Here is a 57,671-nt window from a genome sequence, read left to right on the forward strand (position 1 = left end):
GCGACCAAGTTTACCGGGGACAGCCCCGAGATGATCGCTGCGCGCTGCGATTTCCTCGACGCAGGGCACTTCGACCCGCTCATGACCGCGGTCGCCGAGGCCGTCGTGCAGACGACGGACGACGGTGTCGATCCCCGCATCCTCGAGATCGGTGCCGGCACCGGGCATTATCTCGCCCGCGTCCTGGACGCGTCGGCGTCCGCGCAGGGCATCGGGCTCGACGTCTCCAAGCCCGCGGCGCGGCGACTGGCCCGGGCGCATCCGCGTGCCGCCGCCGTCGTCGCCGATGTGTGGCGGCAACTGCCCGTGCAGGACGCCGCCCTCACTCATGTCCTCTCGATCTTCGCGCCGCGCAACGCCGCCGAGATCGACCGGGTTCTGACAGACGGGGGCACCCTCGTCGTGCTCACACCCACGGACCGGCACCTCGTCGAGCTCGTGGAGCTGCTCGGCATGGTCCGGGTCGACGACCGCAAGGTCGAGCGGCTGGGGGAGACCGTCGCCGGACGGTTCGAACGGGTTCACCGCACGCCCGTCGAGACCCGGATGATGCTCTCGCACCGGGATCTCGAGAACCTCGTGGGAATGGGGCCGTCGGCCCGTCATCTCACGGCCGAGCGCCGAACCGAGGCGATCGCGGCGCTGCCCCAACCGTTCCCGGTGACGGCATCGGTGGTCGTCTCGACCTATCGCCGGTCGAGGACCTCGGTGTAGACGTCCAGGGTCTGCTGCGCGATACGGGCCCACGAGAACTCCGCCGTCGCCCGCAGCCGGCCCGCCCGCCCCATCTCCGCGGCTCGGTCCGGATCGGTCGCCACCTCGTTGACGGCTGCCGCCAGCGCGTGCTCGAACGCCCCCGGCTCGTACGAGTTGTAGTGGACCAGCCGACCGGTGACGCCGTCCTCCACCACCTCGGGAATCCCGCCGACGTCGGAGGCGACCACCGCGGTCTCGCACGCCATGGCTTCGAGGTTCACGATCCCCAACGGCTCGTACACCGACGGGCACACGAATACCGTCGCGGCGGAGAGCATTTCCCGCACCTGCGTGGTGGGGAGCATGTCCCGGATCCAGAAGACCCCGCCGCGTCGGGCGGTGAGGCGTGCGACGGCCGCCTCGGTTTCCGCGGCCAACTCGGCGGTGTCGGGTGCACCCGCGCACAGCACCAGCTGGATCGCCGGGTCGAAGTCGTGTGCCGCGGCGACCAGATGGCCGAGCCCCTTCTGCCGGGTGATCCGTCCGACGAAGACCACGATGGGCCGCGCGGGATCGATGCCGTGCGTCGCCAGCACCGACACGGCGGTTCGCTCGGCCGGACCGGGATACCATGCGCCGGCGTCGATGCCGTTGTGCACCACGTGCACCCGGGCCGGATCGATCGCCGGATACGTGTCGAGGACGTCGGCGCGCATGCCCGCGCTGACCGCGATCACCGCGTCGGCGTGCTCCATCGCGTTGCGCTCGGACCACGACGACACCCGGTAGCCGCCACCGAGCTGCTCGGCTTTCCACGGCCGCCGCGGCTCCAGCGAGTGCGCTGTGACGATGTGCGGGATGTCGTAGAGTTCGCCCGCCAGATGCCCGGCGAGGCCGGTGTACCAGGTGTGCGAGTGCGCGACGTCGGCGCCGCCCGCGGCGTACGCCATCCGCAGTTCGGCCGACAGGGTGCTCAGGGCTGGATTGGCGCCGGCGAGGGCGGGATCGGGGCCGTGGACGAACGCACCGTCGCGGGGCGCACCCATGCAGTGCACGTCGACATCGCACAGCCGCTGCAGGTGGGTGACCAGTTCGGTGACGTGGACACCGGCGCCACCGTAGATCTCCGGGGGGTACTCCTTCGTCATCATCGCGACCCGCACCGGCTAAACGTAACCGCCGGAACCCGTTCCGGCCAGCACGACCCCGCCTGTTCGGGGCAATGCTGGCGGCGGTCGGGGCTGGCCGATAGGTTGACGGGTGTGAGGAGTCAGCCCCATGTGCTCGGGATCGTGCTCGCCGGTGGCGAGGGTAAGCGCTTGTACCCGCTCACCGCTGACCGCGCCAAGCCCGCAGTCCCCTTCGGTGGCGCCTACCGCCTCATCGACTTCGTGCTCAGCAACCTGGTGAATGCGGGGTACCTACGGATCTGCGTGCTCACCCAGTACAAGTCGCATTCCCTCGACCGGCACATCTCGCAGACGTGGCGGCTGTCCGGATTCGCCGGCGAGTACATCACCCCGGTACCTGCGCAGCAGCGGTTGGGCCCCCGCTGGTACACGGGCAGCGCCGACGCGATCTTCCAGTCCCTCAACCTGGTCTACGACGAGGATCCCGAGTACATCGTCGTCTTCGGTGCCGACCATGTGTACCGGATGGATCCCGAGCAGATGGTGCAGCATCACATCGACTCGGGAGCGGGGGTCACCGTCGCGGGGATCCGGGTACCGCGCAGCGAGGCGTTCGCGTTCGGATGCATCGACAGCGACGAGACCGGCCGGATCACCCAGTTCCTCGAGAAGCCCGCACACCCGCCGGGAACGCCCGACGACCCCAATGTGACGTTCGCCTCGATGGGCAACTACGTCTTCACCACGAAGGTTCTCGTCGACGCGATCCGCGCCGACTCCGAGAACTCCGATTCCGACCACGACATGGGCGGCGACATCATTCCGGCGCTCGTCGACGCCGGGCTCGCGTCGGTCTACGACTTCAAGAACAACGTGGTCCCCGGCGCGACGGACCGTGACCGCGGGTACTGGCGGGACGTCGGCACCATCGACGCGTTCTACGACGCGCACATGGACCTCGTCTCCGTCCACCCGGTGTTCAACCTCTACAACCGGCGCTGGCCGATCCGGGGCGGTGCCGAGAACCTGGCGCCCGCGAAATTCGTCAAGGGCGGACTGGCACAGGAGTCCGTCGTCGGTGCCGGGTCGATCCTGTCCGCGGCCACCGTCCGCAACTCGGTGCTCAGCTCCAACGTCATGGTCGAGGACGGCGCCACCGTCGAGGGCAGTGTCCTGATGCCCGGCGTCCGGGTCGGCAAGGGTGCCGTGGTGCGCCGCGCCATCCTCGACAAGAACGTCGTGGTCGGCGAGGGCGAGATCATCGGTGTCGACCTCGAACGGGACCGCCAACGGTTCGCCGTCAGCAACGGCGGCGTCGTCACTATCGGAAAGGGCGTGTGGATCTAGCCGCCGCCGGACCGCGCGTCCAGACCGGTGGCCTGGACGTCAGTGCCGGGCGGCGCAGAGCAGACCGTCGCCCACCGGGAACAGCACGCGGGTGAGCCGGTCGTCGTCGGCGATGGTCCGCGCGGCCTCCCGGACCGCGACCGTGGTGGCATCGCGCTGGCCCGGATCGGCCACACGGCCGCCCAGCAGCGCGTTGTGGAGCACGATCACGCCACCCGGGCGCAGCAACCGCACGCCCTCACGGACGAAGTGCGGGTGGTCGGCAGGGCAGTTGTCGACGAACACCAGGTCGTAGGCCGAATCGGCGAGGCGCGGCAGAACGTCGAGGGCGCGGCCGTTGATCAGGCGGGTCCGGGACGGCGCGATGCCGGCCACTCGGAACGCCTGCTTGGCGGCACGCTGATGTTCGGGTTCGCTGTCGATCGTGGTGAGGACGCCGTCCTCGCGCATGCCACGGAGCAGCCACAACCCGCTGACGCCGGCGCCGGTTCCGACCTCGACAACGGTCTTCGCATCGAGCATCCTGGTGAAGAGCGCGAGTGCGGCACCGACCGGCGCAGGTACCGGCTCGGCACCGAGTTCCGTGGCTCGGTCCCGTGCGGTGGTCAGCATCTCGTCCTCGAGGATCGTGTCCTCGGTGTGGGTGAGAATCCGTTCGGCGTTCGTGTGCACGCAATAGAGGCTAGCCGCGCCGCGTTCCCGATTCCTCGAGGCTCGCTCGTCTGGACCCGTCGAGGCCCGCCTCGGTGACATTGCGAGGCCCGCCTCGGTGACATTGCGAGGCCCGCCTCGGCAGAATTCTCAGCCCCCGCTCAGCTTGTTCATAGTGCGCACATATCGGGGTACGACAGGCTGAGTGCAACGCCGGACGACTAGACCGCACGGCGTGAAGATCACGCTCCTCGCGGGCGGTGGGAACAATTCCGAGTTCTCGGGAGTTGAACGTCCACAATCCCGTGTCTCGTGATCAGCGGTCCTGAGTAGGAGGATCCACCCATCCTGATGATCAATGCCGAACGCACACCCACCGACACCGCCGAAGGAATCGCGGCGGGCACAGATTCTGGTGTGTCCGCAGTCGGCATCGATGTCGAATGCCCCGAACCGACCGGCACGGCCGCGTTCGACGCTACGGGTGACCGGGCCGCGATGCCGTCGTGGGACGAGTTGGTCCGCGAGCACGGCGACCGCGTCTACCGGCTGGCCTACCGCCTCTCGGGCAACGCGCAGGACGCCGAGGACCTGACGCAGGACACGTTCATCCGTGTCTTCCGGTCGCTGCAGAACTACCAGCCCGGCACGTTCGAGGGTTGGCTGCACCGGATCACCACGAACCTCTTCCTCGACATGGTGCGTCGTCGCAACCGCATCCGGATGGAGGCGCTGCCCGAGGACTACGACCGGGTCCCGTCGGATTCGCCGAACCCCGAGCAGATCTACCACGACGCGCGTCTGGCACCCGACCTGCAGTCGGCGCTGGATTCGCTGGCTCCCGAGTTCCGTGCCGCGGTGGTCCTGTGTGACATCGAGGGACTGTCGTACGAGGAGATCGGTGCGACACTGGGAGTCAAGCTGGGTACTGTTCGCAGCAGGATTCATCGCGGACGACAGGCATTGCGTGACCACCTGGCCGCGAATGGGAAGGTTGACTCCGATCAGATCGGTGTCGGGTAGTGGTGCAGGAGGGTTTGATGACGCAGGCGCGCAGACCTCGTCAGTTCGGCTCCACTGAACACCTGGCGAGCGAGGCGATCGCCTCGTATGTGGACGGCGAACTCCGCATGAACGCGTATCTGCGTGCCTCCCAGCACCTGGCCTTGTGTCCCGACTGCGCCGCGGAGGTCGATGCCCAGCAGCAGGCGCGGATCGCGCTGCGGCATGCCGGCGAGGTCGCCATGCCCAGTTCCCTGCTCGGTCTGCTGAGCCAGATCCCGCGCTGCCACGTGCCCGACCCCGAGGACAACCCCGCACGGGATTCAACTCCGGGCATCATCTCGTTCGACCGGGACAGCGACATTTCCCGTCGCTGGCCGTTCCGTCGGCGCCGCTGACGGTGCCTCCCGGCACACCGCTGTCCTGATCGGTGATACTGGCATGCGTGACTGACGCACACGAGGGGGACATGCGCGCGTGACGGCTGATTCGAGCACGCCGGGGACGGCTGACGGCGACACCCCGGACACCGGCGGGCACGCGGGTTCCGCCCGTCAAGACGGGCCGCGGCTGGCTCCCCGCCCTGTGTATCGCCCCGACGTCGACCCCACGGCGCAACACGCGTTCGGGCGTCCCGCGGGCGTGAGCGGTTCCTTCGTGCCGGAGGCCGAGCACCGCGCCACCGGCGCGCCCACGCTCCGCCTCGGTGCGCCCGACGCGGTCATGGCGGAGGCGTTCGGTCGTCCCGCCGGTGAGCCACATTCGCTGCAGCGCGGCCCCGAGGGCCCACCCGACGTCCCCGAGGACGCACCGGACGGCGATCCGTGGCGCGATCCCGAGGCCCCCGTCCGGCTCGGCGCTCCAGCCGAGGCCGCCACCGGTCCCGCGCCGCTGCCGGACGCCCCCAAACTCGGCATCCGTGACGTCCTGTTGGGCGAACGCATCGAACGGAAGGCGCTCGTGGCCCTGGCGGCCACCGCGCTCGCGATCGGCCTGGTGGGCGGCCTGATCGCCACCGCGGTCACGTCGGACCGGGGGTCCCTCACGAGCGATCGGGTGACGCTGTCGCAGTCCGGCGGCGGCGAAGACGCCCCGCAGGGGCAGATCGCCACCGTCGCCGACGCCGTCCTGCCGTCGGTGGTGTCGATCCAGGTGGCACAGGGTGATCAGTCCGGAACCGGTTCGGGCGTCGTCGTCGACGGCGCGGGCTACGTCGTCACCAACAATCACGTCATCTCGATGGCCGCGACCAATCCGGGGGACTCGACGATCCGCGTCACGTTCTCCGACGGCACGAAGGTGCCGGCGCAGATCGTCGGCCGCGACATCAAGACCGATCTCGCGGTCCTCAAGACCGAGGCGGAGAACCTGACCGTCGCCGACCTCGGCCGGTCCGACGACGTGCGGGTGGGTCAGGACGTCGTGGCGGTCGGCTCCCCGCTGGGCCTGAACAAGACCGTGACCCGAGGCATCGTGAGCGCACTCCAGCGTCCGGTGCGGCTCAGCGGCGAGGGCACCGACACCGACGCCGTGATCGACGCCGTCCAGACCGACGCCGCGATCAACCCCGGCAACTCGGGTGGCCCCCTCGTCGATATGGAGGGCCGCGTGATCGGCATCAACTCGGCGATCCGATCCGAGAGCGGCGGCTCGGTGGGTCTCGGCTTCGCCATCCCGATCGACGACGTCACGGCGGTCGCGCAGGAACTGATCCGCAACGGCGTGATGCACCATCCGGAGATCGGCGTCAATGCCCGCACGGTCATCAACGACGCGACCAGCGGTGCCCAGGTCGCCAACGTGCAGTCCGGAAGTCCGGCGGAGGAAGCCGGCATCGTCGAGGGCGACGTGATCGTCAAGGTCGGTGATCGGACCGTGGCGAGCGCCGACGAGCTGGTCGTGGCCGTGCACGACCAGACGGTCGGTCAGCAGGTTCAGGTGCAGCTGGTCCGCTCCGGGCGGCTCGTCGACGTCCAGGTGACGCCCACATCGGACTGATGTGAGCGTCCAGTATGTGACGGGCATGTGATATTTGCGGATCACACGAGCGATTCCGGCGTCGGGCACGTACTCTGAACCCGTGTTTGGCAACATCGGCTGGGGCGAGTTCATGGTGCTCCTCATCGCAGCGCTCGTGATCCTCGGACCCGAGCGGCTTCCTGGCGCCGTCAGCTGGGTCACCAAGACGATGCGTCAGGTCCGGGACTACGCGGGCGGCGCCAGCCAGCAACTCAAGGACGAGCTGGGACCGGAGTTCGACGATCTCCGCAAGCCGCTGTCCGACCTCAACCAGCTGCGCGGCATGACGCCGCGCGCGGTCATTACCAAGCACCTGCTCGACGGTGACGACTCGATCATCAGCGGGACCTTCGACGGCAAGCCCTTCGCGAACGGGTCCACGGGCCCGTCGTTGTCGAAGCAGGCGCCCTCGTCGCCGCCCCTCGCGGCGAACGAGCGCCCGCCGGTCGACCCGGACGCCACGTAGCCGACCGGCCGCCACGTACACACGAGTAGGGCCCCCACGCGGATCGCGTGGGGGCCCTACTCGTCGGAGAAGCGCCTACAGGTGCCGGGTGGTGTCGATGCCGAGGGACATCCCGGCGAGGCCGCGGGCACGCACGGACAGCTTGTCGGCGATGTCGCGCAGCGCGCTGCCGGCCGGGGAATCGGGGGCGCTGAGCACGATCGGCATGCCGGCGTCGCCACCCTCGCGGACGGCCTGCTCGAGCGGAATCTGTCCCAGCAGGGGAACCTTCGCGCCGACGGCCTTCGTGAGACGGTCCGAGACGGCCTGCCCGCCACCCGAGCCGAACACCTCCATACGGGTGCCGTCGGGCAGTTCCATCCACGACATGTTCTCCACGACACCGGCGATGCGCTGGCGGGTCTGCAGCGCGATCGCGCCGGCCCGCTCGGCGACCTCGGCCGCGGCCTGCTGGGGCGTCGTGACGACGAGGATCTCGGCGCCGGGGATGAGCTGTGCGACGGAGATCGCGACGTCACCGGTGCCGGGCGGCAGGTCCAGCAGCAGCACGTCGAGATCGCCCCAGAAGACGTCCGCGAGGAACTGCTGCAGCGCGCGGTGCAGCATCGGTCCGCGCCACACGACCGGGGTGTTGCCCTGGGTGAACTGGGCGATCGAGATCAGCTTCACGTCGTGGGACTGCGGCGGCATGATCATCCGCTCCACCTGGGTGGGCTTGGCATCGGTGCCGAGCATGCGGGGTACAGAGTGGCCGTAGATGTCGGCGTCGAGCACGCCCACCGACAGGCCCTTCGCGGCCATGGCCGCAGCGAGATTCACTGTGACGCTGGACTTTCCGACGCCACCCTTGCCGGACGCGACCGCGTAGACGCGGGTGAGCGAGCCGGGCTGGGCGAACGGGATCACCGGCTCGGTGGTGTCGCCGCGGAGCGAGCGGCGCAGCTCGGTCCGCTGCTCGTCGCTCATCACGTCGAGGTCGACGCGGATCGTGCCCGCGCCCTCGACGTCCGCGACGGCCTTGGTCACGCGTTCGGTGATCTCGGTACGCAGCGGGCAACCCGCGGTGGTGAGGTAGATGCCGATGTCGACACTGCCGTCGTCGCCGATCTCGATGCTCTTGACCATCCCGAGTTCCGTGATGGGTTTACGGATCTCGGGGTCCTGCACCCGCGACAGTGCGGTGCGGACGGCGGTCTCGCTCAGGGCTGCCATGCCCCCATGGTAGGCGGCGCCGTTATGCGACCGGGCCCGGTGGGGGTGCGGGTGCCTCCGCCGGCGCGGCGGGCGGGCAGAAGACGAGGCACGGCAGCGGCGGAAGCCCGGGGATGACGGGGAGGGGCATGGGCGCGGGCGCAGGTGCGGGGACCTGCTCGGCAGGCGGTGCCGCGGGTGCGGTGGGCGGTGCGGCCGACGTGGACTCGGGAGCCACGGCGGCCACCGATGCCGCCTCCGAATCGGGGGACCGCTCGGGCGGTGCGGGGGTGACGGGAACCGACGGGGCGGCTGTTCCGCCGGTCCGATAGGCCGCCGACCATCCGAGGACGTTCGCCATGTACGAGGCCGAGTTGTTGTAGCGCAGCACGGCGCGCGACGCCTGGGCCGGGTCGTTCAGGTCGAGGCCGCCGGCACACAGGTACCGGGCCGCCGCGAGGGAGGCGTCGAAGACATTGTTGGGGTCCGCGACGCCGTCGCCGTTGCCGTCCGACGCGTAGCGCGCCCAGGTGCTCGGAATGAACTGCATCGGCCCGACGGCGCGGTCGTGCGTCGGATCACCGTCGAGCAGACCGCGATCGGTGTCGGTGATGATCTCGTTGCCGGCCAGGTGTCCGTTGAGGGTGGGGCCGAGGATCGGTGTGACGGTGGTGCCGGCCGCGTCGGTCTGGCCGCCACCCGCGTGGCCGGATTCGATCTTCCCGATGCCGGCGAGGAGGTTCCACTGCAGTCCGCAACCCGGCTGGGTGCTCGCCATCGTCAGCTCGGCCGACCGGTAGGCGTTGAGGACGATCTCCGGGATGCCGAGCGGGCCGACCACCACAGGGACCGGGACCGAGCGCGGCGCGGCGCCGGGCAGCAGGCTCGCCGGGTCCGGGATCGTCGGCGTCGCGGCCGGCTTCGCGGTGCGCAGTTGACGCTCGGGCCGGGGTGCGGCGGGGACCAGCCCCACGGTGGGGATGAGGGCGGCCTGCGCGGCCGGAGGCTCGGTGGTGGGATCCAGGTCGTGGGTCGCGGCGGCCGACGCGGACTCGGTGGGGGGAGCCTCGAACACGCCACCTATCGATGACGCTGCTGTCACGAATCCGGCAAGGACGAGGGCCGACACTCCGACAGTTCCACGCACACGCACTCGACAACCCCTCCTTGCAGGAACCCTGCATCCACGCTCACGTACCTCGTTCCGAGCGTTCCGTCGGATACATCTCGAACGATGTGACACACGTTACATATCGGTGACGGGTCGTGTCGGGGAACCGTGACACCCGCGGGGATCGTCCGCTGTGTCCGGGCTACTTGCGCGCGGGGCGAGCCTTCGGGGATGGACCGGGTTCGCCGTCGTCGTCCTGTCGGGCGTCGCGTTCGGCGAGGATCTGCTTGAGGTCGTCGAGTTCGCGGCGCAGGTAGTCCCGGGTCGCGACCTCGCCCACCGCCAGCCGCAGCGCGGCCAGCTCGCGGGCGAGGAACTCGGTGTCCGCCTTGGTTTGTTCGGCGCGCGCCCGGTCCTCCTCGAGCGAGACGCGGTCGCGGTTCTCCTGCCGGTTCTGGGCCAGCAGGATCAGCGGCGCGGCGTACGCGGCCTGCGTCGAGAACGCGAGGTTCAGCAGGATGAACGGGTAGGGATCCCACTGCAGGCTCACCGCGAAGATGTTCAGCGCGATCCACACGATCACGATCACGGTCTGGATCAGTAGGTAACGGCCGGTGCCGAGGAACCGTGCGATGCTCTCGCTCACCCTGCCCACGGCCTCGACGTCGAAGTGCATGCGCAGCCCGCGAGTCCCGCGGGGGGTCTCGAGGCGCTGGCGTCCGGTCGGCTCACTCATCGCCGGCCTCCTCTTCACGCCAGTCCGTCGGCAGGAGGTGGTCGAGCACGTCGTCGACGGTCACCGCGCCGAGCAGATGGTGCTCGTCGTCGACGACGGGCGCGCACACCAGGTTGTAGGTGGCGAAGTACCGCGTGACGGTGGCGAGCGAGTCCTCGGGATCGAGTCGGGGCAGGTCGTCGTCGAGCACGCCGCCGACAAGGCTCGCGGGCGGCTCGCGGAGCAGCCGTTGCAGGTGGACGCACCCCAGATATCGCCCGGTCGGCGTCGCGGTCGGTGGCCGCACCACGAAGACCATGCTGGCGAGCGCGGGGGTCAGGTCGGCGTTGCGGGCGCGGGCCAGCGCCTCGGCGACCGTCGTGGACGGCGTCAGGACCACCGGTTCGGGCGTCATGAGACCGCCCGCGGTGTCGGGGGAGTGCTCGAGGAGACGACGGACCGGGGCGGAGTCCTCCGGATCCATCAGCTGCAGCAACGACTCGGCGTCGGTCTCGGGGAGCTCGCCGAGGAGGTCGGCGGCGTCGTCGGGGTCCATCGCCTCGAGCACGTCCGCCGCGCGTTCGACCTCGAGGTGGAGCAGCAGGTCGGTCTGGTCGTCGGCGGGCAGCTCCTGCACGACGTCGGCGAGGCGTTCGTCGTCGAGCGCGAATGCCACCTCGTGGCGGCGCTTCTCGGGCAGCTCGCGCATCGCGTGCGCGACGTCGGCGGGGCGCATGCCCTCGAACTGCATCAGCAGCTGGGAGACGCCCTGGCCCGGCATCGACAGCGCGGTCGGGGTCAGCCCGTGCACGTGCTGCCAGTCGACGACGTGGATCGCGGAGCGGCGGCCGAGTCGCCCGCGCGGAGCACGCACCGCGACCCGGGACACCACCCAGTCGCGGGTGCGGGTGAGCTCGATCCCGAGGTCGACGATCACCGCGTCGGTTCCGATGGTCTCGGTGACCTCCGGATCGTCGATCCGGACGCGGGAATCGAGAACCTGGGCGAGTGCCAGGATCTCGGTCGGACGCTGGGTGAAGCGGCGCAGACTGACGTTGCCGGTCTTGAGGGTGACCGACGCCGGTTCGATCGCGGTGACGCGGAGCATGGGCACGAAAATTCTCTTGCGCGTGAACATTTCGATGACCAGGCCCAGCACCCGGGGCGGTTGTCGGCCTATTCGGATCGTCAGGACCACGTCCCGCACACGCCCGATCGACTCGCCGTCCGGTCCGAGAACCACCAGGCCGGCGAGCCTGGCTGCGAATACCTTGTTCACAGCTGCCATGATGAAAAGGCTAGATCCTTGCTGTGTGATCCACTGAATTCGGAGGGCCGTCGGTCATGACTTCTCGTATCAGGCCGCGTCGGTCCGTCCTGGCGGTGCCGGGTTCGAGCCGGAAGATGATCGACAAGGCGAAGGGTCTGCCTGCCGACGAGATCTTCCTCGACCTCGAGGACGCGGTGGCGCCGATCGCGAAGGCCGAGGCGCGGGCGCGGATCGTCGACGCGCTCAACGAGGACGGGTGGGGCGAGCAGATCAAGGTGGTGCGGGTCAACGACTGGACCACCGAGTGGACCCACGCGGACATCGCGACCGTTGTCGGCGGCGCGGGCGCCAATCTCGACGCCGTGCTGCTGCCGAAGGTGCCCGACGCCAGTCACGTTCAGGCCCTCGACCTGCTGCTGACGCAGATCGAGAAGGCCAACGGCCTCGAGGTGGGCCGGATCGGCATCGAACCGCAGATCGAGAATGCGATCGGCTTGACGAACATCAACGCGATCGCGACCGCCAGCCCGCGCGTCCAGACGCTCGTGTTCGGTCCGGCGGACTTCATGGCCAGCATCAACATGCGCACGCTCGTGGTCGGCGAGCAGCCCGACGGGTACGACCGCGGCGACGCCTACCACCACATCCTGATGACGATCCTGATGGCCGCGCGGGCGCACGACCTGCAGGCCATCGACGGCCCGTACCTGCAGATCCGGGACGTCGACGCGTTCCGTCGCTCCGCGCAGCGGACGGCCGCACTGGGGTTCGACGGCAAGTGGGTCCTGCACCCCACCCAGATCGACGCCGCGAACGAGGTCTTCAGCCCGCGGCAGGAAGACTTCGACCAGGCGGAGATGATCCTCGACGCCTACCAGTTCCACACTTCCGCGGAGGGTGGCGGACGCGGTGCGGTCATGCTCGGTGACGAGATGATCGACGAGGCGAGCCGCAAGATGGCCCTGGTGATCTCGGCGAAGGGGCGCGCGGCCGGCATGGCGCGCACGTCGGCGTTCACGCCGCCCGCGAACGGGTAGGCGCTCGTCGCTCGGTGCGGGCACAATTGATATCAAGAACCGGACATCGGTAGGACCGGACATATCGCACGCCCCCGAGCAGGAGAGACGAAGACGATGACGAATCCACTCTCGCAGCCGAACCGACAGGGCCGCGGGCTACCGACGCCGCCCACCGGCTGGCCCATCGGTTCGTATCCGACGTACGCCGAGGCGCAGCGCGCCGTGGACTACCTGTCGGATCAGGAGTTCTCGGTCGAGGACGTCACGATCGTCGGCGTCGACCTGATGCAGGTCGAGCGCGTGCTCGGCAGGCTGACCTGGGCCAAAGTCATTGGTGGCGGCATCGTTTCGGGTGCCTGGCTGGGCGTGTTCTTCGGCCTCCTGCTCGGCATCTTCACCGGCGGATTCCTCGGACCGTTGCTGGTGGGCGTGTTCGGCGGCATCATCTTCGGGCTGATCTCCACCACAATCCCGTACGCGGCGGCCCGTGGCACGCGCGACTTCTCGTCGACGATGCAGTTGGTGGCCGGACGTTACGACGTGCTGTGCGACCCGAAGACGGCGGAGTCCGCCCGCGACATGCTGGCCAAGCTTGCGCTCTAGCCGACCGGCGCCGCTTCCGCACCGGCCTGCCGGCGCCGGTGGGACTTCGCGGTAGCGAGGAACACCAGCAGGGTCGCGGCCACAGCGCATCCGGCACCGATCGCGAACGCGATCAGGTAGGCGTCCACCGTGGCTACACCGGCGGCAGTGTGGGTCGTGAGCAGGGTCGCCAACAGGGCGCTCGCGACGCTGCTGCCGACGGTCCGGGCGATCGAGTTGACGCTGTTGGCGACGCCCGTCAGGCCCGGTTCCACCTCCGCGACCAGCAACGCGGGCAGGGACGCGTACGACAGGCTCGTGAACGCGCACATCAGCATCGACGCGCACACCACCTGCCACGCGTGCTCGTGCGCCACGATCATCGAACCGAACCCGAGCACCCCGAGCACGGATGCCGCCGCCATCACGCTGCGCGGGCCGAACCGGGTGATGAGCATGCCGCTGCAGATCGACGCGATCACGCCCACGGTCGCGCCGGGGAGGATGAACATCACGCTGGCGCGCATCGGATCGGCGTCGAAGCCGTAGCCGGCGACCCCGCGGGAACTCTGCACGAAGTACATCACCGCCGTGACGTTGACGAACATTCCGGCGCCGACGAGCAGACCGGCCAGGTGGGTGAACAGCACGGGCCGGCGAGTGAGCATCTCGGTCGGCACGAGCGGCTGGCCGATCCGGCGTTCGAGGGCGAACCAGACGCCCAGCACGACGAGGCCGCCGAAGGCGCAGCCGATCGTCGCGGGCGAGGTCCAGCCCCACCGGACGCCCTCGGCCAGCGGCATCAGCAGCAGCACCAGCCCCGCGCCGAGCAGTGCGGCGCCGGCCCAGTCCACCCGACCGGGGGTGGGGTTCGGGCGGGACGGCACCGTCGCGACGACGCCGACGAGCGCGATGATCGTCATGCCTGTCGCGAGCCAGAACACTCGTCGGTAGTCGGTGCCCTCCGAGACGAGCAGTCCGGTCAGGACCATGCCGATGGCGCCGCCGAAACCGAGCGTGCCGGACAGCAGGCCCATCGCGGACGTCAGCCGCTTCGGCGTGAACTCGTCGCGCAGAATCGCGATACTCACCGGGAAGGCTGTGAACGACAGACCCTGCAGCACGCGTGCGACCAGCAGCCACGGCAGCGACTCGGTGACGGCCCCGATGATCGACCCGACCAGCACGATCACCAGGACGCCCAGCAGGACCGTCCGCTTGCGGCGCAGATCCGCCATCCGGCCCGCTATCGGTGTGGTGACCGCCGCCGCGAGGAAGCTCGCGGTGAGCGTCCAGCCGATCGCGGTCGTGTCGACGTCGAGCTGGTGGCCGATCACACCGGACAGGGGGATGACGATGGTCTGCTGGACCGACGCGACGAGGATGACGAAGCAGAGCGTGGCGGTCAGGGCGGTGCCGGGCGGGCGGGTTTCATTGCGGGGCAAGGGGACTCCTGGACGAATCTGAACGAGATCGAGCAAAGGGCGGAGCAAGGTGTGCGCGAGGCAAGGGGGAGTGCAAATTGGTTAATTCATCTAACTAGTGCGTCGGGTAGGGGATGTCCAGTCGGCTTCCCTGTGGTCGGGAGAGGATCGAAGTAGGTTCGAGCCCATGAACGTTCGACGCCCGAGCCCGACCACCGTTCGGCCCCACGCGTTGTCGCAGCGTTCGGCAGGGCGGGCAACGCTCGCGCGTCAGCACCTACTGCGGCGCAGCGCCGGCGACACGCTCACGACGGTGGAGCACCTGTACGGCGTCCAGGCGCAGTCCCCGTCGGCGCCGTACTTCGCGTTGTGGTCGCGGCTGAAGGGATTTCGGCCCGAGCATCTCGCCAGGCTGATCGAACGCGGCGAGGTGGTCCGCATCGCCTTGATGCGTGGCACCGTCCATCTGGTGACCGCCGACGATGCGTTCGCGCTCCGGGCTCTCGTCCAGCCGCTCTTCGACCGCGATCTCGACACCACTACGCAACACGCCCCGCACCTGGCCGGAATCGACCGGGTCGAACTCGCGGCGGTCGGACGGCGACTCGTCGAGCAAGAGCCCCGCACGATGGCACAGTTGCGCCCGCTGCTGGCCGAGTGTTGGCCCGGACGTGACCCGAACGCCCTCGCGCACGGGGTGCGCGGGCTGGTCCCGCTCGTGCAGCTTCCACCCCGCGGACTGTGGGGCCGGTCGGGGTCTGCGGTGTGCACCACACTGGACTCGTGGGTGGGCAGGTCCGCCGCGTCGGCCCCCTCGGTGGAGCAGATGGTGCTCCGGTACCTCGCGGCGTACGGTCCCGCGAGCGTGCGCGATGTCCAGGCCTGGTCCGGCCTCACCCGGCTGGGGGAGGTGGTCGACCGCCTGCGGCCCGGGCTCGAACGATTCTCGTCGGAGGCGGGGGCCGAGCTGTTCGACCTTCCGGACGCTCCGCGGCCCGACGCCTCGGTCCCGGCCCCGGTGCGGTTCCTCGCGCCGTACGACAACATGCTGCTCTCGTACGCCGATCGCACGCGTTTCCTCGCCGACGAGCACAGGCGGGCGCTGTTCACGCAGAACGGGATCGTCAAGCCCGCGCTGCTCGTCGGCGGCACTGTCGCCGGATGGATCGCAGCGCGGATGGAGGGTGCGACCGCGGTGCTCGAGGTCTCGACCTTCCGGACCCTCGCCCGCACCCACGCGGCGGCCGTGGAGGCGGAAGGGCGGCGTCTGCTGCGCTTCGCCCACCCGGAGGCCGAGACGTTCGATGTGCGGATCGGGCGAGCGGAGTGAGCCTCGCGCGCCCGGGTGTTAGATGGGTGTGTGACTGACAGCGTTATCTCCGCCGTACGCGCACATCTCGACGAATACATCGGCGGGCCGGAGCCGACCGCTGCGTCCGTGACGTTCCTCGGAGTCGAACCCGTCGATGTCCTCCGCTACCCCGGCGACGGTGATGGTCCGGTCCGCTACGCGAGCCTGGGGTGCTCGCGGCACCCGATGGGCGATCCGAGCGACATGATCGCCGACCCGACACGTGGTCCGCGCGCCGAACTGGTGCTCAGCCTCGTCGGCGGCGCGGGCGTCGCGTCCGGCGTGCACCGCACGCTGGCCGTCCTCGCCGCTGCACCGTCCGTCGAGGGCGTGGTCCTCAAGCCGGACGGCCTGATCGACCTGGGGGAGCCGCTGTGGAAGGGCGTGCCGTTCACCGCGGTTCTGCTGGGGCCCAGCGAGATCCCGGACCTGGTGCTGCCCGAACCTCTGGACCCCGTCCAGTTCCTCTCGGTGGTGCCGTTGACCGGAACCGAGGCGGCGTGGGTGCGTCTGCGCGGCGCCGCCGCGCTGCGTGAGGCCTGGGCGGAGGCCGGAATCGACGTGCGCGACCCCGATCGGGGCGCCGCCGCCTTGTGACCCGCCGGTAAAGCGGGCGCAGCGCACATCTTTCGGACCTGACACACTGGACCGGTGCGTATCGATCTCCACACCCACTCGACCGCCTCCGACGGCACGGACACGCCGACGGAACTGGTGCACGCCGCGGCGCGGGCCGGAGTCGACGTACTCGCGATCACCGACCACGACACCACCGCAGGCTGGAGCGACGCGGCGGCCGCCCTTCCCGCCGGAATGCAGTTGGTGCGGGGCATGGAGATGTCGTGCGAGGGGCGGGGCGAGGACGGGCGTCCGGTGGCCGTGCACCTGCTGGCCTACCTGTTCGATCCGAGCGCGCGCGAATTCGCCGTCGAGCGCGAGCGCCTGCGCGGGGAGCGGGTGGCGCGGCTGCGTGCGATGGCGACACGGATGGCCGACGACGGGCTTCCGATCGATCCCGACGCGCTGATGGCCGACGCCGGCCCCGCTGTCGGACGGCCGCACCTGGCGCAGGCGCTGGTCCGTGCCGGCGTGGTCGCCAGCGTCGGCGAGGCGTTCACCGATCTGCTGTCCACCCGGAGCCGCTACTACGTGCACAAGGTCGACACCCCGCTCGAGCACGCGGTCCAGATGGTCGCCGGTGCCGGCGGGGTGAGTGTGATCGCGCACGCCCGGGCCCGCACGCGCGGACGGCTGCTGTCGCTCGACCACATCCGTGTACTCGCCGAGCGCGGTCTGGGTGGACTCGAGGTCGATCACCCCGATCACGACGAGCACGACGTCGCGGTCCTGCGGTCGCTGGCGTCCGAACTGGATCTGATCACCACCGGGTCGTCGGACTACCACGGGTCGAACAAGACCATCGAGCTCGGCCGGCACACCACCGATCCCGGCGAGTTCGAGGCGCTGGTGGCGCGGGCGAGTGGAGTGCCGGTGCTCTCCGGCAGCGACGTCACGATCGGGGGATCCGGCCGGTGATGCGGGACGGATTCGACGGCGTCCGTCGTCGGGGTGACTCGTGGGCGGTGCGTGCCCTGCGGGGGCTGTCCGGTGTCGTGGCGGGCGGCGTCGTGGTCCTCACGCTCGTCGTGATCGGTACCGCGTACCTCGCGTCGGACCGCGGTTTCCCCGGGCCGGGCGGCGAGTCGATCACCGCGCACGTGCTGGCGAGTGTCGCCGTTGTCGGGCTCCAGGTGTTCGCGGATCGGCGCCGCGGGGGAGCCGCGGTGATGTCGGCGATCGCGGCGCTGGCGATCACCGGGCTGTTGCTGTGGAGCCAGTGGTGGTCCTGACCGCCCACTTTCGTCGCCATCCGGCGCGCGACACTGTGCGTCCTCACAGGTAGAACCACTTTTCGGTGAGGTTTCGACCGATCTGACGGATTTGATTCCTGCCTCCCGATGGTGCAGAATTACTGCACTCCACGTGGGTGCTACCGCCCTTCGTTGGAGTTCTCCAGGTGGCAGAACTTGAGCCAGGGCCCACCCCGCCCGGCGCCATCACGCTCCGGCAGTAGTGCAGCGATCGCGCGCCCCGGTAGCTGCAACCGATCAAATCCTGTGTTTCGAAGTGCTGTCTCGTTTTCATCTTGCCGAGACGGTTACTTCTCAGTAACCAGGACCCGAGTGAGTCTGGCCTCAAGAGGAGTGTCATCGTGTCCCCTGTGTCTGAAGCTTCCGTAACGCCAAAGGTCGAAATCACCGACGAGGAAATTTTCGCGGGCCACATCGGTGGCAAGCTCTCAGTTGAGACGACCGCGCCCCTCGATTCCCAGCGTGCGCTGTCGATCGCGTACACCCCCGGTGTTGCGCAGGTCAGCCGTGCGATCCACGCCGACGAGACGCTGGCCGATCGCTACACGTGGACCAGCCGGCTCGTCGTCGTCGTGAGCGACGGCACCGCGGTTCTGGGCCTCGGCGACATCGGCCCGCGCGCCTCGCTTCCCGTCATGGAGGGCAAGTCGGCGCTGTTCAAGAACTTCGCCGGCCTCAACTCGATCCCGCTGGTGCTCGACACCAAGGATCCCGACGAGATCGTCGAGACCCTGATCCGTCTGCGCCCGAGTTTCGGCGCAGTGAACCTCGAGGACATCTCGGCGCCGCGCTGCTTCGAGATCGAGCGCCGCGTCATCGAGGCGCTGGACTGCCCCGTGATGCACGACGATCAGCACGGCACGGCCATCGTGGCGCTCGCGGCGCTGCGCGGTGCCGCGAAGGTCCAGAACCGCGGGATCGAGGGTCTGCGCGTGGTGATCTCCGGTGCCGGTGCAGCCGGTGTCGCGTGCGCCAACATCCTGCTCGCTGCGGGTGTGCCCGACGTGACCGTCCTGGATTCGAAGGGCATCGTCTCGAGCGACCGCGGCGATCTCAACGAGATCAAGGCCGACCTCGCTGCTCGCACCAACCCGGCCGGACGCACCGGTGGGATCGTCGAGGCACTCGACGGCGCCGACGTGTTCCTGGGTGTCTCGGCGGGCACGGTGCCCGAGGAGATCATCGCGACGATGGCTCCCGAGTCGATCATCTTCGCGATGTCGAACCCGGATCCCGAGATCCACCCCGACATCGCGAGCAAGTACGCCGCGATCGTCGCGACGGGCCGCAGCGATTTCCCGAACCAGATCAACAACGTGCTCGCGTTCCCCGGTGTCTTCAAGGGCGCCCTGGACGCCGGTGCGCGCCGGATCACCGAGGGCATGAAGCTGGCAGCCGCGGAGGCGATCCTGTCGGTGCTCGGCGACGAGCTCGCGGTCGACAAGATCGTCCCGAGCCCGCTGGACCCGCGGGTTGCCCCGGCGGTCGCCGCGGCGGTCGCGCAGGCGGCCAAGGACGAGGGCGTCGCGTAGGACGTCCAGGGCGCATCGCGTCTATCGGATCAGCGAAACGCTCGGCCGGGGTTCCCCGGCCGAGCGTTTTCGTGTTCTGGCCCGGTCCCCGTCAACGTCGTTGCGCGAGTAGCGCCGCAGCGAACGCGTCGAGGTCGGCATTGAGGCGTCGCACTCGCTCGGCGCCGAGTTCCTCGACCAGCCGACCGTGGAAGTCCTCCAGGATGTCCCGGCCTGCGGCGGCGGCCGTTTCGCCCGCGTCGGTGAGGGAATGACCGATGATCCTCCCCTTGCCCGGGGTGCGGAGGATCAGGCCGTCGCGTTCCAGGATCGCGGCCATGCTCGTGAGGGACTGGGGCGTCTGCAGCGTCGTGTTCGCCAGCGCCGCGCCCGAAACACCTGGGTGGCGCTTGATCGCCGCGAGCACCGTGTACCTCGCGATCGTGAGATCGATCGTCGCCATCTCGTCGTCGACGACGCGTAGCGCGAGTTGGGAGACATACCGGAGTCGGTGATGAAGGTTGTCGAGTCCGGTCGGATCCGGTTGCGAGAGAAGGTCGGACAGATAGTCCGCCACGGTGGTCTCCTCGAGTTCGTCGTGCCGTTGCCGGCAGTCTATATCAGGTGCCTTATCAGGGACCTGATATAAATGGTTCGGCTCGCCTTCCGGTTCAGCCGACTCCAGAGAGAAGGGATGGACCGTTGCGGGCAGTGCGGCCGACCAACACGGACCGAGGCCGCCTCGACGCGGATCGCGACGACGACGCCGACGGGAAGCGCTCGAGAATGACCGTGCCCGTCATCGCCTTCTCGGCGCTGCTGGGCACGATGATGCAGGCCCTCGTCGTCCCGATGCTGCCGGAGCTCCCCGAAATGCTGAACGCATCGTCCGGTGCGACTTCGTGGATGGTGACCGCGATGCTCCTGTCGGGAGCGATCAGCAGTGTGCTGTTCGGCAGTCTCGGTGACCTCTACGGTCAGCGGCGGATGATGGTCATCGCCATGGCCTGCATGGTTGCCGGATCGGCGATCGGCGCATCGGCGACGACAGTCGGTCCGATGATCGTCGCCCGTGTCCTCCAGGGCGTCACGATGGCGATGATCCCCCTGGGCATCAGTGCGTTGCGTTCGTTCGTGCACGGCGACCGCGTGTTCAAGTCCGTCAGCCTGGTCAGCGCGATGGTGGGTGTGGGCGGTGCTCTCGGCTTCACGGTGAGCGCCGTGGCCGCCGAGTTCGTCGGGCTGCGCGGGTTGTTCGGTGCGTGTGTGGTTCTCGGCCTCATCGCTCTGGCCGGCATCGTCGCCGTCGTGCCGGAAACGACCGGGCGGCCGGGCACGCGAGTCGATGTCGTGGGCGCAGTGGGGCTGAGTATCGGCGTGATCGGCCTCCTGATCGCCCTCAGCAACGGAAACCTGTGGGGATGGGGTTCCGCGGCGACGATCGGCACACTCGCCGGTTCCGTGATCGTGCTCGCGTTGTGGGGGTGGTACGAGTTGCGGATCAGTGCGCCCTTGCTCGACCTGCGTACGACCGCGACCCGCCCGATCCTGTTCACGAACCTGGCCACGATCGCGGTCGGAATCGGTATGTACGTGATCCTGCTCGCGCAGCCTCAGTTGATGCAGCTACCGACCCAGACGGGATTCGGACTGGGGAAGTCCCTCGTCTTCACGGGTCTCTGTGTCGCCCCGAGCGGCCTGGTGTCGCTGACGATGCCGGGCATCGCGGCGCGGGTGTCGGAGCGGTTCGGCCCGAAGATCACGATGGTCATCGGCGCGAGCGGGTTCGCCGCCGGGTACGTGTTTCTCGTACCGTTCCATGGTCAGCTCTGGCAGTTGGTCGCGGCGAGCATGCTCATCATGGGTAGCGTCGCGTTCTGCTTCTCCGCGGCGCCCGCTCTGATTCTCCTGCACGTCGACCGGGCCCAGTCCGGCCAGGCGAACGGAATCAACACTCTCGGACGCTCCCTGGGAACGTCGATCTCGAGTGCCGTGACGACGGCCATCCTGTCGACGACGCTCATCACCACCGGCTTCGGTGCAGGAGAACTCCCGAGCGAACGCGGTTTCACGACGGCGTTCGTCATCGCAGTCATCGCCGGCGTATCGGCGGTCGCGTTCGCCGCAGCGATCCCCCGCGAGGGTCCGGCTGCGGACCGACTGTGACGGGAGCTTCGGAGTCGGTGGGGACGGTCGGTGCGGTGCTCGGTGCGATGTAGGGGCGGCGCAGGCGCCCGGTGCCGGGCACCGACGCCCACACCGCCGCGGCCAGCACGCCGTCGACGATCAGAGCCAGCACCGCCACCAGGATCGCGCCGACCAGGACGCGGTCGTAGCTGCGCAACGCCAGTCCGTCGAAGATGTAGCGGCCGAGGCCACCCAGATTGACGTACGCGGCGACGGTCGCGGTGGCGATCACCTGCAGGGTCGCGCTGCGCAGCCCGCCGAGGATCAACGGCAGCGCGTTGGGGATCTCGACCCGCACCAGCACCTGCAGCGGCGTCATCCCCATCGCCTCCGCGGCGTCCACCACGGTCCGGTCCACGTTCGCGACGCCCGCGTACGTGCCGGCCAGCAGCGGCGGGATACCGAGCAGGACCAGCGCGAGGATCGGCGGCACCAACCCCAGCCCCAGTAGCAGTACCAGCAGTGTGAGCACGCCCAGGGTGGGCAGGGACCGCAGCGCGTTCACCACGCCCACGACGACGATCTCGCCGCGGCGGAAGTGACCGATCGCCAGACCTGCCGGCACCGCGATCACCGCCGCGAACACGACCGCCAGCAGGCTGTACCAGAGATGCTGCAGGATCCGGGCGCCGATCCCGGTAGGACCCTGCCAGTTGGCGGGGTCGACGATGAAGTCCCATGCGCTCGTGAACATGTCAGGCCGGCCCCTCGGACAACTCGAGGGTGTCGCGCCGGGAACGATCGGGGCGCGGGCCGTGCTCCCACGGCGTGAGCAGCCGACCCAGGACGTACAGCGCGGCGTCGAAGATCAGCGCCAGCGCGACGATCGCGATGATGCCGGCCACGATCTGGTCCGGGTAGTCCCGCTGGTAGCCCTTCGTGAACAGCTCACCCAGGCCGCCCACTCCGATCAGCGAGCCCACCGACACGAGCGAGATGTTGGTGACGGCCACGACCCGGACGTTCGCGATCAGGACGGGCAGGGCCAGGGGGAGTTCGACGGTGAGCGCGCGGCGCAGCGGCGTGAACCCGATCGCGGTCGCGGCGTCCACGACATCGTCCGGCACCGCGTCCAACGCCTCCGGAACCACACGGATCAGCAGCGCGGTGGAGTACACGCTCAGCGCGATCACGACGTTGTTCGGGTCGAGGACGCTCAGCCCGAACACACTCGGAATGGTCACGAACAGCGCCAGCGACGGGATCGTGAACGCGATACTCGCGGCGACGAGGGTGGTGCGGCGCAGCCAGCGGACACCCCGGATCGCGGTGCCGACCGGCACCGCGATCACCAGACCGATCAGGAGCGGAAGCAGCGCCAGATAGAGGTGTGTGCGGGTCAGTTCCAGCACGTGCGAGAAGTTGTCGATCAGCCAGCGCACACGATCACCGGCCGTTCCGCAGTCGGTCCTCTTCGCGCCGCTGCTCGGCCAGCCGGGCGATCACGTCGGCCGCGTCGATGCCCCCGGCGACCACACCGCGCTCGTCCACCGCGACACCGATCCCGGAGGGCGAGGAGATGGCGGCGTCGAGGGCCCGGCGCAGGTCCGTGCCGACCGTGAACAGCGAACCGCCGGCCGCGGTCGCGTCCGCGACGGTGCGTCCGGTGCGGACGGCGTCGACCCCGGCCGCGTCGATCCAACCCTGGGGGCGGTCGTCGGCGGTGACGATCAACGCCCATTCGTCGGGGCCGAGCGTGGTTGTCGCGGCTTCGGATTCGCGCACGCGGCGGATCTCGCGCAGCTCCACCGTGTCGGCGCTGCGGAAGGACAATCCGCGGTACCCCCGATCGTGCCCCACGAAGTCGGCAACGAAATCGGTTGCGGGCGCCGAGAGTACGCTGCGCGGCGTGTCGAACTGCTGCAGGCGGCCGTGCGGGCCGAACACCGCGAGCCGGTCGCCGAGCCGGACGGCCTCGTCGATGTCGTGGGTGACGAACACGATGGTCTTGCGCAGCTCGGACTGCAGCCGCAGCATCTCCGACTGCAGATCGGCCCGTACCACCGGATCCACCGCGCTGAACGGCTCGTCCATCAACAGGATCGGGGGATCGGCCGCCAATGCCCGGGCCACGCCCACCCGCTGCTGCTGACCGCCGGACAGCTGGCCCGGATACCGTCCGGCCAGCGCCGGGTCCAAGCCCACGCGTTCGAGCACCTCGAGCGCGACCCGCCGCGCTGCGCGGCGCGAGTCGCCGCGCAGCACCGGAACGGTCGCGACGTTGTCGACGACGGTGCGGTGCGGCAGCAGGCCGGCGCTCTGGATGACGTACCCGATGCCGAGTCGCAGTCGGACGGCGTCCGTCGCGGCCACGTCCTGACCGTCGACGGTGACGGTTCCCGCGGTGGGCAGCACCATCCGGTTGATCATCCGCATCGACGTCGTCTTGCCGCACCCGGACGGGCCGACGAACACCGTGAACGAGCCTTCGTCGATCTTCAGGTCGAGGTCGTCGACGGCCACCGTGCCGTCGGGAAAACGTTTGGTGACACCGGAGAACGAGATCACGAGACGGGAGCGTCCAATCCCTGCCGTGCGACCCACTGCTTCGCCGCGGCCTCCGGTTCGGTCTTGCTGTCGCCCGATACGGCGTCGTTGAGGCCCACCAACTCCTCGGTGGTGAGCTTCGCCGACACCGCGTCCAGGACGCGCGCCAACTGCTCGGTCTTCGCGGATGCACGCAGCAGCGGCACCACGTTCTGCGCCGGGAAGTTGCTCTTCGGATCGGCCAGCACCACCAGATCGTTCGCCTCGATCGCGGGTGAGGTCGTGAAGATGTTCGCGGCGGTCACCTGTCCCGACGTCAGCGCCTTCACCGTCGTGGGGCCACCGCCGTCGGCGATCGGAACGAAGTTGGACGGCGAGATCTCGAGTCCGTAGTTCTCGCGCAGGCCCGGAAGACCCACCGCGCGCTCCTGGAACTCGGCCGGCGCCGCGAACTTCACCTCCGCCGAATGCGCGGCGAGGTCGGCGATCGACGTCAGGTTCCATTTCTCGGCCGTCTCGCGCGTCACCACGACGGCGTCCTTGTCCTCGGCCGGTGCGGGTGTGGTGATCGCGAGATCCGGCGCGAGCGCAGCGGGCAGGGCGGCGTCGATTTCCTCGGCGGTCGTGGCCGTCGAGGACGGGTCGATGTAGTCGAGGAGATTCCCGGTGTAGTCGGGAATGAGCGTGAGCGAACCGTCGCGCAGGGCCGGGACGTAGATCTCCCGGGAACCGATGTTCATCTTGGTCTGCACGTCGAAACCGTTGGCCCGCAGCGCCTCGGCGTAGACGAAGCCGACCGTCTCCGACTCGGGGAAGTTGGCGGAGCCGACGACGATCGAGTTGGGGTCACCACCGCTCGATCCATTGCTTTCGAGCGGGTCGCTGCTGCCGCACGCCGTGAGGAGTGCCAGTGACGCCGCGACTGCGACGCCCGCGAGCCTGTGGATCCGAGAACTCTTCATGTCGTCCTTCCATCGGATCCGGCGTGGCGGCCGCCCAGGGGAGCGGAGCCGTGCGGTGACAAGCCGGATCTCTCGACCGCTCGTGATGGTGCGCGAAGTCAGTGTAACGATAGGTACGACAAGTGCGCGGTACCGACAGGTGCCGGTTCGCACCGCAGCAGAGCGGAGAGGGACACGGTGTCACCGAACGGAAATGGGCGCGTGGGCAGGTTCGCGGCGCGGTTGACGATCGCTGCGCTGCTCGCGGTCGTGACGGCCTGCGGTGTGGACACCGGCAGCAGCGTCGGGGGACCCGAGACACCCGAACCGGTCGTCGTCGGCGCCTCGGACACGGTCGAGAGCGAACTCGTCGCCCGGTTGTACGCGGGCGCGCTCGAAGCTGCCGGGCGCAGCACCGAAGTCGTGCTGGGGCTGGGAGACCGCGCCGACCGCGTCGCCGCCCTCGACGCGAACCGGGTGGCACTGGTGCCGGAGCACACCGGGCGCCTCCTGCACTGGTTCGATCCGGACGCCGATGTCACCGACGCCGAGGACGTATTCGAGGCGCTCAACAAGTCTCTGCCCGAAGGCCTTACGGTGTCCGACTACTCGCCGGCCGACGACCGGTCCGCGCTGGCGCTGTCCGCGGCACAGGCCGACGACCTCGGTGCCCGGTCGATCGACGACATCGCTTCCGCGTGCGCAGGCATGACGCTGTACGCATCCGACACGTTCCGCGAGGATGCGCAGGCGCTCTCGGGTCTCCGATCGGCCTACGGGTGCACGTTCGGGACCGTCGTCCCGGTCCGTTCGACCTCCGACGCGGCCCGTGAACTGATCGTCGGCGCGTCACCCGTCGGCGGCACCACGGCCGCCGCACCCGACGTCGCGCGGGACGAGCTCGTCGTTCTCGCCGACACGAACGACGCGTTCACCGCGCAGAACGTGGTGCCGCTCTTCCGCAGCGGGGTGCTGCGGGCCGACGACGTCAAGGGGCTCAGCGTGGTCCTGCAACTCACCACCGCGGACCTCACGGACATGGCCGGGCGGGTCCGCGGCGGCGAGATCACCTCGGCCGACGCCGCGGGGGAGTGGCTCGCCGAGCACATCTGACGGCCCCGCGGGGTCGGCCGTCGTCAGCCTCCCACCCGTGCCCGCGCTGCCGCGGCGGCGTCGTGCCGGCCGAGAGCTTCGTGGGCGTCGCCCTCCATCAGCGCGACCCGGACCGCGAGCCGCGGCGCCTCGGTCACCCGCGGCGCGGCGTCGGCGAGCACCGCGAGGGCCTCCTCGTGGCGGTCGGTCGACAGCAACGCCTGCGCGACGACGATCAGTGCGCTGCCGGAGCCGACGACGTCCTCGGCTGCGGCGTAGGCATCGGAGGCCGCGAGCCCCGTCCGTACCGCCTCGTCGAACCGGCCCAGCTGGGACAGTGCCCGAGCCGTCGAGTCCTCGATGTCCGCACGGGTCCAGGGGTCGGCGTGTTCGGCCGCGGCCCGTAGGTCCTCGAGCCCGTCCTCGTCGGCGAACTGGCACCGAGCCCGCCCACGTGCGTGCAGGAGGTCGGCGAGTGCGTCCGGCTGATCGGTGAGTTTCCGGGCGTCCTCGACCGCGTCGTCGAGGGCTTCGACGGCGTCCTCGTCGTCGAACTGCATCATCAGAAGCCCGAGTTCCTTGCCGACCCGTGCCGCCACCGCATAGTCCTCGCCCGCCCGGGCCAGCTCCCGGCCTTCGGCCCACACCGCGACCGCTGCCCCCGGCTCGCCGGCGTCGCGCCTCGCGTAGCCGAGCCACAGGAGGGTCAGGGCACGGGATGCGGGCTCGGTGTCCCGGGCTTCCTCGATCTCCGCCACCGTCGTGAGTTCGTCGACGGCCTCGTCGGGGTGTCCGGACCGTACGAGCGTCACGCCGAGCCGGTAGCGGTGGCCGACGGACTCGGTGCCGGCCAGATCCGCCTCGCGCGTGGCCAGGCGCAGTCGGCCGGCCGCCTCGTCCAGCCGGCCCAGGTCGTCGCAGATCTGGGCGCTCAGGGCAGCCAGCGGGGCGGTCACGGACCGGGCAGCGTGGGTAACGGACAGGTCGAGCGCGGCGTCGACCGCGGTCAGCGCCTCCTCGAACCGGCCGCCCCCAGCCAGTAGTTGGGCCAGCAACCGCAACAGCACCGCGCGGCGTCCGGGCGCGGTTGTCGGGGTCAGTTCGGACTCGAGCCAGGCGAGCGCCGCCTCCCCGCCCTCGGCACCCAGGATCGTGTCGACCTGCTCGTCCAGCGGGCCCGAGCCTGTCACCTCGTCGACGAAGGCCGTCGTCGCGGCCGGGTCAGCCGAGGCGGGAGGAGCTGGCACAACGTGCGTCGTGCCGATCGGCAGGTCCCAGTGCTGCCCAGCCAGAGTCCTTGCGGCGGCGACCTTCTCGCTGCGGCGCTCGGTGCCGTTGCGCTCGTCGAATCGGGTCGCGAGTTCCTCGGCGGCACGCCAGGATGACTGTGCCAGTTCGGCGACGGTCCAGGCGCCGGTGTGCGCGCCGAAGAACCGGCGGAGGGGCTCCGCGCCGGCCCCGCGGACGTGCTCGTGTCCGAGCCCGGCACGGTCGGCCGCCGTGCACGTCACCGCGAAGGCGGTGAGGGCGTCGAGGTGCGCGATCGCGTTGAGGTTGTCGTGCGCCAGCCAGCCGATGTGCCGTTCGAGCATCTCCAGGGCGCGCTGAGCGTTTCCGGTGACCGAGAGGAAGATCAGGTGCTGCCCGACCATGTCGATGTTGTCGACGTTGCGGCGTGCGAGTCGGTAGCCCCGCATGTGCATCTGCTCGGCATCGTCGAGACGGCCGACCTGGAGCAGCGGCACCAGCGTGTGGGCCATCGCCCGCTCCGGTTCGTCGGCGCACCCCATGTCCTGGTCCAGCATCTCCTGGACGACGGCCAGTCCGGCCTCGAGGTCCCCGGTGGCGAGTCGGAACTGGGCCTCCTCGGAACGAACGCACGCCTCGCAGTGGCTGTAGTCGTCGCGCGGGGTCCGTCCCAGCTCCTCCAGGTAGCGGGCGGCCTCCTCGATCCGGCCTGCCTCGAATGCCTGCCAGAACCGGGTCTGCACCACCCCGGACAGGCCGACGCCGGCCTGCCGGTACGCGATCTCCATCTGCTCGATCGACTCGGCGATCGTCGCCCGCGGGAACATCGGGTTCGAGGCGAGCGCGTCGGCGATCCACTTGTGGAACCACAGCAGGTCGTGGTCGTCGACCTCGGTGGGGAAGGTGGCCGGGTCGGCGGCGTTTCGCCCGACACACCACGCGAATGCGGTGAGCAAGGCGTCGGTGTCGCCCGTCATGGAGGCGGACTGGATCAGGCGCATCCGCACGGCGTAGGCGGCGGCCTCGTCGCCGGTCTCCTCGGCGAGCGTGATCGCCCGCTCGATGAGTTCGCGTTCCGCCGGTCCGTAGGCCGTCGAGTCGATCTCGCTGATCAGTGCGTCGAGGGTGGTCTCAGTCGGCATGGTCGTCCTTGTCGATGGTGGAGGGGGAGTGCGGTCCGGGATCGGTGACGACGCCCGCGTCGAGACCGACGGACAGGTGCACGATGTCGGTCATGGCGTCGGTCAGGGCCGAGCGATCGGTCGCCCGCAGCGGCCGGTGCCCGGCGAGCAGTGCCTGGACGTAGAGGATCCGCACCGCCCGCGACAGCACCGCATCGTCGTCGACTGCGGCGAGGGTACGCACCAACCGATTTCGCCAGTTCAGGGCCAGCCGACCGGAGGCGTCGGCACCGGAGGCCGCCGCTGCGTCCTCCACCCGGCCGAGGACATCGGCCCAGAACCCACCGGCCGACTCGCCGGCTTGCTCGCGCCGCAGGTTCCGGAGCACCGCCTCGTCCGCGACGTACAGGGCCGGGACGGTTTCCGGCTGGAACGCCCGTACCGCGGTCGCGCAGTCGAGGTCCGCCAGCGCGGCGTCGGCACGCTCCTGCAGGCGGCGGGACGCGGCCCGCTCGGACAGCGGCGGCACGTCGAGGTGATCGATTTCGTCTGCCACGGTGACGATCTCGACTGCGGCACCGGGCACGAACTCCGGCAGCCGGGCCGCGATCTCCGCGTCGTAGACGTAGCCGCCGTTGACGATCGGAGCGCCGGGGCGGGCGATCCCGGCCAGCTGCCGGAACTCGTCGACGGTCCGGGTGTACCGCACCGTGCCGCGGCGGGCGGCCTCGCCGAAGGTCGTCTGCCCCTCGGTGGTCTCGATCGGCAGGTGGGGGACGATGAACCGGGCCAGTTCGTCGTCGTGGAGGACGAGCGCCCGCAACGCGAGGTGGTGCACGGACAGGAACGCCGCCAGCCGGTGCGGCGATTCCGCCGCCAGACCGATGACCCAGCGGCGAACCGCGGCACCCAGCTCGGCACGAGTCTCCTCGAGCGCGGTGTCCTCGATCAGGGACTCGCGGGAGGCCGTCGGGTGCAGCCCGGTGGTGTCCACGACGGACCGCACGAAGAACGCCCAGTCCGGCAGGAGGTCGTCCATGCGCTCGGACAGCAGCATGCCGCCCAGGTAGACGCGGCTCGACTGCCGTTGGCCGGGGGAGAGCTGGAACGGCAGCACGAACGCGGTGCCCCGGGTGCCGGTGGATGGGACATGCAGCGGAATCGTGGCGAAGGGCTCGGCACCGACGATCTCCCGGCCCAGCTCGCGCAGGTCGGGCGACGGGACTGTCGTGCGCTCGAGGAACGACGCCGGTCGGGTCACCGTCTCACCGGCCACGGTCACCCGCACCGGCAGGTGCCGGCCGAACCGGTCTGCCAGCTCGTACGCCCCCGCGCGCGATACGAGTCCGGCGGAGTCCGGGCGGGGGAACAGTTCGACCCGGGTTCCGACCGGCAGATCGTCGGCGAGTTCGGTCACCGTGAACGTGCCGTCGGTGCGGCCGACCCATTCGACGGCGGGCGCACCGGTGGCCGACCGGGACCGGACCCGGATCTCGTCGCTCACCATGAAGCAGCTGAGCAGGCCGATCCCGAACTGGCCGAGGCGGTCGGTGCGTGGCAGATCGAGGATGTCGCGTTTGGAACTGCGGCCCACCGTCGCGAGCAGCTCGCCCACCTCGGCCGCGGTCAGTCCGACGCCGTCGTCCTCGACCGCGAACACGGCCCCGGCCTCGTCTGCGGGCAGCACCCGGATGGTGCCGACGTGGCCGGGTTCGTGGTCGCGACGGGCCGCGATCGCATCGCACCCGTTCTGCAGGAGCTCACGGATGAAGACCTGCGGCCCGGTGTAGATGCTCGCGCTGAGAAGCTCGATGATCCCACCGAGGTGTACCTGGAATGGACGGCTGCCGCCGTCGGCTCTCGTTGTCATCGAGGGAAGAGCTTAGCGAGGGGTAACGACATTTCGGTCAGCCGCGATCGGCCCAGGTGGTCCGGGGCGGCCGGCCGGATAGTCGGGACCGGCCCGTCAGTTCGCCTTCGGCAGGACGCGCGAGGTGATCGTCGCGACCACCCGCTGGTAGCTCGGGCCGACGATGCGCACCCAGGCGTCGAGGAACTTGGCGTCGGCACCGATCAGCACGCGCGCCTTGCCTTTTCGCACTCCGTTCACGATGGTCTTCGCGGCGTCCTCGGGCGTGGTGCGGGCCAGGTGCTTGTCGAAGAACTGGGCGAAGGTGACCTGGTCGTCGCCGTCGGGCACCGCCGCGTTTCGGGCGATCGCGGTCTTGATGCCGCCGGGATGCACGCACGTCACCTTCACGGGGTGCTTGGCGATCAGCATCTCCTGGCGCAGCGATTCGGTGAACCCGCGCACCGCGAACTTGGCTGCGTTGTACGCGCTCTGGCCCGGAATCGACAGCAGTCCGAACAGGCTCGAGACATTGACGATGTGTCCGTCGCCGGACGCGATCACGTGCGGCAGGAACGCCTTGGTGCCGTTCACGACACCCCAGAAGTCGACGTCCATGATGCGCTCGATGTCCTTGAACTCCGAGCGCTCGACCTCGCCGTGGAACGCGATGCCGGCGTTGTTGTAGATCTGGTTGACCTTGCCGAAGTGCGCCACGACGGCGTCCGCGTACTCGAGGACGGCCTCGCGCTGGGTGACGTCGAGATGATCGGACTTCACGTGCGCGCCGAGCGCCTCGACCTGTCGTACCGTCTCCGCCAGGCCTGCCGGATCCATATCCGAGAGAGCGAGTTTCGCGCCCTGTCCGGCGAGGTTCAGTGCTACGGCCCGGCCGATGCCGGACCCCGCACCGGTGATGACACAGACCTTGCCCGCGAATTCACTCACTGTGCTGCCACCTTGTCGTCGTCGAGATCGGTCAGTTCGGTATCGATGCCTGCTGCGGTCGACACCGCCGCGGGTGCGGGCACCCGCAGGTCGCCGGTGGTCACGCTGCGGTACGCGCCGAGGTCGAATTGCTTTGTCATGTTGCGGAACTCGAACGTGAAGCCCGGCCACAGCGTGGTGTTGTTGCCGTGCTTGTCGAGGTACCAGCTGGCGCAGCCACCGTTGTTCCACACGCTCTTGGACAGCTTGTCCTGCAGTTCCCGGTTGTAGCGGTCCTGCACGTCCTTGCGGACCTCGATGGTGCCGATGTCGTAGCGCTCGATCGCGTCGATCGCATCGACGACGTAGTTGAGCTGCGACTCGATCATGAACACCATCGACGAGTGGCCCAGTCCGGTGTTGGGGCCGACGAGAAAGAACATGTTGGGGTAGTTCGCGATTGCGGAGCCCTTGTATCCCTGCTGTCCGCCCTCGTCGAACGTCTCGGCCAGCGAGCGTCCGTCCTTGCCGAAGATGCCGGCGAAGGTGGGGGAGTCGGTGACGTGGAAGCCGGTGGCAACCACGATCGCGTCCACCTCCCGGACCGTGCCGTTCCTGTCGACGACGGAATCGGCGCGCACCTCGGCGATGCCGTCGGTGACCACGTCGACGTTCGACTGCGCGAGCGCCGGGTAGTAGTTGTTCGAGATCAGCATGCGCTTGCAGCCGATCTGGAAGTCGGGGGTGACCTTGCGGCGCAGCGCCCTGTCCTCGATCTGACGGCGCAGGTGGCGCTCGGCCGCGAACTGCAACGGCTTCATGAAGATCGGGGCCTTCGCCAGACCCACGACCTGAGTCTCCCGCATCCAGTAGATGCCGGTGCGGCAGAGCTTCTGGAAACCGGGCAGGTACTTGAACGCGAGATGCTCCGCCTTGGTGTACTCGCGGTCCGCGCGCGGCAGGATCCACGGCGCGGTGCGCTGGTACACGTCGAGGTGGGAGACCTTCTGCGCGAGTTGCGGCACGATCTGGATCGCCGACGCGCCGGTGCCGATCACCGCGACCCGCTTGCCGGTGAGGTCGGCGTCGTGGTTCCACTGCGCGGAGTGGAAGATCTCGCCCTCGAACTCGTCGATGCCCTTGATGTCGGGCAGCGACGGCTCGCACAGCGCGCCGACGGCGGAGACGACGATCTTGGCCTCGAAGTCGCCCTTCGACGTGCGGACGTCCCAGCGGGCCGTGTCCTCGTTCCAGTGCGCCGAGAGCACGTCGCACCCGAACACGTGCCTGTCGAGCACGTTGTACTTGCGGGCGACCGACGAGATGTAGCGCTGGATCTCGGGCTGTGGCGAGAACGAGCGGGTCCACTCCGGATTGAGTGCGAACGAGTACGAGTACAGGTGCGACGGGACGTCGCACGCCGCACCGGGATAGGTGTTGTCGCGCCACGTGCCGCCCACGTCGGCGCCGCGCTCGAGGACGAGGAAGTTGCGCTTGCCTGCCTGCGTCAGCTTGATAGCCGCGCCGAGGCCGGCGAAGCCGCTGCCGATGATCAGTGTGTCGACCTGGCGCGGAGATGCCGCCCGGGCGGAAGTATCTGTGACGGGAAGACTCATGTAGATGAGCGTAGGGAGTTGTTGATTGCTAGTCAATAGTCTACTGAACACGATTCAGTAAGGTGGACGTCATGGAAGGCGCAAAACGCACGCGGCTCAGCCCCCAGGAACGGCGCGCGCAGCTCATCGATCTGGGCGTGCGCATGCTCGCGGAACGGACGCTCGAACAGATCTCGGTCGAGGACATCGCCGACCGGGCCGGGGTGTCCCGCGGCCTGCTGTTCCACTACTTCGCGTCCAAGCACGACTTCCACGTCGAGATCGTCCGCCACACCAGCGCCGAGATGCTCGACCGCACCGCGCCGAACCTCGATCTGCAACCGATCGAGATCCTGCGCGACGTCATGGCGTCGTACGTCGACTACGTCTCCGAGAACCGCGACACCTACGTCTCGCTGCTGCGGGGAACCGCGAGCGGTGATCCGGCGATGCGGGAGGTGTTCGAACAGACCCGGGCCGAGATGGCCCGGCGCGTCGTCGAGCAGTTGCCGACGCTCGGCATCGAACCGGACGCGCGCATCGCGCTGTCCGTGCGAGGCTGGATCGCCTTCGTCGAGGAAGCGACCATCACGTGGCTGCGGGCGCCCGAGATCTCCCGTGAGGAACTGATCGAACTCCTGGTCACGGCGCTGCCGGCGGTCGCGCTCAGCTCCGACATGGCGGCGGCGCTGCTCCAGTAGCGGCGGTGCCCCGGGATCGCGGCGTGCCGTCGCCGGCCGCTACCGGTAGCAGTAGGAATCCGACGAGGCATCGCCACCCTGGAGCCTGACCTGGTGCGCCCGTAGGCCCCGGAAGTCTCCGTCGTGCGGGAAGAAGCGCTCGTCCACGGTCATCCCACCGCGCGGATCGGTGTGCAGCAACGCCATCCAGGCGCCGACCCCGTCCGGGTAGAACTGGTCGTCCCAGGCGCCGTACAGGGAGTTGGTGACGTACACCCGCCGGCCGTCCCGACTGATCTCGACCATCTGTGCACCGCCGGACAGCGGCCGGTCCGGTGCGGCCGGATGCGCGGTGCGGCCGACGATGCCCCCCAGCCGGACGGACCCGGTCTCCTTCGGGGAGGCGGGGTCCCGCACGTCGAACTGCTTGAGCTCACCGGTGCCCCAGCACGAGACGTAGAGGAACGCGTCGTCGACGGACAGGTCGATGTCGGTGACGAGCGGGGGCACCGCGCCGAACGGTTTCAGCGCCGGTGGGAGCGCGTCCGGCTCGGCGATCTCGGCCGGGATGGTGATCACCTTGTCCACCGCCCAACCGCCGTCGTCACGGTGCCAGCGCCACACCGAGGCCGACAGGTCCTCGGTCGAGACCACCACGCCGACGAATCCCCAGGTGGCCTCCGGATCGTGCGACGGGCGGAGTTCGAGCGGCATCTGGTGTTGTGCGCCGAGGTCCACCCGCTGCTGGTGCCGACCGGTGGCCAGGTCCCAGAAATGGATTGCGTGGCCGTACTCGTTGGCCAGCAGCAGGTCCGGTCGCAACCCGTCCTCGATCATCGACGGCGTGCCCCATTCGCTGCTGATCAGCGTGTTCTGGTTGAGATGCCACCAGGCGTCGTACGCGAAGTATTGCGGTCCCCGATCGGTCTCCCAGCGTCGGAGCACGTCGAACGTGTCGTGATCGAGCAGGGCGATCCCGCCCGGGCCGTCCGATCCGTCGGCCCCTCCGAGGCAGGTCATGAAGATGCCGTCCGGCCCGCAGTGCAACGTGTGCGGCCGGGAGTATCCGGCCTTGGCGGCGAGTTCGGCGGCGTCCACCACCCTGGTCACCGTCGGGCGGCGCGGGTCGGGTCCGGTGTCGAGCACGTTCAGGGTGGACGAGCGCAGCCCCGGCACGATGAGGTACCGGCGGGCCAGCCCCGCCATGTCGTGCCCCTCGTGCTTCAACGCGCTGCTACACGCGTTCCAGCCGAAATGGTGCAACTCGTTGCCCAGGCCGGGAACTTCCGTCCAGCCCACCACCCGGCCGTAGGTGTCCGAGCCGGGATCCACGTCGACGACGCTCATCGCGTCGGGCTTGTCCGCCGCGCGGTCGAACGCGGCCACGTAGGCCAGTGACTCCGGTGGTGCGGCCGCCGCGTCCGCGGCTGTCCGGTAGAAAGTCGGGTCCGTCGTCGGCTGACTCATCTTCAGCCTCCTTCGTAGAGACGATGAGCCCCGCTTCTCAGACTATGAGAGTCGCGCGTGAGACGGAACCGTGGTGACCGGGCCGCCTGGACGGGACCGGCCCGCCCACTCGTGCGAGTGGGCGGGCCGGGATGCCGTGAAAGTCGATCAGACGGTGGGCGTGAACGCCGCGTCGATGATCTCCTGCTGCTCGACGGCGTGGACCTTGCTCGATCCCGACGACGGTGCCGACATCGCACGACGGGAGACGCGCTTGACGCCCGCCAGCTTCTCGGGCAGCAGCTCCGGCAGTGCCAGGCCCAGGAACGGCCATGCACCCTGGTTCGCCGGCTCCTCCTGGACCCAGTAGAACTCGGAGACGTTCGGGTAGCGGTCCAGCGTCTCCGCGATGCGGCGGCGCGGCACCGGGTACAGCTGCTCGATCCGGACGATCGCGACGTCGTCGCGGTTGTCCTTCTGCTTCTTCGCGAGCAGTTCCCAGTACAGCTTGCCCGAGGTCAGCAGCACGCGCTTGACCTTGGCGCGGTCGGCGTCGCCGGTCTCGTACGTCGGCTCCTCGAACACCGAGCGGAACTTGCCGGTCGTGAAGTCCTCGAGGTTGCTGACCGCGGCCTTGTTGCGCAGCATCGACTTCGGCGTGAACACCACCAGCGGGCGGCGGATGCCGTCGAGGTGATGGCGACGCAGCAGGTGGAAGTAGCTGGCCGGAGTGGACGGCACGGCAACGGTCATCGAGCCCTCGGCGCACAGCTGCAGGAACCGCTCGATACGACCGGAGGTGTGGTCCGGACCCTGGCCCTCGTGGCCGTGCGGCAGCAGCAGCACGACGTCCGACAGCTGGCCCCACTTGGCCTCACCGGAGCTGATGAACTCGTCGATGATGGTCTGCGCGCCGTTGACGAAGTCACCGAACTGCGCCTCCCACAGCACCAGCGCGTCGGGGTTGCCCACCGAGTAGCCGTACTCGAAGCCCACGCCCGCGTACTCGGTCAGGGCCGAGTCGTAGACCATGAACTTGCCGCCGTTGTCGGCGTTTGCCGCGATCTCGGAGATCGGGTTGTACTCGTCGCCGTTCTTGCGGTCGATGAGCACCGAGTGGCGCTGCGTGAACGTGCCGCGGCGCGAGTCCTGGCCGGTCAGGCGCACCAGTGCGCCCTGCTCGACCAGCGAGCCGAACGCCAGGAGCTCGGCGAACGCCCAGTCGATGTGGCCCTCGCGGGACATCTCGCGACGCTTCTCGATGACCGGCTTGACGCGCGGGTGCACCGTGAAGCCCTCGGGCACGTTGACGAACGCGTCACCGATGCGCTCGAGCACCGACTTGTCGACGGCCGTGGTCAGGCGCGCAGGCGGCGTCTGGTCCAGCTCCACCGACTCCGACGGTTCGGGCTTGAACTTCTCGAGCTCGCGAACCTCGTTGAACACCCGCTCGAGCTGGCCCTGGTAGTCGCGCAGGGCGTCTTCGGCTTCCTTCATCGAGATGTCGCCGCGGCCGATGAGGGACTCGGTGTAGCTCTTGCGGACGCTGCGCTTGGTGTCGATCACGTCGTACATCGCCGGCTGGGTCATCGACGGGTCGTCGCCCTCGTTGTGACCGCGACGGCGGTAGCAGATCATGTCGATCACGACGTCCTTGCCGAACTTCTCACGGAAGTCGACGGCGAGCTGCGCCACCCAGACACAGGCCTCGGGGTCGTCGCCGTTCACGTGGAAGATCGGTGCGCCGATCATCTTCGCGATGTCGGTGCAGTACTCGGACGAACGCGAGTGCTCCGGAGCGGTGGTGAAGCCGACCTGGTTGTTGACGACGATGTGCACGGTGCCGCCGGTGCGGTAGCCGCGCAGCAGCGCCAGGTTCAGGGTCTCGGCCACGACACCCTGGCCCGCGAAGGCAGCGTCGCCGTGCAGCATCAGCGGCAGGACGGTGAAGCCCTCCTGGCCCTTGTCCAGGATGTCCTGCTTGGCGCGGACCAGACCCTCGAGGACCGGGTCGACCGCTTCGAGGTGCGACGGGTTCGCGGTGAGCGAGACCTTGATGTCGTTCTCGCCGAACATCTGGATGTAGGTGCCCTCGGCGCCCAGGTGGTACTTCACGTCGCCGGAGCCGTGTGCGGCCGCCGGGTTCATGTTGCCCTCGAACTCGGTGAAGATCTTCGAGTAGGGCTTGCCGACGATGTTCGCCAGGACGTTGAGGCGACCACGGTGCGGCATGCCGATGACGACCTCGTCGAGGCTGTGCTCGGCGCTCTGGTCGATGACGGCGTCCATCATCGGGATGACGGACTCGGCGCCCTCGAGCGAGAAGCGCTTCTGGCCGACGTACTTGGTCTGCAGGAAGGTCTCGAACGCCTCGGCGGCGTTGAGCTTGCTCAGGATGTACTTCTGCTGCGCGACCGTGGGCTTGACGTGCTGGGCCTCGACGCGCTCCTGCAGCCATGCCTGCTGGTCCGGCTCGAGGATGTGCGTGTACTCGACGCCGATGTGGCGGCAGTACGCGTCACGCAGGATGCTCAGCACGTCGCGGAGCTTCATCCGGGCCTTGCCGTGGAAGCCGCCGACGTTGAACTCGCGGTCCAGATCCCACAGGGTCAGGCCGTGCGTCGTGACGTCGAGGTCCGGGTGGCTGCGGAACTTGTCCTTGACGAACTGCAACGGGTCCGTGTCGGCCATCAGGTGACCGCGGTTGCGGTACGCCGCGATGAGCTCGAGCACACGGGTGTTCTTGTCGACCGCGCCCTCCGGCACATCCTTGCGCCAGCGGACCGGCTCGTAAGGAATGTGCAGCGAGTGGAAGACCTCGTCGTAGAACTCGTCGCTGATCAGCAGGTTGTGGATCGTGCGCAGGAAGTCGCCGGACTCGGCGCCCTGGATGATCCGGTGATCGTAGGTGGAGGTCAGCGTCATCAGCTTGCCGACGCCCATCTCCGCGATGCGCTCGTCGCTCGCGCCCTGGAACTCGGCGGGGTACTCCATCGCACCGGCACCGATGATGGCGCCCTGGCCCTGCATCAGGCGCGGGACGGAGTGGACGGTGCCGATGCCGCCGGGGTTGGTCAGCGAGATCGTGACACCCGAGAAGTCCTCGGCCGTGAGCTTGCCGTCGCGCGCGCGACGGACGATGTCCTCGTACGCGCTGTAGAACTGCACGAAGTTCATCGAGTCGGTGCCCTTGATGGCAGCGACGACGAGCGAACGGCTGCCGTTCTTGCCGGGCAGGTCGATGGCCAGACCGAGGTTGGTGCTGGCAGGCGTGATGACGTTGGGCTTGCCGTCGATCTCCGCGAAGTGGCGGTTCATGTTCGGGAACGCCTTGACCGCCTGCACGATCGCGTAACCCAGGATGTGGGTGAACGAGACTTTGCCGCCACGGGTACGGGCGAGGTGGTTGTTGATGACGATCCGGTTGTCGAACATCAGCTTCGCCGGGATGGCGCGAACGCTGGTGGCAGTCGGGATGTTGAGCGAAGCCGACATGTTGCGGGCCACGGTGGCGGCCGCACCGCGCAGCACCTGGTTGGTGTTCTGAGCGGGAGTTTCCGAGGCGGGGGCAGCCTGGGGAGCGGCGGCCTTGGCGGCCGCAGGCTTGGGGGCGGCTGCCTGGGGGGCAGCTGCGGGCTTGGGTGCCGGCGGGGGCGCGGCCTTCGGGGCCGGAGTGGCAGCGGGTGCCGGGGCGGCAGGTGCCGCAGCCGCAGCACCGTTGGCTGCCTTCGTGGCGACATCACCGGCGCCGTTCAGCGCCTCACCGTTCCCGCCCGCATTCGCCGCATCGGGCGAGTAATCCGTCAGAAACTCGTGCCAACTAGCGTCCACGGATGAGGGGTCATCCTGAAAGCGTTGGTACATCTCGTCAACCAACCACTGGTTCTGTCCGAACTGGGAAGTAGAGCTGCTGCTCACGGCAGGTGTTCGCCTCGTTTCTTTCTTCGGTACCCGATCAGAGCGCCTATACACATGAGGCTAGCCTCCGCGCGTCGAGCTCGGGCATCCGGTCCGTCGCGTGTCGGCTGTCTCACATTGTTGCGATGCGGTCACCATCGATGACGGTTCTCGACGACGAATTATTCCCCTGATGACTGGCCGCCGCATCACAGAGCCTCGAGTAGTGCCCGCCCGAATGTCGAAGTGTGCTGTGAGCACCGGTTTCGACGATCCGGCCACCGTCGACCACCACGATCAGATCCGCCCGGGCGGCGGTCGCCAGGCGATGCGCGACCACCACCGACGTGCGCTTTCGAGTGACCATTCGGTTCGATTCGAGGACCACGCGCTCGGTCGCCGGGTCGAGGGTCGCGGTCGCCTCGTCGAGCAGGAGCAGGTCCGGATCGACCATCTCGGCACGCGCGAGCGCGATGAGCTGACGCTGACCCGCGGACAGCCCCTGCCCGCGTTCGCCGATCGGCTGGTTCATGCCGCCGCGCAGCGCCGCGATGGTCGGCAGTGCACCCACCGCCCGCGCCGCCGCCTCGATCTCGCCGCGGCTCGCATCCGGTCGTCCGTACGCGATGTTGCTCGCCACGGTGCCGGTGAACAGGTGTGCCTCCTGGGGGACGACCCCGAGCCGGCCCCGGTACGTGTGCAGCGGGTAGCGGCGGAGGTCTTCCGCGTCGACCCGGACCGATCCGGACGTCGGATCGTAGAAGCGAGCGAGCAGCTTCACGACGGTCGACTTGCCTGCGCCGGTGCGGCCCACCAGCGCGACCGTCGTGCCGGCGGGGATGTGCAGGTCGATGTCGCTGAGGGCATCCGAGTTGGCGCCCTGGTAGCGGAAGGTCACGTCGTCGAACGTCACGTCGCCGCGCAGATGACCCTCGATCGGGACGGTGTCGCCGGCGTCGGCCGTTTCGATCGAGCTCGGGGTGGCGAGCAGGTCGGCGATCCGCCGCAACCCGACGGCGGCCTGCTGGTAGCCGTCGAACACCTGCGACAGCTGCTGGATCGGCCCGAACAGCAGGCCCAGGTACAGCACGAACGCGACGAGCGTGCCGGCCGTCGCGGAACCGTCCGCGACACGATGCGCGCCGACGAACACGACCGCGGCGAGAGCGAGGTCCGACAGCAGCGTGATGAACGGGAAGTACACCGAGATGGCCCGCTGCGAGCGCATGCGGCTGCGGCGGTAGCTGTCCGCGCGCTCGGCGAACCGCTGCGCCGCGAACCCTTCACGGCGGTAGGCCTGCGCCGCTCGCAGGCCGGCGATGTTCTCCTGGAAATCGGCGTTGACGATCGAGATTCGTTCGCGGGAGACCGAGTACGCGGTACCGGACACGCGGCGGAACACGATCGTCGCGACCGCGAGAGGGATGAGTGCGGCAAGGGCGACCAGCGCGAGTGTCGCATCGGTCACCAGCAGGGCGACGGCGATACCGCCGAGCGTGAGCAACGCGACCACCGCCGTCGACAGTCCCGTCTGGATGAACGACGACAGCGCGTCGACGTCGGTCGTCATGCGGGTCATGATCCGGCCCGACAGTTCACGTTCGTAGTAGTCGAGGCCGAGTCGCTGCAGGTGTGCGTAGCTGCGCACCCGCAGCCCGAACAGCACGCGCTCCCCGGCACGGGAGGTGATCACCGTGAGCACCGCGACCACGAGCCAGCCGACCAGCGCGAGCAGGGTGCCCACGGCGGTCGCGGCCCACAGCGGACCCGAGTCGGCGGCGGCCACGCCGTGGTCGAGCGCGTACCGGACGATCGACGGGAACGTGATGCCGATCAGCGAGTCCAGGGCCAGACACGCGACGACGCCCGCCAGGATCCAGCGCACCGGATGCAGCAGCCGACCCAGTCGGAACTCGGAGTCGTCGCGGCGCAGCCCGGTGGTGTCGGTGTGCGGGTCCTCCTCGGCCGGCGGCAACGCCTCGACGGCGCGGAGCAGTTCGGGGGTCGCGGCGACACCACCCAGGGCGCCAGCCATCGGGCCGCCGCCGTGGCCGCCGCCCCCGTGCCCGGTTCCCGGACCTGCCTGCGCGGACCCGTTCCCGGCGGTCGCCGCGTCGTCCGCCGTGCCCGCGTCCACGGCCGGCCACAACTGCGCCTCGGTGGGCTCCGCGATCGGTGCCGTGACTGCGGCGAAGCCGTCTCCGTCCGGGTCTGCGGGGTCGGCCGGGTCGGGCGCCGCGAGCAGCGTGCGGAACAGCGCGCACCGCTCGTCCAGTTCGTCGACTGTTCCGATGTCGACGATGCGGCCGCCGTCGAGGACCGCGACACGGTCCGCCAGGGTCAGCGTGGACCGTCGGTGCGCGAGGATCAGCGTCGTCCGGCGCCGACCGTCGCGGAGTGCGTCGAAGATGACAGCCTCGGTGTTCGCGTCCACCGCCGACGTCGCGTCGTCCAGGATCAGGACCCGGGGATCGACGAGCAGGGCGCGGGCCAGCGCGACCCGCTGGCGTTGCCCGCCGGACAGCGTCAGGCCGCGTTCGCCGACCACGGTGTCGTAGCCGTCGGACAGTGACGAGATGAACTCGTCGGCCTGGGCCAGTTTCGCGGCGGTGCGGATCTCCTCGGAGCTGGCGTCGGGCCGGCCCAGTGCGATGTTCGCAGCGACGGTGTCGGAGAACAGGAACGGCTCGTCGAAAACGAGGCCGACCGCCTCGCGGAGTTGGTCGGCGCGCAGCGCCGACACGTCGAATTCCCGGCCGTCGCTCGTGAGGGACACCGTCCCGGCGCTCGGGGTGTAGAAGCGCGGTAGGAGCAGCGACAGTGCGGTCTTGCCCGAACCCGCCGGACCCACGACGGCCACCGACTCGCCCGGCGCGATCGACAGGTCGAGACCCGAGAGCACGCTGCGGTCCTCCTCGAAGGCGAACTCGACGTCGCGCAGTTCCACGCCGAGGGGACCGCTCGGGAGATCGACGGGGTGCGGCGGATCGGAGACGTCGGGCTCGGTGTCGATCACCTCGTAGACCCGCTCGACGGCGGCCCGGGACAGCTGCGCCATGATCACGACCTGCGACAGCGTCCGGGTCGCGGTCGTCATCATCGTGACGTACGCCGCGAACGCCAGGAACGTGCCGACGGTGATCGTGCCGTGGAGGGCGAGGTAGCCGCCGAGCGCGACCACACCGACGAGACCGAGTTGGGGGAGCGCGGCCATCGACGGCGCGAACCGCGCGTTGATCCGTGCCGCCCGCATGCGTTCGGCGTACAGCGTGCGGCCGAGGTCCTCGAGCTGGTCGACCGCCCGCGCCTCCTGCCCGAACCCCTTGACGACCCGGACACCGGTGACGGTCTCCTCGACGTGCTGGGCGAGGTCGGCGGCCCGCTGCTGCGCCGACCATGTCGCGGCGAACAGGACCGGGCGCACCAGGTAGACCACCAGGGCCACCGCGGGGACCACGACGAGGGCGACCAGCGTCAGCAGCGGCGACAGCCAAGCCATGATCCCCAGCGCGAGGACGAACTGCAGCACCACTCCCGCCGACATCGGCACCATCGCCAGCAGTCCCTGCACCAACTGGAGGTCGGTGATCGAGCGGGAGACCACCTGGCCGGTCCGGATCTGGTCCTGGCCGCGGCCGTCGAGGCGCTGCAGCGATCCCAGCAGCCCGAGGCGGAGGTCGTGCTGCACGTCGAGGGAGAGCCGGCCGGCGAGCATCCGGCGGCCGTACTGACAGCCGAAGCGGACGACAGCGAGGACCGCGATGAGTCCCGCCACACCGGTGATGACCTTGGTGACGGTGGATTCGCCCGCTGACGCCGCGTCGAGCGCGACCTTCGTCAGCAGCGGGAAGACGATGTCGATGATCGCCGCCACCACCGTCACGGTGAGCGCCCCGACCGCGGTTCTGCGGTGGTTCCAGCACTCGGCTCCGAGTCGTCGTATCCAGCCGCGGTGCTCGCCGGACACCGTTGTCGCGTCGTGTGTACCCATCGCGATCAACGGTAGTCCGGCCCGGTGACAGGTCGTGTCGAGGCCGGTGTCCGTGTTGCCCGCGGTGTCAGGTGATGTCGCGCGAGCGGGTGGCCCACCAACCGAGTCCGCACGACGCGACGGCCCACAGACACAGCACCAGCAGCGACAGCGGCCAGCCGGGCATGCCGTCGAGGGCGCTGTGGTCGATCGTGCCGACGAAGGCGGTGACGGTGACCGAGCCCGGGAGCCATTGGGCGACCGCGTCGGCACCGAGCCCGGCCAGCACCAGGCGCACGATGCCTTCGCCCATCACGTACCAGACCACGAGCCCGACGGCGCTGGCGATCGACGAACCCGTCGCGAGAGCCAGACCGGCGCCGATCAGCGCCCACAGCGTCGACGCGACCAGGCCGATCGCCAGTACACCGACGATCGTCCCGTCGATCTCGAAGTTGTCCGACAGGGCGAGCAGCAGGGGCACGCTCACGACCTCGATGACGAGGCAGTAGAGGAGGCCGAACAGGGCCGTCACCGCGAGCTTCGCGGCCAGGACGCCGTCGCGCCCCCGGGCGGTGAGGAAGGTCGTGGTGAGCGTGTTGTGGCGATACTCGGTGCCGGCGTTGACGGCCCCGAACAGCGCCGAGAACAGGAACACCAGGCCCAGCGCGACGAACAGTCCGATCGCGGCGGCGGCGGTGTTCGCCTCCTTCGAGGCGACCTCGTCCGCGACCGCATTGAACATCGGGATGCTGATCGCGCTGGACATCACGCCGACCAGCAGCGGGGCCAGGCCCAGCGCCCACCAGAACCTGAGCGATGTGACTTTGCGGAACTCCGCGGTGAGCAGGCGTGTGGTCACTGTCCGCCTCCGTCGGTCGGACCGAACCACTGCTGGGGCGGCGGAGTCGGCGTGTATCCCGGTGGGGCGCCGTATCCCGGCGGCGGGGGACCGGGCGGACCCTGCGGCGGCAGGCCGGGGCCGAAGCCGTGACCGGGGGCCGCGTACTGCCCCGACGTCATCGCCAGGAAGACCTGCTCGAGATCGACGTGCTCGGTGGACGCGCCGAACACCGTCACCTCGACGTCGGCGGCGACCCGTCCCACCGTGGCGGGGTCGGATCCGGAGATCGCGATCCGCCCGTCGGCGAGGTGCTGGATGTCGATGATTCCGGCGGCCGCGAGGGCTGTCGCGAGCCGGACCGGGTCGGAGCACGCGACGAGCAGTCGTGCGCGGTGGGCTCCTCGGAGCTGATCCATGGCGCCTTGGAACACCAGCGACCCACGGCTGACGATCACCAGGTGATCGACCATCTGCTCGACCTCACGCAACTGGTGGCTCGACACCAGCACGGTGCGACCGGACCGGGCGAAGGCGACCAGGAAGTCGCGCAGCCACGCGATGCCCTCGGGATCGAGACCGTTGGACGGCTCGTCGAGCACGAGGATCTGCGGATCGCCGAGCAGGGCGGTCGCGAGGGTCAATCGCTGGCGCATGCCCAGGGAGAAGGTGCCGGCCTTGCGGTCGGCCGCGTCGGCCAGCCCGACCAGGTGCAGCACGTACAGGGCTCGATCGTCCGGCACGCCGATCGCAGCGCAGTACATCCGGAGATGGTGGAGTGCGGTGCGTTTCGGGTGCAGCCCGCGGGAGTCGAGGACGGCGCCGACGGCTCGCGCGGGCTCGTCGATCGCACCGAACGGCCGACCGAAGATCGTCGAGCCTCCGGCGCTCGGGCGCACGAGCCCGAGCAGCATCCGCAGAGTGGTGGTCTTTCCCGCCCCGTTGGGCCCGAGGAACCCGGTGACCGAGCCGTGCGGGACCGAGAAGCTCAGGTCGGACACGGCCCGAATCGTCTTGAACTGTTTGGACAGTCCCCGCGCCTCGATGGCCGGCGCGGCCGGTCCCGCCGGCCCGTAGCTCCCCGCCGGCCCGTAACTCCCTGCCGGCCCGTAGCCCCCGGGCGGACCGAACTGCATGGCTGAACTCACGAATCCCCCTCCGTGGCGATCACAGTCGATCGAGTTCTTGAGAGAGTACCGGCCGGTCTGCACTACGCACTCGGCGCTGTGCGGCGCCGAGTGCGTAGGTCTGCAGCTGGGACTACTTGTTCAGGAGAGCTTCCATCTGGGCGATCTCCGCCTGCTGGCTCGCGACGATCTGCTGGGCCAGGTCGCGCACCTGCTGGCTCTCACCGGTCTGGAGGATCTGCTCGGAGCTGGCGACCGCGCCCTGGTGGTGCTCGATCATCATCTCGAGCCACATCCGGTCGAACTCGGGTCCGTTCGCGTTCTCGAGGGCCTGCATCTGCTCGCCCGTCATCATCCCTTCATGACCGCCCTCCATGCCGGGCGTGCCGGACATCGATGCCATGGGGGCCGAGGTGCCGTGGCCCATACCGTCGTGGTCAGAGCCGTCGCGGTCCATGCCGTTGGGGCTGGCGGTGGCACCGGGCGTCCCGACATGGCTCGGTTCGGGAACGCCCCAGGCCTTCAGCCAGCCCTCCATCTGCTCGATCTCGGGGGCCTGGGCCTTCTCGATCTGGGCGGCGAGGGCGACGACGTCGGGATTCCCGCTCCGGCTCGGCACCAGTTCGGCCATCGCCACGGCCTGCTCGTGGTGCGGGATCATCATCTCGACGTAGGCGACGTCCGCGTCGTTGTGCGGGCCGCCCTGTTCGGCGGTTCCCGCCGCGCTCGCCGGCGTGGTCGTCGAGGTGCCGGTGGCCGAGGTGGCGGTGCCCGAGTCGTTGTTCGAACAGCCGACGACGAGGGTGACGGCGGCCGCCGCCGCACCGATTCCGGCGAGCATGCGCTTGGTTTTCATGACGTGTCGTTCCTTACGTGTGTGCACTCGTGTGCGGGATCAAGGACCGGACTGCGGCCGGAACGACCCGAAGGTCGCGCCGCAGTGGCCCTGTCACACCCGCAGGATGCACAGTGACGAGAGGAAGACCGAGGTGGACGGCGCGAAGGGCGGACCGCGTCCCGCCCGGCGCGCCGGCCCGGAAGCACGGCGCGGGCGCACGCGCTGTTCCCGCGCGGTCCGCAGCAGCAACCACACGGCGAGGGTGAGCGTCGCGGCGAGGAGTACCGCCAGACACATGTGGAAGCTGTCGTGGTCCGGCGGGTGGATCGGGGCGTCGGCGGAGCCGTCCGACCCCGTGCCGCTCTGGTGGCCGAGTGCGTGATGCGCGGAGTCCGCGCCCGACGGTGTCGAGACGAGGGGGCCGGTCGTGACGTGGTGCATCGCCAGGACACCGAACGCGAGCGCACACAGTGCCGCGAGTCGAGCGAACGACACTCGGACCTGGGCACGCATGGCTACAACTGTACCGATCGGCACGGTGCTCACCGTTCGAGAAAGGGGATGACCTCCGCGAGAAATTCGCTGGGGCAGTCCAGCTGTGGGCAGTGCCCGCAACTCGGGATGATCGCAACCCGGCGGTCGACGGACCGGGTGATCCGGTGGGCCGCGCGGGCGGGGGTGAGCAGGTCGTTGGCGCCCCACAGCAGGAGGGCCGGGACGGTCAACTCGTCCACCATCGTCGCGACGGGCAACTCCGCGATCTCCCGGATGACGACCCGCCCGATCGCGAGCAGGTCGGCTACCTGCGCCTTGGTGGCGTAGTGCTGGGTGTAGTCGGCGAGCACCCGGGCATCGGCCCGGCGCGGATGTCGCAGCGCTGCACCGGCATACAGGGTGCCGATCATCTGCTGCAGGTACCGGTCGGGCACCGGGCCGGTGAGCGCCCGCGTCACGCGATCCACACCGAACCGTGCGCCGCGGGTCCACGAGCGCGGAATCCCGGTCACCCCCGGCATGTCCGCGAGGACCACGTCGGTCACCAGGTCGGGGCGCGCGGAGGCGAAGGCGAGGGCGGTCACCGCGCCGAGCGAGTTGCCGATCACACTCACCGGTCCGGTCTCGTCGTCGACGAGGGCGGCGAGGATGTCGACGTAGCCGTCGATCAGCGGCTCGGACCACGATCCGGCGCTGAGGCCGAAACCCGGCAGGTCGACGACGAGGACCCGGAAGCGCTCGCCGAGCGTCGGCACCACTTTCTGCCAGGTGCCGCCGTGATCCGAGTAGCCGTGGAGCAGCACCACCGTGCGATCGCCCGATCCGGAGGTGAGTACGTGGGGAACCTCGGGGGATACGGGGAACACGACGACATCCTTTCGTCGGAGCTGACCCGGTCTCAGGACCGCATGCGGCGAGCCTCGCCCGGCAGTGGTGGGACCACCTGCAGTCGTGCTGCGCCGTCGACCGCGCGGAGTCGGTCCGGCCAGAGGGCCGGTGCCGGGCCGAATGCCTCACGCGCATTGTCGACGACGCCGCGGCCGATCGCGCGATTTCCGGCACCACCGATCACCGCGCCGACCCCGGCGGGGAGCAGCTTGCCGAGGATCAGGGCACTGCGCTTGGCCGCGTACTTGGTCACGAACTTGCGGACCAGCGAGCTGTTCATCGCCCGCATCGTGCTCGGCGGAATCCGGCCGGTGACAAGTCGTGCCCAATTGGTCGCCGTCAGGCCGGTCGCACGCTCGACGATCTCCATGCCCGATTCGCCCAGGGCCACCGCCAGCACGAGCGCGCGGCGCTGCTGGTGATCCTGCGGGGAGATGCCGTGCACCGCGGCGATCGCGAGGGTCAGCAGGGCCGACGCCTCGAGGAAGAACGCGGTCTCGGCGCCCACCGCCGCGATCGAGGTCACGGTTCCCACGGCCGGAACGGCCGCTGCCGCCCCCACCGCGCTGCCGCTGCCGGTGACCGCGGTCAGGAACATCTTCTCCATCCGCGCGACGATCTGTGCCGGGTTCTCGTCGGGATGGGCGCGGCGGACCCGCTCGACGTACTTGGCCACGGCCGGAGCCTGCAGCCGGCTGGCATTGTCGAGGACGGAGACGATGGTCGACTCCACACGTCCCTGCTTCTCGCCCATCATCAGTCCTCACTTCGGTATCCGGCGGTCGGTCGTCCGGTCACGCGATATCCGACTGTCTCGCTATCCGACTATAGGGAAACCGGGCTGTCGACCCCCGAATTCCCGGGGCCGGGACGGAGGCTCCGGGATACGCTGGACGGGTCTGTGACCGCGAGTGGAAGCAGGTGTCGGATATGGCCGAGACGACCAGGGTGTGGCCGGGAGGCGGCATCATGCTCGGCTCGCCCCGCGCCGACTCCGTCCTCGTCGACCTGCCCAGCGGGGTAGGCGCGGTGTACCTCGTCACCGACGATCCCGGCGGGCTCTACACGCGCGCCGTCGACGCCGGTGCGTCGGTGGTGCAGGGGCTCGAGGACGAGGACTACGGTTCCCGGGGATTCACGTGCCGGGATCCGGAGGGCGTGTACTGGAGCTTCGGTACCTATACCGGTGAATAGCGGGTCAGTCCCGCTGCGCGCTCGCCCAGTGTGACAGCGGCACAACCTCTTCCGGTCGTGGCGGGTGCGGCGCAGTGCCGCTGCCGAACGGCCGGCCGCCGAGTGCTTCGCGGCCGTGCGGTTCGAGCCAGTGCGACAGGTCGGGGCCCTTGGGCACGATCTGCGTCGGATTGATGTCCTTGTGGACGATGTAATAGTGCTGCTTGATGTGGGTGAAGTCGATCGTGTCCCCGAAACCCGGGGTCTGGAACAGATCCCGCGCGTAGTTCCACAGCACCGGCATCTCCGACAACTTGCTCCGATTGCACTTGAAGTGGCCGTGGTAGACCGCGTCGAACCGGGCGAGCGTGGTGAACAGGCGGACGTCGGCCTCGGTGATGGTGTCGCCCACCAGGAACCGCTGCGTCGACAGACGTTCGGTCAACCAGTCGAGGCGCTCGAACAGACGGTCGTACGCGCCGTCGTACGCCTCCTGTGAGCCGGCGAAACCGCAGCGGTAGACGCCGTTGTTGACGTCGTGGAACACCAGTTCGGACACCTCGTCGATCTCGCCGCGCAGGTCCTCCGGATACAGGTCCGGGGCCCCCTCGCGGTGGAATTCCTTCCACTCGGTGGACAGGTCCAGCGTGATCTGCGGGAAGTCGTTGGTGACGACCTGCCCGGTCTCGATCTCGACGATCGCCGGCACCGTGATCCCGCGCGAGTATCCGGGGAAGCGGGCGAAGTACGCGTCCTGCAGTCGGGGGATCTTCAGCACCGGGTCCACCCCGCCGGGATCGAGATCGAACGTCCAGCTGCGTTCGTCGTGGGTCGGCCCGCAGATCCCCATGGACAGAACGCCTTCCAGCCCCAGCAGACGTCGCACGATGATCGACCGGTTGGCCCACGGACATGCGCGGGCCACGATCAGGCGGTACCGGCCGGGCTCGACGGGATAGCCGTCACGGCCGTCGGCAGTGATCCGTGTCGTGATGTAGTTCGTGTCGCGGGTGAACTCCTTGCCCGGTTCCACGAAATCGGCTCCGACGTCTTCGGTGTCTTTCCTGTCCGTGCTCTCGCTCATCGCGCATCAGCTCCGTGTCTCGGCCTCGCCGCTGCCGTGTCACCCCCACTTCACACGGTACTGGGAGCGACCTCGATCGACACCGAGGTTCCGAGTTCCTCGTATCCCAGCGTGGAGGCCAGTCGGCGGGAAGCGACGTTGTCGCGGTGCGCACGCCACTGGGGGATCAGCCCGGCGTCGAGCGCATCGTTGGTGGCCAGCAGTGTTGCGGTCGCACCGAACCCACGCCGGCGGGCACCGGGTGCCGTCAGCGCGCCCATGTCCGCGACGATGCCCTGCCACTCCGTGTAGCCGGCCGAGGAAAGTGGACGGTGGGCGTCGTCTACGACGGTGAACCAGGCGCCCTTGTCGGCGAGTCCGGCCTCCGCGACGTCGTCGGGCGGGCAGAGGTTCTGCAGTTCGAGAACGTGCGCGAGGTCGTGCGAGACAAGCGGTTCCTCGACCGCGATGTCCGTCCCGAAATCCGCGGCCCAGGCCAGTTCGGTGGGTCCGCCGCTGCGACCCGCGTGATCCTTCGCGAGTGCGGACAGAGCGCCGGAGCGGGCCAGCTCGTCGTCGGACCATTCTTCCGCGCGTTCGGCGGCCCACGCCGGGCCCACGAGCGCGCTGGCACCGGCGATCGTCACGAACCGGATCCGGTTCGCGGTCTCGTCGACCCGCACGTGGCGGGTGCCGGGGGAGTCGAGGGCGCGGTCGGGGAGACCGAGTTCCCGAGACCAGGCGAGCCGGATGATGTCGATCTGATGCGCGTCCACGGGCCCAACGGTAGTGCGGGTTCGCGGCGTACCGTCGAAGCTGCAGGGAGCGCGAGGGAGCGTGACGGTTGATGGCGACCACCGTCCGGAGCAAGGTCGGGAATCTGCCCTCCGCGCTGACCACGTTCATCGGACGTCGGCGCGAGCTCACTGCGGTCAAGCGTTTGCTCTCGTCGGCGCGGCTGGTGACGTTGACGGGTATCGGGGGTGTCGGCAAGACTCGGCTCGCGCTGCGGGTGGCCGAGGACGTGCGGCGCGATTTCGCCGACGGTGTGTGGCTCGTCGAGCTCGCGGAACTGCACGACCCCGAGCTGGTGCCCGACACCGTCGCCGCCGTCTTCGGGCTGCACGACCAGGCGGCCCGGTCTCCGATGGACCTGCTCGTCGAGCACTTCGCGGATCGGGACGCGTTGTTGATTCTGGACAACTGCGAGCACCTGGTGGCCGCGGCCGCCGAGCTGACGTCGGTGCTCCTGCGCGAGTGCCCCCGCGTACGGGTGCTCGCCACCAGCCGGGAGCCGCTCGGTGTGGGTGGGGAGGCGATCTTGCGGGTGCCGCCCTTGGCGGTTCCGGATCCGGACGCACCACCGACACTGCACGCGCTTCCCCGGTACGAAGCGGTGACGCTGTTCGTCGATCGAGCACGCTCGGCGCTGCCGGATTTCGTTGTCACCGAATACAATCGAGTTGCGATTGCTCGCATCTGCCATCGCCTGGACGGTTTGCCCCTGCCGATCGAGTTGGCCGCTGCCAGGGTCCGTGCCCTGTCCCCGGACCAGATTCTCGAGCGCCTGACGGACAGGTTCCGGCTCCTCACCGCGGGTAGCAGGGTCGCTCCGACGCGGCAGCAGACTCTGCGCTGTTCCGTCGACTGGAGTTACGAGTTGTGCACGCCGAAGGAACGTCGGATGTGGACTCGGTTGGCGGTGTTCTCGGGTGGTTTCGAACTCGATGCTGCAGAGGGCATCTGCGTGGATGACGCCGCGCCGGGGGAGGTTCTGGACGTCGTGGCCTCGCTGGTCGACAAGTCGATCCTCCTCGTGGAGGGTTCCGGCCCGGTGGTGCGGTACGGCATGTTCGAGACTCTGCGCGACTACGGCCTGGAGAAGCTCGAGGAATCCGGCGAGCAGGTGCGCTGTCGGCGGCACCACCGCGACTGGTTTCGTGGCTTCGCCGAGCGCGCGGCGGCCGGCTGGATCGGGCCCCGACAACCGGAGTCGATCGCCCGACTCGACCGGGAACAGGCGAACCTGCGTGACGCGCTGGAGTTCTGCGTCACCGAACCGGGCGAGGCAGACGCGGGGGTGGGCATGGCGGTCGCGATCTTCCCGTTCTGGTTCTGTCGCGGGATGTTCGGCGAAGCCCGACGATGGCTCGCGCGGACGCTCGAGCGGGCCGAGGACCGTCCCGATCGGGTCCGGGTGGGGGCGATGTGTGCGGCGAGTCAACTGGCGGGCATGCAGGACGACTTCGCGGCGGGTGCGGACTTGATCGCGCACGCCGCACACCTCGCCGAGCTCATCGGAGATCCGCTGGTCGACGCGACGGTCGCACACGCCTGTGGTCGCCAAGCGATGTTCCGGCGTGAGTTCGAGCGCGCGACCGGCTTCTTCGAGCAGGCGGTCGGTCCGTTTCGGGAGGAAGCCGATCCGCATCGGCTGATCTGCGTCCTGCAGGGTCTCGGACTGGTCGGCGGCATGAGCGGCGACATCGCGCGAGCGAAGGCCTGTCACGAGGAGGTCGTCGCGATCACGGCCGCACGTGGTGAGTGCGAGTTCCGGGCGCGGGCGATGTTCATGCTGGGCGTGGCCTTGTGGTGGCAGGGCGACCGTGCTCGCGCGTCCGGATTGTTCGTCGAGGCGCTGCAACTGACCCGCCGGGTCGACGATCACTTCGGGGGCGCGGGCTGCCTCGAGTCGATGGCGTGGGGGGCCGCGGCTCTCCGGGAAGGCGAGCGAGCGGCGATCCTGTCCGGTGCCGCGGAAGCCCTTCGGCAGTCCATGGGTGTGTCCGTCGCGCTGATAACGACCATGCTCGCCCCCCACGAGGAATGCCGGCGGTTGTGCCGTCAGATTCTCGGCGACCGGGCGTTCGAGGCAGCGTTCGCGAACGGGGCGGCACTCGAGTTCGCCGAAGCCGTCGACTACGCGCTCGGCCGCCGGGACGGGTTCGAACTGTCCCGCGCCGAGATGGAGGCCCCGACGGCGCCGATGCGGATCGTGATGCCGACCCCCGAGACGCCGGCGCTGACCCGCCGCGAAAGTCAGGTCGCGGATCTCGTCGCCCGCGGGCTGACGAACCGCGAGATCGCGGAGAAGCTGGTGATCTCGCCGCGCACCGCGGAGGGTCACGTCGAACGCGTGCTCGCCAAGCTCGGATTCGGCTCACGCGCCCAGATCGCGGCCTGGGTGGCCGAACACGATCGAACCTGACCTGGTCATTCCGTGTGTGGCGCGGATACCCGCCGTAGCGAAGCACGTATGGATACCGGTAGATCTACCGTCCCCGACGGGACGATTCCAGGGCACGCTGCGACCTGTCCCATCCGGTTCCGGAAGTCGAGGTCGTCCTGTGCGCCAGTATCCACCCGTTCACAGTTCGATCGAGGCCCGCTCTGCGGAGGTCCGCTGGCGGGACGTCGTGGTGGACGGGCGGAACGCGCCGTACGGCGTGGCCGGATCGGGGTCACCGGTGGTGTTTCTCCACGGGTTCGGGCTCACCCACCGCACCTATGCGGGCGCAGTCGAGCGACTCGCGGCCACCGGTGTGCGCGTGTACGCGCCCGCGTTACCCGGCTTCGCCGGCACCGACGCGCTGCCCCCGCACCGGGACGGGTTCGGAGGCTACGCGCGGTGGCTGGACCGGTTCCTCGACACGGTCGGTGTCGACGGGCCCGTGATGCTCGTCGGGCACTCGTTCGGCGGCGGGGTGGGGATCGCGTCGACGCACGACCTCGGGGCGCGGGTGTCGAGGTTGGTGCTGGTCAACTCTGTGGGTGGTGGGGCCTGGGCGCCCGGTGGGCCGCCGCGCGAACTCCGCGAACGTCCCCTCTGGCGGTGGGGCGCATCCGCGGCCGTCGACGCTGTCCTCGCCCGGACCCCGGCGAGCGCGATCGCGTCGATCGCCGGCGACGCGCTGCGCAACGCGGTCCGCAGCCCGGCAACGCTGTGGCGGATCGGTGAACTGGCCCGCGGCGCCGATCTGCGGGTCGAGGCGTCCCGGATCGCCGAGCGCGGCGTACCGACCACGATGGTGTGGAGCCACGGCGACACGTTCATCCCCCGCGCCAGCTTCGAGTCACTGCGGGGAGCGCTGCGCGACCCGCACGTGCACCGGGTCCCCGGCTGTCACGGCTGGCTGATCGGCGATCCGGACAGCTTCGGCCGGGCGATGACCACGGTGCTGGGGCTGCCGATCGCGCCGGCCGCGTGACGGTGGCATTCTGTGCCCATGACCGAACCTGACGCCCTGTCCGCCGCAGGATCCCGTCCGACCCGACTCGAGCGCGTCATCACCGACGCCGGTGCCGAGATCGCGATCCTCACCTTCGCGCACGGGCCGCTGAACCTGTTCGACCGGGCCATGTTCGACGCTGTCATCGCCGACATCGCGGACCTCACCGCCCGGCCGCCGCGGGCGGTGCTGTTGCGGGCCGAGGGCAAGGTGGTCTCGGGCGGCGTGGATGTCCACGTGTTCGACGGGCTCACGGTGGAACAGGGCACCGCACTGTGGCAGTCGCTGTTCGCGCAGATCGGGCATCCACTCGAGGCGTTGCCGTGCCCCGTCGTCTTCGCCGCCCACGGGTTGACCCTCACCGCCGCGTTCGAGATCGCGCTCGCGTGCGACATCGTCGTTGCCGGTCCGAAGGCGAAGTTCGGACTGGTCGAGACCGTTGTCGGGTTGACGCCCTCGATGGGCGGCCCGCAGCGTCTGGCCGAACGCGCCGGATCGGGACGCGCCCGGGAGTTGGTGATGACCGCGGACCTGTACGACGCGGCGACCATGCACGAGTGGGGTGTCGTCAACTACGTCCACGAGGACGTCGACGGCGCGGCCCGGTCGCTGGTCGCGCGCCTCGCGGACGGTCCCACCCGCGCGCATGCCGCCACCAAGGAGATTGTCTCGGCGTGGCGTTCCGGCGGTGTCGCGCACGCGGATTCGATCACACCGGAGACCTCCGGTGCGCTGTTCGCGACGGCCGATCTGCAGGGGGCCGTCCGCAGCTTCCTCGACGTCGGGCCGGGGCACGCGACGTACACCGGGGAGTAGCGGCGCGCCGAGGGTGCGGTTCGACGGACGCGAGTGTGACGGCGGTCATATAGTCGTGCTGGTGGAACCTACTCGGTGGAGGTGGGCATGGCGTCGCTGCTCGAGTACTCGGCCGGGCCCGGTCGCCTGCGGGACGACCGCTTGGTGCGCGGTACGGACGGTCTGCTCCGATACACCGGGCTGACCTCCTCGCTCACCGAACTCCTCGACGTCGCCGCGCACCGCTTCGGCTCCCGGGAGGCCGTCGTCGAGGTCGGCGGTGCGCGCCTCACGCACGCACAGTTGTGGACGTCGGCGTCGCGGGTTGCCGGGGGTCTACTCCAGCAGGGGATCGACATCGGTGACCGTGTCGCGATCCGCATGCCGAACGGGGCCCGCTGGGTGCAGGCGTTTCTCGGTGTGCTGCTGGCCGGGGGAGTGCCGGTGCCGATCCATCCGGGCCACGGCGTCGAGGAGACGCGGCACATCATGGCCGACAGCGGCAGTGTCCTCGTGCTGGACGGCGAACTGCCGCAGGGGGTTCCGTTCATCGACGACGGTGCGGGACCCGACGATTCGGCGCTGCTGTTCTATACCGGCGGCACGACGGGCCCGCCGAAGGGTGTCGAACTCTGCCACGAGAACGTGCTCTCGACGATCGAGGCGGTGATCCGGGCCTGGGACCTGGATGTGGGAGCCGCCGGAGCCGTCGGCGGCGTACGCCACGCGATCGCGTTGCCGCTCAGCTCGGCGGCGGGCTGCGTGTCGCAGTTGCTTCCGACGCTCGTCGTGGGCGGCACCGTCGTCCTGCAATCCCACGCCGACGTCGGCGGTCTGCTCCACGCGCTCGATGTCGAACGAGTCGAACGTCTTTCGGTGGCCGCGCCTCTCTACCGGCAGATGGTCCGGGCGCCCGGCCGCGAGTTCGATGCGGTGCGGTTCCTCGCACTCGACGACGAACCGCTTTCGACCCCGATGCTGCGTCGCCTGCGCGACCGCTTCCCGGCAGCCGACGTCGCCTCCGGCTGGGCGATGACCGAGACGGGTGGTGCCGGACTGATCCAACGGGTCGGTGCCGCCTCCGGTGACGACCACCTACTCGAATCACCTCACGGGGGAATGGAGTTCGCGGTCGCCGAATCCGATCCGGGTATCGGCGAGTTGTGGTGCCGAGGCCCCAGCGTGATGCGGGGCTACTGGGGTGATCCCGCGACCACCGCCCGCACCACGGTCGGGGGATGGCTGCACACCGGTGACGTGATGCGGGTCGGTCGCAACGGTTCGTTCCGCATCGCGGGCCGTGCCGGGGATGCGGTCGAGTTCCCCGGCGGGGTCGTCTACAGCCGAGAGGTCGAGGTCGCGCTGCTCGAATGCCCCGGGGTGTCCGAGGCCGCGGTGGTGGGGGTGACCACCGCCGGCGGGCCGGACCTGGGCGTGGCCGTCGTCCGGGAGTCCGGCGCCGACGTCGGTCTCGACACGGTCCGTGAGCACGTCCGAGCCGTGCTGTCGGGGTATCGCCCGTCGCGTCGCCTGTGCGCGAGCGTGCCCATGCTGCCGCGCACGTCCACGGGACGCGTCGACCGGCGGTCGGTACGGTCTTGGCTGCAGGGTGTGCACGGTTCGCCAGGTTTCTGCTCCACGACGAAGGGATATGTCGATGTCGGATGAGGTCCTGCTCGACCGCCGCGATCGGGTGCTCGTGATCACGATCAACCGTCCGGAGGCGCGCAACGCGATCAACGGCGCGGTGAGCCGCGGTCTCGCCGCCGCCGTCGACGAGTTGGACGAGGATCCGGATCTGTCCCTCGCGATCCTGACCGGTGCCGGTGGGAACTTCTGCGCGGGTATGGATCTCAAGGCATTCGTGGCCGGCGAGAACGTCGTGGTGCCGGGCAGGGGCCTCGGCTTCACGGAGGCGCCGCCGCGCAAGCCGATCATCTCGGCCGTGGAAGGGTATGCGCTGGCGGGCGGCACGGAACTGGTGCTCGCGACGGATCTGGTGGTGGCGTCGCGCGAGGCCAAGTTCGGCATTCCGGAGGTCAAGCGCGGGCTGGCCGCCGGGGCCGGTGGCCTGTTGCGGCTGCCCGAGCGGATTCCGTACCAGAAGGCGATGGAGTACGCCCTGACCGGCGATCCGTTCACGGCCGCGGAGGCCGCCGCGTACGGGTTCGTGAACACGCTGACCGAGCCGGGCGGCGCGCTCGACGGCGCGCTCGCGCTCGCCGACCGGATCACGGCCAACGGCCCGCTCGCCGTCGCCAAGACCAAGGAGGTGCTCGTCCGTGCCCGCGACTGGCCCGCCGACGAGGCGTTCACCAGGCAGCTCGAGGTGATCGGCCCCGTGTTCGGTTCCGAGGACGCGCGGGAGGGGGCCACCGCGTTCGCGGAGAAGCGGGCCCCCGTGTGGAAGGGGCGTTGACGAACATGGCCGCGTTGCCGTTCGCGGAGTTGCACATGCACATCGAGGGGGCTCTCGGCCCGGAGCTGATCTTCGCGTTGGCCGAGCGCAACCGCATGCACCTGCCCTACGTGGACCTGGCCGATCTCGAATCGCGCTACGAGTTCACCGATCTGCAGTCGTTCCTCGACCTGTACTACGCGAACATGGCGGTGCTGCGGACGGCGGAGGACTTCGCCGACCTCACCCGGGACTACCTGCGCCGTGCGGCCGCCGCGGGAGTGCGGCACGCGGAGATCTTCTTCGACCCGCAGGCCCACGTCTCGCGCGGTGTTCCGCTGCAGGTGGTGCTGGACGGGATCCTCGACGCGCTCGCCGCCAGTGAGCGGGAGTTCGGCGTGAGCAGCGGCCTGATCGCGGCGTTCCTGCGCGACCAACCCGTGCACGACGCGGAGGAGGTGCTCGCGGAGATCCTGAGACTGCAGGCGCCGATCATCGGCGTCGGACTCGATTCCGCGGAGGTCGGCTACCCGCCGACGCTGTTCGAGGACGTCTTCGCCCACGCCCGCGCCGAGGGTCTGCACGTGGTGGCGCACGCCGGCGAGGAGGGCCCGCCCGAATACATCTGGCAGGCATTGGATCTCCTCGGCGCCGAGCGGATCGACCACGGTGTGCGCTGTCTCGAGGACCAGGTACTCGTGCAGCGTCTGGTGGACGAGGAGATCCCCCTGACCGTGTGCCCGCTGTCGAATGTCCGTCTGCGCGTGGTGGATACGATCGCCGAACATCCCCTGCGCACGATGCTGCGCGCGGGTCTGCGGGTGACCGTCAACTCCGACGACCCCGCCTACTTCGGCGGTGATGTGGGCGAGAACTTCGCACAGCTGCGGGCCGGGATCGGGTTGACCGACGACGAGGTCGAGACGCTGGCACGCAACTCGATCGAGGCGTCCTTCGCGTCGCCCGCCCGCAAGGCCGAACTGCTCCGCACCTAGGCGGACGGGCGGTCCGGGCGCCCCCCGACGGGC

Annotated in this window: 50 protein-coding genes (1 of these 50 cut by a window edge); 23 read left to right on the forward strand and 27 right to left on the reverse strand. The window is 69.5% G+C overall.

What is annotated here, in order from left to right; genetic code table 11:
* On the forward strand, nucleotides 1-714 hold the 3' portion of the coding sequence (locus DEU38_RS02120; RefSeq protein WP_114718577.1) for a putative RNA methyltransferase. It extends 141 nt beyond the left edge of the window; 714 of the gene's 855 nt are visible here — the last part of the coding sequence; its start codon lies off the left edge, out of view; it ends in the stop codon at nucleotides 712-714.
* On the opposite strand, the gene glgA is transcribed toward DEU38_RS02120, so the two are convergent.
* Nucleotides 687-1,859: a glycogen synthase gene (glgA, locus tag DEU38_RS02125; protein WP_114718446.1), complete on the reverse strand. Its 1,173-nt coding sequence runs from the start codon at nucleotides 1,857-1,859 to the stop codon at nucleotides 687-689. The genes DEU38_RS02120 and glgA overlap by 28 nt on opposite strands.
* 99 nt (nucleotides 1,860-1,958) lie before the next feature.
* Between glgA and glgC the strand changes: the two genes are divergently transcribed.
* Nucleotides 1,959-3,173, forward strand: coding sequence for a glucose-1-phosphate adenylyltransferase (glgC, locus tag DEU38_RS02130; RefSeq protein ID WP_114718447.1), 1,215 nt, complete (start codon nucleotides 1,959-1,961; stop codon nucleotides 3,171-3,173).
* Nucleotides 3,174-3,212: 39 nt separating this feature from the next.
* Here the strand turns inward: glgC and DEU38_RS02135 are convergent, their stop codons facing one another.
* Entirely contained in the window at nucleotides 3,213-3,845 is a 633-nt protein-coding gene (locus tag DEU38_RS02135; RefSeq protein WP_114718448.1) for an O-methyltransferase, read from the reverse strand.
* A 330-nt stretch (nucleotides 3,846-4,175) separates the two neighbouring features.
* On the opposite strand from DEU38_RS02135, the gene sigE reads away from it, so the two are divergent.
* The 4 genes from sigE (at nucleotide 4,176) to tatB (ending at nucleotide 7,311) form a co-directional block, all read left to right on the forward strand.
* Nucleotides 4,176-4,847: an RNA polymerase sigma factor SigE gene (gene sigE, locus DEU38_RS02140; protein ID WP_114718449.1), complete on the forward strand. Its 672-nt coding sequence runs from the start codon at nucleotides 4,176-4,178 to the stop codon at nucleotides 4,845-4,847.
* A 17-nt stretch (nucleotides 4,848-4,864) separates the two neighbouring features.
* Nucleotides 4,865-5,224 (forward strand): RNA polymerase subunit sigma-70, encoded by a 360-nt coding sequence (locus DEU38_RS02145; protein ID WP_114718578.1) that lies wholly within the window; start codon nucleotides 4,865-4,867, stop codon nucleotides 5,222-5,224.
* A gap of 79 nt (nucleotides 5,225-5,303) precedes the next feature.
* A complete protein-coding gene (locus DEU38_RS02150; protein ID WP_114718450.1) occupies nucleotides 5,304-6,824 on the forward strand; it encodes a S1C family serine protease in 1,521 nt (506 codons plus the stop codon).
* An 82-nt stretch (nucleotides 6,825-6,906) separates the two neighbouring features.
* A complete protein-coding gene (tatB, locus tag DEU38_RS02155) occupies nucleotides 6,907-7,311 on the forward strand; it encodes a Sec-independent protein translocase protein TatB (protein WP_114718451.1) in 405 nt (134 codons plus the stop codon).
* A gap of 75 nt (nucleotides 7,312-7,386) precedes the next feature.
* On the opposite strand, the gene DEU38_RS02160 is transcribed toward tatB, so the two are convergent.
* The 4 genes from DEU38_RS02160 to DEU38_RS02175 form a co-directional block, all read right to left on the reverse strand.
* A complete protein-coding gene (locus DEU38_RS02160; RefSeq protein ID WP_114718452.1) occupies nucleotides 7,387-8,523 on the reverse strand; it encodes an Mrp/NBP35 family ATP-binding protein in 1,137 nt (378 codons plus the stop codon).
* 22 nt (nucleotides 8,524-8,545) lie between these two features.
* On the reverse strand, nucleotides 8,546-9,577 hold the full coding sequence (locus DEU38_RS02165; RefSeq protein WP_258557602.1) for a lytic transglycosylase domain-containing protein: 1,032 nt from the start codon (nucleotides 9,575-9,577) through the stop codon (nucleotides 8,546-8,548).
* A 238-nt stretch (nucleotides 9,578-9,815) separates the two neighbouring features.
* Nucleotides 9,816-10,349 carry a DUF1003 domain-containing protein gene (locus DEU38_RS02170; protein WP_114718454.1) on the reverse strand — a complete coding sequence of 178 codons (534 nt, stop codon included), beginning with the start codon at nucleotides 10,347-10,349 and terminating at the stop codon, nucleotides 9,816-9,818.
* A complete protein-coding gene (locus DEU38_RS02175) occupies nucleotides 10,342-11,616 on the reverse strand; it encodes a magnesium transporter MgtE N-terminal domain-containing protein (protein WP_114718455.1) in 1,275 nt (424 codons plus the stop codon). The genes DEU38_RS02170 and DEU38_RS02175 overlap by 8 nt, the downstream gene beginning before the upstream one ends.
* 56 nt (nucleotides 11,617-11,672) lie before the next feature.
* Here DEU38_RS02175 and DEU38_RS02180 point away from each other — a divergent pair, with 56 nt between their 5' ends.
* The gene (locus DEU38_RS02180; RefSeq protein WP_114718456.1) at nucleotides 11,673-12,635 is read left to right on the forward strand and encodes a CoA ester lyase; all 963 of its coding nucleotides are present in this window, start codon (nucleotides 11,673-11,675) and stop codon (nucleotides 12,633-12,635) included.
* Nucleotides 12,636-12,731: 96 nt separating this feature from the next.
* Entirely contained in the window at nucleotides 12,732-13,220 is a 489-nt protein-coding gene (locus DEU38_RS02185) for a general stress protein (protein WP_114718457.1), read from the forward strand.
* Here the strand turns inward: DEU38_RS02185 and DEU38_RS02190 are convergent.
* Nucleotides 13,217-14,644: an MFS transporter gene (locus DEU38_RS02190; protein WP_181818649.1), complete on the reverse strand. Its 1,428-nt coding sequence runs from the start codon at nucleotides 14,642-14,644 to the stop codon at nucleotides 13,217-13,219. The two genes, DEU38_RS02185 and DEU38_RS02190, sit on opposite strands and share 4 nt — an antisense overlap.
* 166 nt (nucleotides 14,645-14,810) lie before the next feature.
* Between DEU38_RS02190 and DEU38_RS02195 the strand changes: the two genes are divergently transcribed.
* The 5 genes from DEU38_RS02195 to DEU38_RS02215 all read left to right on the forward strand — a co-directional run bounded on the left by DEU38_RS02195 (nucleotide 14,811) and on the right by DEU38_RS02215 (nucleotide 19,377).
* On the forward strand, nucleotides 14,811-15,953 hold the full coding sequence (locus tag DEU38_RS02195) for a winged helix DNA-binding domain-containing protein (protein ID WP_114718459.1): 1,143 nt from the start codon (nucleotides 14,811-14,813) through the stop codon (nucleotides 15,951-15,953).
* Nucleotides 15,954-15,983: 30 nt separating this feature from the next.
* The gene (locus DEU38_RS02200; RefSeq protein WP_114718460.1) at nucleotides 15,984-16,571 is read left to right on the forward strand and encodes a suppressor of fused domain protein; all 588 of its coding nucleotides are present in this window, start codon (nucleotides 15,984-15,986) and stop codon (nucleotides 16,569-16,571) included.
* Nucleotides 16,572-16,625: 54 nt separating this feature from the next.
* Nucleotides 16,626-17,510: a PHP domain-containing protein gene (locus DEU38_RS02205; RefSeq protein WP_114718461.1), complete on the forward strand. Its 885-nt coding sequence runs from the start codon at nucleotides 16,626-16,628 to the stop codon at nucleotides 17,508-17,510.
* Nucleotides 17,510-17,824, forward strand: a complete 315-nt coding sequence (locus DEU38_RS02210; protein ID WP_114718462.1) for a hypothetical protein — start codon at nucleotides 17,510-17,512, stop codon at nucleotides 17,822-17,824. Before DEU38_RS02205 ends, DEU38_RS02210 begins: the two co-directional genes overlap by 1 nt.
* 362 nt (nucleotides 17,825-18,186) lie before the next feature.
* A complete protein-coding gene (locus DEU38_RS02215; RefSeq protein ID WP_114718463.1) occupies nucleotides 18,187-19,377 on the forward strand; it encodes an NADP-dependent malic enzyme in 1,191 nt (396 codons plus the stop codon).
* 91 nt (nucleotides 19,378-19,468) lie between these two features.
* Here the strand turns inward: DEU38_RS02215 and DEU38_RS02220 are convergent, their stop codons facing one another.
* Nucleotides 19,469-19,933 (reverse strand): MarR family winged helix-turn-helix transcriptional regulator, encoded by a 465-nt coding sequence (locus DEU38_RS02220; protein ID WP_114718464.1) that lies wholly within the window; start codon nucleotides 19,931-19,933, stop codon nucleotides 19,469-19,471.
* 134 nt (nucleotides 19,934-20,067) lie between these two features.
* On the opposite strand from DEU38_RS02220, the gene DEU38_RS02225 reads away from it, so the two are divergent.
* Nucleotides 20,068-21,522 (forward strand): MFS transporter, encoded by a 1,455-nt coding sequence (locus DEU38_RS02225; protein WP_114718465.1) that lies wholly within the window; start codon nucleotides 20,068-20,070, stop codon nucleotides 21,520-21,522.
* On the opposite strand, the gene DEU38_RS02230 is transcribed toward DEU38_RS02225, so the two are convergent.
* The 4 genes from DEU38_RS02230 to DEU38_RS02245 are packed head-to-tail and all read right to left on the reverse strand — an operon-like array spanning nucleotide 21,449 to nucleotide 24,992.
* Entirely contained in the window at nucleotides 21,449-22,237 is a 789-nt protein-coding gene (locus tag DEU38_RS02230) for an ABC transporter permease (RefSeq protein ID WP_254622859.1), read from the reverse strand. The genes DEU38_RS02225 and DEU38_RS02230 overlap by 74 nt on opposite strands.
* A 1-nt stretch (nucleotide 22,238) precedes the next feature.
* Nucleotides 22,239-22,925 carry an ABC transporter permease gene (locus DEU38_RS02235; protein ID WP_114718466.1) on the reverse strand — a complete coding sequence of 229 codons (687 nt, stop codon included), beginning with the start codon at nucleotides 22,923-22,925 and terminating at the stop codon, nucleotides 22,239-22,241.
* A 4-nt stretch (nucleotides 22,926-22,929) separates the two neighbouring features.
* A complete protein-coding gene (locus DEU38_RS02240; protein WP_114718467.1) occupies nucleotides 22,930-24,051 on the reverse strand; it encodes an ABC transporter ATP-binding protein in 1,122 nt (373 codons plus the stop codon).
* A complete protein-coding gene (locus DEU38_RS02245; RefSeq protein WP_114718468.1) occupies nucleotides 24,048-24,992 on the reverse strand; it encodes an ABC transporter substrate-binding protein in 945 nt (314 codons plus the stop codon). The genes DEU38_RS02240 and DEU38_RS02245 overlap by 4 nt, the downstream gene beginning before the upstream one ends.
* 201 nt (nucleotides 24,993-25,193) lie before the next feature.
* Between DEU38_RS02245 and DEU38_RS02250 the strand changes: the two genes are divergently transcribed.
* Complete coding sequence (locus DEU38_RS02250) at nucleotides 25,194-26,084, forward strand: ABC transporter substrate-binding protein (protein ID WP_258557603.1); 891 nt, start codon at nucleotides 25,194-25,196, stop codon at nucleotides 26,082-26,084.
* Between the two features lie 23 nt (nucleotides 26,085-26,107).
* Here DEU38_RS02250 and DEU38_RS02255 read toward each other — a convergent pair whose 3' ends face one another.
* The 4 genes from DEU38_RS02255 to DEU38_RS02270 form a co-directional block, all read right to left on the reverse strand.
* The gene (locus tag DEU38_RS02255) at nucleotides 26,108-28,453 is read right to left on the reverse strand and encodes a hypothetical protein (RefSeq protein ID WP_114718470.1); all 2,346 of its coding nucleotides are present in this window, start codon (nucleotides 28,451-28,453) and stop codon (nucleotides 26,108-26,110) included.
* A complete protein-coding gene (locus DEU38_RS02260; RefSeq protein ID WP_114718471.1) occupies nucleotides 28,443-30,302 on the reverse strand; it encodes an HSP90 family protein in 1,860 nt (619 codons plus the stop codon). The genes DEU38_RS02255 and DEU38_RS02260 overlap by 11 nt, the downstream gene beginning before the upstream one ends.
* 96 nt (nucleotides 30,303-30,398) lie before the next feature.
* Nucleotides 30,399-31,229, reverse strand: a complete 831-nt coding sequence (locus DEU38_RS02265; RefSeq protein ID WP_114718472.1) for an SDR family oxidoreductase — start codon at nucleotides 31,227-31,229, stop codon at nucleotides 30,399-30,401.
* Complete coding sequence (locus tag DEU38_RS02270) at nucleotides 31,226-32,824, reverse strand: NAD(P)/FAD-dependent oxidoreductase (RefSeq protein ID WP_114718473.1); 1,599 nt, start codon at nucleotides 32,822-32,824, stop codon at nucleotides 31,226-31,228. The genes DEU38_RS02265 and DEU38_RS02270 overlap by 4 nt, the downstream gene beginning before the upstream one ends.
* Before the next feature lie 71 nt (nucleotides 32,825-32,895).
* Between DEU38_RS02270 and DEU38_RS02275 the strand changes: the two genes are divergently transcribed.
* Complete coding sequence (locus DEU38_RS02275; RefSeq protein ID WP_114718474.1) at nucleotides 32,896-33,504, forward strand: TetR/AcrR family transcriptional regulator; 609 nt, start codon at nucleotides 32,896-32,898, stop codon at nucleotides 33,502-33,504.
* A 39-nt stretch (nucleotides 33,505-33,543) separates the two neighbouring features.
* On the opposite strand, the gene DEU38_RS02280 is transcribed toward DEU38_RS02275, so the two are convergent.
* From DEU38_RS02280 to DEU38_RS02320, 9 genes are all read right to left on the reverse strand, one after another.
* Entirely contained in the window at nucleotides 33,544-34,950 is a 1,407-nt protein-coding gene (locus tag DEU38_RS02280) for a selenium-binding protein SBP56-related protein (RefSeq protein ID WP_114718475.1), read from the reverse strand.
* A gap of 147 nt (nucleotides 34,951-35,097) precedes the next feature.
* Nucleotides 35,098-38,847, reverse strand: coding sequence for a multifunctional oxoglutarate decarboxylase/oxoglutarate dehydrogenase thiamine pyrophosphate-binding subunit/dihydrolipoyllysine-residue succinyltransferase subunit (locus DEU38_RS02285; protein ID WP_114718476.1), 3,750 nt, complete (start codon nucleotides 38,845-38,847; stop codon nucleotides 35,098-35,100).
* A gap of 112 nt (nucleotides 38,848-38,959) precedes the next feature.
* Complete coding sequence (locus DEU38_RS02290) at nucleotides 38,960-42,817, reverse strand: ABC transporter ATP-binding protein (RefSeq protein WP_114718579.1); 3,858 nt, start codon at nucleotides 42,815-42,817, stop codon at nucleotides 38,960-38,962.
* Between the two features lie 67 nt (nucleotides 42,818-42,884).
* Nucleotides 42,885-43,658 (reverse strand): ABC transporter permease, encoded by a 774-nt coding sequence (locus tag DEU38_RS02295; protein ID WP_114718477.1) that lies wholly within the window; start codon nucleotides 43,656-43,658, stop codon nucleotides 42,885-42,887.
* A complete protein-coding gene (locus tag DEU38_RS02300; protein WP_254622861.1) occupies nucleotides 43,655-44,785 on the reverse strand; it encodes an ABC transporter ATP-binding protein in 1,131 nt (376 codons plus the stop codon). Before DEU38_RS02300 ends, DEU38_RS02295 begins: the two co-directional genes overlap by 4 nt.
* Before the next feature lie 112 nt (nucleotides 44,786-44,897).
* Nucleotides 44,898-45,620, reverse strand: a complete 723-nt coding sequence (locus DEU38_RS02305; protein WP_114718478.1) for a DUF305 domain-containing protein — start codon at nucleotides 45,618-45,620, stop codon at nucleotides 44,898-44,900.
* 93 nt (nucleotides 45,621-45,713) lie between these two features.
* Nucleotides 45,714-46,115 (reverse strand): DUF6153 family protein, encoded by a 402-nt coding sequence (locus tag DEU38_RS02310; protein WP_114718479.1) that lies wholly within the window; start codon nucleotides 46,113-46,115, stop codon nucleotides 45,714-45,716.
* Between the two features lie 29 nt (nucleotides 46,116-46,144).
* Complete coding sequence (locus tag DEU38_RS02315) at nucleotides 46,145-46,963, reverse strand: alpha/beta fold hydrolase (RefSeq protein ID WP_258557604.1); 819 nt, start codon at nucleotides 46,961-46,963, stop codon at nucleotides 46,145-46,147.
* Between the two features lie 32 nt (nucleotides 46,964-46,995).
* The gene (locus DEU38_RS02320) at nucleotides 46,996-47,739 is read right to left on the reverse strand and encodes a hypothetical protein (protein ID WP_254622965.1); all 744 of its coding nucleotides are present in this window, start codon (nucleotides 47,737-47,739) and stop codon (nucleotides 46,996-46,998) included.
* A 101-nt stretch (nucleotides 47,740-47,840) separates the two neighbouring features.
* Here DEU38_RS02320 and DEU38_RS02325 point away from each other — a divergent pair, with 101 nt between their 5' ends.
* A complete protein-coding gene (locus DEU38_RS02325) occupies nucleotides 47,841-48,179 on the forward strand; it encodes a VOC family protein (protein ID WP_397484211.1) in 339 nt (112 codons plus the stop codon).
* A gap of 4 nt (nucleotides 48,180-48,183) precedes the next feature.
* Here the strand turns inward: DEU38_RS02325 and DEU38_RS02330 are convergent, their stop codons facing one another.
* Together DEU38_RS02330 and DEU38_RS02335 are read right to left on the reverse strand one after the other, a co-directional pair.
* A complete protein-coding gene (locus DEU38_RS02330) occupies nucleotides 48,184-49,242 on the reverse strand; it encodes a glutathione S-transferase family protein (RefSeq protein WP_114718481.1) in 1,059 nt (352 codons plus the stop codon).
* Between the two features lie 50 nt (nucleotides 49,243-49,292).
* Nucleotides 49,293-49,997: a GNAT family N-acetyltransferase gene (locus DEU38_RS02335; protein ID WP_114718482.1), complete on the reverse strand. Its 705-nt coding sequence runs from the start codon at nucleotides 49,995-49,997 to the stop codon at nucleotides 49,293-49,295.
* Nucleotides 49,998-50,068: 71 nt separating this feature from the next.
* Between DEU38_RS02335 and DEU38_RS02340 the strand changes: the two genes are divergently transcribed.
* From DEU38_RS02340 to DEU38_RS02365, 6 genes are all read left to right on the forward strand, one after another.
* Nucleotides 50,069-52,429, forward strand: coding sequence for a LuxR C-terminal-related transcriptional regulator (locus tag DEU38_RS02340; RefSeq protein ID WP_114718483.1), 2,361 nt, complete (start codon nucleotides 50,069-50,071; stop codon nucleotides 52,427-52,429).
* Between the two features lie 139 nt (nucleotides 52,430-52,568).
* Nucleotides 52,569-53,429: an alpha/beta fold hydrolase gene (locus DEU38_RS02345; RefSeq protein WP_114718484.1), complete on the forward strand. Its 861-nt coding sequence runs from the start codon at nucleotides 52,569-52,571 to the stop codon at nucleotides 53,427-53,429.
* A gap of 18 nt (nucleotides 53,430-53,447) precedes the next feature.
* Complete coding sequence (locus DEU38_RS02350; protein WP_114718485.1) at nucleotides 53,448-54,266, forward strand: enoyl-CoA hydratase/isomerase family protein; 819 nt, start codon at nucleotides 53,448-53,450, stop codon at nucleotides 54,264-54,266.
* 87 nt (nucleotides 54,267-54,353) lie between these two features.
* Complete coding sequence (locus tag DEU38_RS02355; protein WP_114718486.1) at nucleotides 54,354-55,913, forward strand: class I adenylate-forming enzyme family protein; 1,560 nt, start codon at nucleotides 54,354-54,356, stop codon at nucleotides 55,911-55,913.
* Entirely contained in the window at nucleotides 55,903-56,664 is a 762-nt protein-coding gene (locus tag DEU38_RS02360; RefSeq protein WP_114718487.1) for a crotonase/enoyl-CoA hydratase family protein, read from the forward strand. Before DEU38_RS02355 ends, DEU38_RS02360 begins: the two co-directional genes overlap by 11 nt.
* A gap of 5 nt (nucleotides 56,665-56,669) precedes the next feature.
* The gene (locus tag DEU38_RS02365) at nucleotides 56,670-57,638 is read left to right on the forward strand and encodes an adenosine deaminase (protein WP_114718488.1); all 969 of its coding nucleotides are present in this window, start codon (nucleotides 56,670-56,672) and stop codon (nucleotides 57,636-57,638) included.
* The last annotated feature ends 33 nt before the right edge of the window (nucleotides 57,639-57,671 follow it).

It is taken from the genome of Rhodococcus sp. AG1013 (assembly GCF_003350365.1).
Taxonomy (GTDB): Bacteria; Actinomycetota; Actinomycetes; order Mycobacteriales; family Mycobacteriaceae; genus Prescottella.

What these genes read in the sequence shown, in the direction of transcription:
- DEU38_RS02290 (WP_114718579.1), bottom strand. Translation starts at nt 42,817, where the DNA reads ATGGGTACACACGACGCGACAACGGTGTCCGGCGAGCACCGCGGCTGG.
- DEU38_RS02360 (WP_114718487.1), top strand. Translation starts at nt 55,903, where the DNA reads ATGTCGGATGAGGTCCTGCTCGACCGCCGCGATCGGGTGCTCGTGATC.
- DEU38_RS02145 (WP_114718578.1), top strand. Translation starts at nt 4,865, where the DNA reads ATGACGCAGGCGCGCAGACCTCGTCAGTTCGGCTCCACTGAACACCTG.
- DEU38_RS02230 (WP_254622859.1), bottom strand. Translation starts at nt 22,237, where the DNA reads ATGTTCACGAGCGCATGGGACTTCATCGTCGACCCCGCCAACTGGCAG.
- DEU38_RS02320 (WP_254622965.1), bottom strand. Translation starts at nt 47,739, where the DNA reads ATGGGCGAGAAGCAGGGACGTGTGGAGTCGACCATCGTCTCCGTCCTC.
- DEU38_RS02175 (WP_114718455.1), bottom strand. Translation starts at nt 11,616, where the DNA reads ATGGCAGCTGTGAACAAGGTATTCGCAGCCAGGCTCGCCGGCCTGGTG.
- DEU38_RS02275 (WP_114718474.1), top strand. Translation starts at nt 32,896, where the DNA reads ATGGAAGGCGCAAAACGCACGCGGCTCAGCCCCCAGGAACGGCGCGCG.
- DEU38_RS02340 (WP_114718483.1), top strand. Translation starts at nt 50,069, where the DNA reads ATGGCGACCACCGTCCGGAGCAAGGTCGGGAATCTGCCCTCCGCGCTG.
- DEU38_RS02355 (WP_114718486.1), top strand. Translation starts at nt 54,354, where the DNA reads ATGGCGTCGCTGCTCGAGTACTCGGCCGGGCCCGGTCGCCTGCGGGAC.
- DEU38_RS02160 (WP_114718452.1), bottom strand. Translation starts at nt 8,523, where the DNA reads ATGGCAGCCCTGAGCGAGACCGCCGTCCGCACCGCACTGTCGCGGGTG.
- DEU38_RS02330 (WP_114718481.1), bottom strand. Translation starts at nt 49,242, where the DNA reads ATGAGCGAGAGCACGGACAGGAAAGACACCGAAGACGTCGGAGCCGAT.
- DEU38_RS02170 (WP_114718454.1), bottom strand. Translation starts at nt 10,349, where the DNA reads ATGAGTGAGCCGACCGGACGCCAGCGCCTCGAGACCCCCCGCGGGACT.
- sigE (WP_114718449.1), top strand. Translation starts at nt 4,176, where the DNA reads ATGATCAATGCCGAACGCACACCCACCGACACCGCCGAAGGAATCGCG.
- DEU38_RS02210 (WP_114718462.1), top strand. Translation starts at nt 17,510, where the DNA reads ATGCGGGACGGATTCGACGGCGTCCGTCGTCGGGGTGACTCGTGGGCG.
- DEU38_RS02185 (WP_114718457.1), top strand. Translation starts at nt 12,732, where the DNA reads ATGACGAATCCACTCTCGCAGCCGAACCGACAGGGCCGCGGGCTACCG.
- DEU38_RS02180 (WP_114718456.1), top strand. Translation starts at nt 11,673, where the DNA reads ATGACTTCTCGTATCAGGCCGCGTCGGTCCGTCCTGGCGGTGCCGGGT.
- DEU38_RS02305 (WP_114718478.1), bottom strand. Translation starts at nt 45,620, where the DNA reads ATGAAAACCAAGCGCATGCTCGCCGGAATCGGTGCGGCGGCGGCCGCC.
- DEU38_RS02270 (WP_114718473.1), bottom strand. Translation starts at nt 32,824, where the DNA reads ATGAGTCTTCCCGTCACAGATACTTCCGCCCGGGCGGCATCTCCGCGC.
- DEU38_RS02255 (WP_114718470.1), bottom strand. Translation starts at nt 28,453, where the DNA reads ATGCCGACTGAGACCACCCTCGACGCACTGATCAGCGAGATCGACTCG.
- DEU38_RS02280 (WP_114718475.1), bottom strand. Translation starts at nt 34,950, where the DNA reads ATGAGTCAGCCGACGACGGACCCGACTTTCTACCGGACAGCCGCGGAC.
- DEU38_RS02365 (WP_114718488.1), top strand. Translation starts at nt 56,670, where the DNA reads ATGGCCGCGTTGCCGTTCGCGGAGTTGCACATGCACATCGAGGGGGCT.
- DEU38_RS02195 (WP_114718459.1), top strand. Translation starts at nt 14,811, where the DNA reads ATGAACGTTCGACGCCCGAGCCCGACCACCGTTCGGCCCCACGCGTTG.
- DEU38_RS02310 (WP_114718479.1), bottom strand. Translation starts at nt 46,115, where the DNA reads ATGCGTGCCCAGGTCCGAGTGTCGTTCGCTCGACTCGCGGCACTGTGT.
- DEU38_RS02350 (WP_114718485.1), top strand. Translation starts at nt 53,448, where the DNA reads ATGACCGAACCTGACGCCCTGTCCGCCGCAGGATCCCGTCCGACCCGA.
- DEU38_RS02245 (WP_114718468.1), bottom strand. Translation starts at nt 24,992, where the DNA reads ATGAAGAGTTCTCGGATCCACAGGCTCGCGGGCGTCGCAGTCGCGGCG.
- DEU38_RS02260 (WP_114718471.1), bottom strand. Translation starts at nt 30,302, where the DNA reads ATGACAACGAGAGCCGACGGCGGCAGCCGTCCATTCCAGGTACACCTC.